This window comes from Paenibacillus sp. P5_B5 (genome assembly GCF_056400365.1).
The window spans coordinates 114,839-172,509 of the sequence record NZ_JBFULK010000001.1 but is presented as its reverse complement, the minus strand read 5'-3'; the positions used below and the strand labels follow the sequence as shown (position 1 = coordinate 172,509).

Below are 57,671 nucleotides of genomic sequence, written 5' to 3'. Positions count from 1 at the left end.
AAATGATGACCAACAACTAAGATGCCTGCAGATTTAATCTTAACACCAATTGTTTGCCCCCCTGGGATAACCTTCAGATCAGGAACAACATTCACTTTCACTGTTTTGAGGGGAATTGTACCGAACAGTTTGAGCTTCATCTCGGTTTTACCGAGTCCTGACGGAATAAGGGAAATGGGTTCATTGAGATTAACTTTAAATGAGTGCTTTGAACTACCGTTGACTTTTACAATCTCGGGGTCTTTGACAGTCAAATTGGCCATTACAGGTACAGTGAGCTGGATTTGCTTACCTTGTCCATTGAACATACGAAGCTCATTAGGAAAAGAAGCAAAGCTTTGAAATGGTGAGGAAAAAGCGGTTATACAGATGAAGCAAACAAGCAACAATCCCACCAATCTTTTTCTAAAGCTAGCTTTCAAAGGTATCACACTCCTACGTCAAATGCGTACCTATAAGTTAACCCCTCACCACCTGTTTTATAACTAAAAAAGACTGAAAAAGATGCCTAAGGCATCTTTATATTCTTGTTTTCTTTTCATTTGCCAATACAAGCATTTCATGAGAATGCTGTAAGGTTGTTTCCGTGACACTTGCGCCACCTAACATCCTAGCCAATTCCTCGATTCGATCCTGCTCATTAAGATCCGTAATTTTGGTATAAGTCCGTTCGTGTGCAACTTCTTTATGAATGGAATAATGAACATCAGCCATGCTTGCAACCTGTGGTAAATGGGTGATCGAGAACACTTGGCAATGTCTAGATAACTGTGACATCTTCTCTGCAATTGCTTGTGCGGCGCGCCCGCTAACACCTGTATCCACTTCATCAAATACAAGCACAGGCACACGATCAATTCGAGCAAAAATAGTCTTAAGCGCTAGCATAATACGTGAAAGTTCTCCACCTGAGGCTATCTTGGCAAGACTTCTCAGTGGTTCACCTGGGTTCGGTGACATCATGAATTCAATCTGATCAATTCCGTCTCGAGAGAATTTATAATTCGTTCCTTCTAAGTGAATTCCTTCATTATTACGATCTTCTACGCGATTGATCTGAACGTTAAACACGGTTCTCTCCATTTGTAGATCACGTAATTCGGATTCAATCTCTTGTGCTAAACGTGTTGCAACTACATGACGCCTAGAGGATAATTCAATGGCTGTTTTGGCGAGAATAACTTCTTCTTTGGCAAGCTTATTTTCAATCTCTTCAATTAAGCTGTCTTTATTTTCTATTGTGTTCAATTCGGTTTGAATGTTATGCAAATAAAGGAGAACATCTGGTACTGTCGCACCGTATTTCTTACGAAGAGTTGAAATAACATCTAACCGATCTTCAATTTGATCAAGCCTAGAAGGGTTAAACTCAATCGCTTCGCGGTAATCGCGTAGACCATAAGCAACATCCTCAAGCTGATAATAGGCGGTTTGCAATTGTTCGTGAATGGGCTGAAGCACAGCCGCATCATAATTAATAATATCGCGCAATCGACTCAGGGCTTTATTAACGGATGTAATGCTTGCTCCAGTACCATACAGTAATTCATAAGCATCCGATACATTCGCATGTAATTTTTCACTATTGGCTAGCTTACTTCGTTCGTCCATAAGGGCCTCATCTTCGCCCTCTTTAAGCTTAGCCGCGGATATTTCTTCAACTTGAAACCGATACAGATCCGTCATTTGCAATGCTTGCATCGAATTATCTCTAAGTTCAAGTAACTCTTTACGGAGGTGAGTATAGACATTATAGGACGCTTGGTACGCCTCTTTAGCTAGCTTAATCGACTGTTCACCATAAGAATCAAGTAAATGGATATGTTGCTCAATATGCAGCAAGGATTGATGCTCATGCTGACCATGGATGTTAACTAACCATTCGCCAACTTCTCGAAGCATGGATAAATTAACAATTTGACCATTAATTCGGGCCGAGCTTTTGCCCTGAGAAGTAATCTCTCTCCGAATAATGAGCTTCTCATCAGCATGAGCATCAATTCCCAAAGATTGCAGGACATTCCAAATGGGGTGCTGCACTTCCACGTCAAAAGAAGCTTCGATTTCCGCTTTGTCGCTGCCATACCGAACAAGATCGGATGATCCCCTAGCACCAACAATTAAGCTTAGTGCATCAATAATAATGGATTTACCTGCACCCGTTTCCCCAGTAAGTACATGAAATCCGGATTTGCAATGAATATGGACTTGTTCAATGACTGCTAAATTGCGAATCGACAATTCTGTAAGCATACAGAACCCCTTTCTGTTAAGCGTTCACATAAAGAAACGATTTCAACATTAAGACATCATAGAAGTAATTTGTTTAACAACACTTTCACTTTCCAGCTTGGTACGGCAAATAATCAGAATCGTATCATCACCACAAATGGTTCCCATAACTTCATTCCAGTCCATCCCATCCAGTAATACACAGATCGTATTAGCGGTACCTGGCAAGCATTTCATCACAACTAAATTCTCCGTATAATCGATGCTTGTAAAATGATCTGTTAATGCACGTCTTAGCCGCTGCAATGGATTATACCTTAAATCAGCAGGCAAGGAATATTTATACCGTCCATCATCTAAAGGCACCTTAATTAATTGAAGCTCTTTGATATCCCGTGAAACGGTAGCTTGTGTAACATTGAATCCTGCATTGAATAAGGACTCTACAAGCTCATCCTGTGTTTCAATTTCTTTATTCATAATAATTTCCCTAATTTTCACCTGACGCTGACCCTTCATATTACACCTCAACATGGAACGAAATTTTCTTGATTTTTTGCTGATTCATATCTACATATAGGACACCTGATGCATCGGGGAATAGCAAGTGATACGCTAAGAAAGCATCTCGTAGCGAGCTACCTGTCAAATCAAGAGGTCTACGTTCCTTTGCTAATTTAACCAAATAAATCTCTTCATTCTTTTGGGCAAAATAATCAACGAATAAGCGACTATATAATGGCTCATCTGCATCATTAATTGTGATATAGAGGGGAATTTTTGTTTTAGAAGAAAGTACATCAAACCCGGCACCCTCAAGTAATTCAACAGCCTCATCCTGCAGAATTTCATCACTAATCGGGATCGGAAGCCTGCGTTTTGGTTCCTCCTCCAGCCAACTGCGTATACGCAGTGTCACCCATGATACGAATATGATTACAAGTAGAAGTAGTACAATGACTTGGTCACTTTGCATGCCTCTTCACCTCGCATCCATCATGAGATAACAGCTTGTCCATCTAATGATGAAGGAAGCGTTTCCCATAATTTCTTACCAACACTAATTCGCGGAAAGAATGGAAAAATCCTCTTTTTGAGTGTGATTTAGGATGCGATATAGCGAAAAGCAATTAACCTTGTAAACGTCGTGAATTTGCGACAATTTCCTTGATGTAGGCTGAACGATCGCTCCCCATCACATTCGGGTGCTCTGGATTGCATGTCCAGTACGCTAGGAACTCAATATTCCCTTCCCCACCTGTGATTGGAGAATAAGTTAAACCTACCAGATAGAGACCAATATCCGAAGCAAATTGCAAAATTCTAGTTAGCACTTCTTCGTGTACCTTAGAATCTCGTACAACACCTGATTTGCCAACCTTCTCTCTTCCTGCTTCGAACTGTGGTTTAATAAGTGCCACGATACTGCCATCAATAGGTAATAATTCTTTAAGTGGTGGCAATATGATCGTCAATGAAATAAACGAAACATCAATGGATGCAAAAGTAGGTGGCGGTCCTTGTAAATCCTCCAGCTTCGTATAACGGAAATTAGTACGCTCCATTACATTCACTTGTGGATTGTTTCTTAGCGACCAATCAAGCTGATTGTACCCAACATCGATTGCATATACATAGGATGCTCCATTCTGTAAGGCACAATCAGTAAATCCACCTGTTGAAGCACCAATATCTAGCATGACCCGGTCCTTTAGATCAATATCAAACTCACGTAGCGCCTTCTCTAGCTTGAGCCCACCGCGTGAAACGTATGGATGCACCGACCCTTTGACACGAATCGTCTTCGCTCTTGAAATCTTCGTTCCTGGTTTATCACTTGGTTCCTCATCTACAAAAACAAGACCAGCCATGATGGCGGCCTTGGCTTTTTCCCTACTTTCGTAATACCCCTGTTCGACCAGAAGTACATCTAATCTTTCTTTGGCATCAGACATTTGCTGTATTACGCTCCTATGCTCGTTGACTTAAGCGTGGTGACATCTCGTGGATGATGGCAACCAAGCGTTCAGCTGTTAAGCAAACCTCTTGGCGCTGATCTTTAATTGACCCATGCTCTACGAAATAATCAGGCACACCCATATTTTTAACCTGCATATTATGAATGTTGTTCGCTGCATAGAATTCCATTACAGCTGAACCAAAGCCTCCCATTATAGAGCCTTCTTCCATCGTAATAATCGGCTTATTCTCATTAGCAAGCATACGAAGCATTTGCTCATCTAATGGTTTAATGAATCGTGCATTCACAATCCGAAGATGAATGCCTTCCTTCATTAGCATGTTAGCTGCTTCTTCAGCTATTCCAATCATGGGTCCAACAGCCAGAACTGTCGCATGACTTCCTTCGCGAAGCACTTCCCACGAACCAATCGGAATCGGATGTAGCTCATCATCCATTTCTACCCCAAGTCCCGCAATACGCGGATAGCGAATAGCAATCGGACCATCATCATACAGCTGTGCTGTTTTCATCATATGCTGTAGCTCATTCTCATCCTTAGGCATCATCATCACCATATTAGGTAAATGACGCATAAATGCGATATCGAATACGCCATGATGGGTCTCACCATCAGCTCCAACAAATCCAGCACGATCTATGGCAAAAATAACATTCAAGTTAGGTCTACAAATATCATGTACGATTTGATCATAGGCACGCTGCATGAAAGTAGAGTAGACTGCAAATACAGGCTTCAGTCCTTCACTTGCAATAGCAGCACATAGTGTAGCTGCATGCTGCTCAGCAATACCTACATCAATCATCCGCGATGGATAAAGTTCTCCGAACTTAAGTAAGCCTGAACCTCCCGGCATTGCTGGCGTTACGGCAACAATTCTAGGGTCTTCCTTTGCAAGCTCAATCAGTGTTTGACTGAATACATCGGTATACACCGGAGGTCCAACAGTCTTAAGAACTTGGCCTGATTCAATCTTATACGGAGAAATACCATGCCATTTATGCGAATCAGCCTCTGCAGGCGAATATCCTTTGCCTTTGACCGTTACTACATGAACAATTACAGGGCCGTTGACTTTATCTGCACCTTTAAGAGTTTCAAGCAGTAATGGAATGTTATGACCATCAACAGGTCCAATATAATTAATCCCTAGCTCTTCAAACCATACGCCTGAAACGAGTAAATATTTGAGACTATCCTTGAGCTTCTCAGCAGTTTTGGCAAGCTTATCACCAACACCTGGAATCTTCTTCAGAATGCCTTCAATATCATCCTTCGCTCTCTGATAGTGGCGATCTGACCGAATTTTATTCAGATAGTTATGAAGCGCACCCACATTAGGTGCAATCGACATTTCATTATCATTCAGAATAATCATCATTTTTTTCTTCTCATGACCGATGTGATTAATCGCTTCTAATGCCATCCCACCAGTCATAGCGCCATCACCGATGACAGCTACCACACGATTGTTCTCACCCTTAAGATCACGGGCTGTAGCCATCCCCATTGCTGCTGACAGCGAAGTAGAGGAATGTCCCGCTTCCCATACATCATGTTCACTCTCAGAACGTTTGACGAATCCACATAGACCTTTATATTGCCTAAGAGTATCAAATTGATCTCGGCGTCCAGTAAGAATCTTATGTACATAGGCTTGATGACCGACATCAAAAATAATTTTATCACGAGGTGAATCCAGGAACGTATGCAAGGCAATCGTCAACTCGACGACACCCAGATTTGGAGCTAGATGACCGCCTGTTGCCGAAAGCTTTTGGATAAGAAATTGCCTAACTTCCTCAGCCAATGTTTCTAATTCTTCGACCGACAACCGTTTTAAGTCCTCAGGCTGATTAATCTGTTGTAGCAGCACGCTTATTCACTCGCTTTCCGCTGTTTAATTGTTAATTATTTGAATCAATTTCATAACTCATTGAAACCATTAAATTGATTCATTTACTCAGCTTATATACACTACATTATATCACATTAGAATGATTGGTGTCTTTTTGGGAAAAATGCCCTGATAAATGCTTAGTGATCACGTTTCATTAAATAATCGGCTAATTCAAGTAATCTGGTTGGACAAGGAATAGCAGAATTCATAATAGCTTCTTTCCCTTGTTCTGTTAAACGAGTAACTTTCTCTATAGATTGTTCCAATCCAATAAAATACGGATAGGTTACTTTTCCCTGCTTAACGTCACTATTAGTTGCTTTACCCAGCTTGACTTCGTCCCCTATCAGATCCAGAATATCGTCTTGAATCTGAAACGCGAGTCCAATACAGTTACCGAAAGTCGTCAAAGCTTGTAATTGTTCTTCTGATGCATCGACAACTCTTCCGCCTGCACGCAAGGAAAAAACAATTAAATCACTCGTTTTATGTAAATGAATATACTCAAGTTCTTCAAGCTTCGTTAACCCTTGCTCACCTAGCATATCTGCTGCTTGTCCGCCTACCATACCTTTAGCGCCAGCATATACCGATAGCTCTTCGACAATGGCAAGCGTTTGTAGTGGGTTCACATTATTCTTGCGGTGAGCTTGCACAATGCTGTAGAATGCATGCGTTAGCAGAGCGTCACCTGCAAGCGTTGCCATCGCTTCACCATATACCTTATGATTGGTTAGTTTGCCACGTCTGTATTCATCATTATCCATTGCTGGCAAATCATCATGAATAAGGGAATACGTGTGGATCATTTCTATCGCGCAAGCTACAGGCATTGCAGCTTCGTATGATCCACCCAAAGCTTCTGCTGCAGCAAGGACAAGAATCGGTCGCATTCGTTTGCCGCCATTCCTTAAGGAATAGTTAATCGAATCACGTAATTGATCTGGGATCATCCATTCACTTGGTAGTGAATCGGCAAGTGCTTGTTCAATCAATGCTGCACGACTGTCCAAATATTGCTCGAAGGAGGTGGTACTTGTAGGCATACGAATTCTCCTTACTCTTCTATGTTATGTGGAAACGGCTTAGTCGTTAATCCATCATCTGATTCAACAAGCATTTCAATCTTACGTTCTACCTGTGCAAGCTTCTGACCGCATAGCTGAGATAGCTTCATTGCTTCTTGATACAATTCAATCGCTTGTTCAAGTGGAACATCTCCACTCTCCAGACGTGCGACAAGTGAATCTAACTTGTCCATCGCTTGCTCGAAGCTGAGCTCCTGTTGTTCTGTTTTCTTCGGCTCTTTACTCATCCTTGTTCTCCTCCATTGACCAGACATGGCATGTTAATTGTCCATCCGTTAAGCGAACATTAACAACATCGCCATTCTGAACTTGATTGATCGAATTTACAAGCTGTTCCCGTTCATCATAGACGAGCGAGTAACCCCTCTGCATCACTTTCAGAGGTGAGAGTGCATCGAGCTGGCGCACGCGAGAGAGCCATTCCTGCCGCCTGCCTGTGGCCAGGCGGCTCATCGCTAGCTGCAGCGAGCGCTTAGCGGTGCTGCGGCGCAGCTTAGCCGCGCTGACTGCGGCGCGCGGCGAACATGCCTCCATGCGGCCAGCAAGCCGCATGTGCGCTTCAGCGGCCCGCGAGAGCCGCTGGTTCATCCGCATGGTCAGCTCTGCTGCCATGCGGTCCAGCTGCTGCGTGGCTGGCAGCAGCAGTTGACGCCGCGGGCTCACCAGATACGGTGAGCGCCGCAGCCTCTCCAGCGCCTCGCGGCGGCGCTGGAGTCCGCGATGCAGCGCATGGTGCAAACGCTGCCCGTGATCAGCAAGCTGGCGACGCAGCTCCAGCTGATGAGGCACAGCTAGCTCCGCAGCCGCAGTCGGCGTCGCCGCCCTTAGATCGGCAACGAAGTCTGCGATCGTGAAATCGGTCTCATGACCAACAGCAGAAATAATCGGAATTCTGGAAGCGTAAATACTTCTAGCTACACTCTCTTCATTGAAAGCCCATAATTCCTCAAGAGAGCCCCCTCCACGACCAACAATAAGCACATCAACCTGATTCCATTCATTCATTGCCTCAATGGCTTTGACAATCGATGGAGCTGCTTGCGTACCTTGTACTAATACGGGGTAGACGAGAACTGGAACGGAAGGAAACCGTCTTTGTAAAGTGGTTAGAATATCACGAACCGCCGCACCTGTCGGGGATGTAATAACGCCTACAGCTTTTGGATACATAGGGATACCTTGTTTATGCCCATCTGCAAACAAGCCTTCAGCTTCAAGCTTCCGTTTGAGTTGTTCATAAGCAAGATATAAAGCCCCAATTCCATCTGGTTGCATTTCTCTCACATAGAATTGGTATTGTCCATCACGCTCGTATACTGAAACAGATCCTCTTGCAAGCACCCTTGTTCCCTCTCTTGGCAAGAAGACTAGCTTCTGGTTATAAGAGGCGAACATGATTGTCTTGATTCGCGAATCTGCATCCTTAAGTGTAAAATACATATGACCGGATGAATGTCTTGTGAAATTGGATATTTCTCCACGAAGCCAAACATCCTGCAACAAATCATCATTCTCTAGCTGAAGCTTAATATATCGATTAAGCTCCTTAATCGACAATATCATCCGTTCATTCATTCGCTTATCACCCGCCCATTTCTATTGCGTGATAATTAAAGAACAGCTAAAGATTAAGCTTTAGCTGCATTTAACGTATTTTGCAATAGCATTGTAATGGTCATTGGTCCTACACAGCCTGGAACTGGGGTAATAGCTCCAGCAATTTCCTTGACTGCCTCGAAATTAACATCACCACATAACTTGCCTTCATTATTGCGATTCATCCCAACATCCATAACGATTGCACCTGGCTTAACATGCTCCGGACCAATAATGTTTGCCTTACCAACAGCAACAACAAGAATATCCGCTTGACGTGTGATCTCAGCCATATTAGGTGTACGTGAATGACAAATTGTCACCGTAGCGTTCTCTTGTAGCAAGAGCATTGCCATCGGCTTACCAACAATATTGGAACGTCCAACCACAACAGCATGTTTGCCTGCTATGTTCACATCAATACGTTTAAGCACTTCAATAACACCAGCAGGCGTACAAGGCTTAATGGCATTTTGTTTGCCGATCATAAGATTCCCTACATTAACTGGATGAAAGCAGTCAACATCCTTCTCAGGAGCAATCTCATCAACTACTTCTTCTTCATTAATCGTTTGGGGAAGCGGAGACTGAACCAGAATTCCATTAATTTGATCATTTGCATTTAGGCTATGAATAAGATCAATTAATTCCTTCTGAGTTGTTTCTGCGGGTAAGCGGTGTACTTCAGAGTAAATCCCTACTTGAGCACAAGCTTTCTCTTTGTTGTTCACATAAACATGAGAAGCAGGGTCATCGCCGACAATAATAACGACTAGTCCAGGTCTACGTCCTTGAGAAGTCAATTGAGCAACCTCTGCTTTAATCTCTTCTCGAATCGTTGATACAATCTCTTTACCGTTAATGACTCCGCTAACCATCTAAACTTGCCTCCCCAATTATCTAATCCATACGACTTCGAACCGTACAGAATATAACTTATTTCACTTTAAGTCTCAAAGCGTCTATATCTTTGATCATATTACCAAGTACACCATTTACGAATTTTCCCGATTCTTCCGTGCCAAAATGTTTCGCAAGGTCAATGGCTTCATTGACAACTACCTTCGCAGGTACATCATCCTTATACATCATTTCATACGTAGCAAGCCTTAGAACCTCTCGGTCAATTCGTGACAAGCGATCCATCTGCCAGCCTTTCAAATATTCTATTAACACAGGATCAATAATTTCTTTATGATTCAGCGTTCCTTCTACCAGTTCATAAATGTACTGCGGACTAACTGTGGGTTCAGATAATACAATTTCCCCCTCATTATCGTTCTCCGCTTCGTGAATTGCGGCTGCAATTGCATCGTCATGCGACACCTCTGTCATACCCATTTGATATAAGCTCTGCAGTGCAATTTCTCTGGCTACTCTACGCCTCATGCTATAATGCCTCCAATTTTGTTATCAAAGTACTCACCTTAGGTGATATCCAGAATTTCATAAGCACACGCTATATAAATTCTATATCAACAAAAAAATCCATGGAAGATCCAAGGATTTCAGCGGAACATTTTCCATTTTTGCGAAAGATAATTCATGATGTCCTGATAAGGGACGATATCTTCCTTTTTATCAACTTTATTGCCGATATAATACCCTACTACCACGATAAATGCAAATATTAATGTATCCCAAAACCCTACAAACAAATACAGGAATCCAAAAAACACACCTGCAATTGCTCCAATCAATTTGCCCTTATGGTGTTCAACAATGTCGTTCCACATTATATGTACCTCCTATTCCACCCTACGTACGGCAGGGGTGGATTGAACCGTATTGGCTACATACACAGAAACAGATACGACAGGATAACCGGCAATTTCTTCAATTTGACCTTTAATGGCAGATTGAATTTCTTCTGTCAATTCAGGAATAATCCGTTCTCCATCCACGATTGTGCGTACTTCGATTTCAAGACCCGGAGGACTCACATGAACACGCACTTTCATATCTTTAACCCCTCTTACCTTGCTAGCGGCTTTAAGGGATAAATTCTCGATAGTCTCAAGCGAAATTCGAAACTCCCCTAATTCCGTGCGTTCAGCAATGAACGGAGCTTGAGTCTGAGTTCTGCGAACAGAAACATAAACAAGTCGTATAGCGATCAATAGAATAATAGCACAGATCGCGATCATTACATATGCGGTAAAAGCATCATGATAAACGTCTTCAATAAAGTTATGTACCTTCTCCTTAGGAACCCAAGCAAATGAAACCGTGAGTCCGATTGCAGAAATCACAATGATAACTAAGCTGAAAATGAAAAGTAAAAATCGATCTATTATTTTCCCCAAAGCTGTAAGCTCCCTTCTCATCAGACGCTTCAATACGCTTATCATACATTAAATCAGAGGAAACCCCCTCACACAAGTAGGGGGTTTGCAATTAAATGTAAATCGACTTAATTAAGAAATAATTACTTCACTCTATTAATTGCTTCTTCCTCAGGCTTCTCAGCAGTTTTAAACTGTACATCAAGAATATGTACGTTAACTTCAACAACGAGAAGACCTGTCATTGATTCGATAGCATTCTTAATATTCGACTGAATGTTAGAAGAAACCTCAGGAATACGGAACCCATACTCGATGACTACTGATACGTCAACTGCTGTTTCCTTTTGTCCAACTTGAACTTTTACACCTTTGGACAAACTTTTCATTCCCAATAATTCAGAAATACCTCCGACAAAACCACCGCTCATGCCGGCAACTCCTGGAGTTTCAATTGTTGCAAGCCCTGCAATAATCTCAATTACCTCAGGTGCAATCTGAATGGAACCGAGATCCGTTTTCACATAATCCGGTACAATCGTATCCAATACGAACACCTCCATTTTATTAGGATAAGCCGTTCTCTTTAAATACTATACCATTTCCCTATATTTATGACAAATAATAGTGGCACTGTGTTTACCTTAACTTAAGTTCCAAGAACGTCATGCTCTTCCAAGAATTTAATATCAAAGTCGCCTGCGATAAATTTAGGATGTTCAAGTAAACGTAGATGAAAAGGAATTGTTGTTTTGACACCTTCAATATCAAATTCACTTAGTGCCCGCTTCATCCTAGCAATCGCTTCATCACGTGTTGGTGCCCAGACGATTAACTTTGCAATCATCGAATCATAATAAGGTGGAATTGAATATCCTTGATATGCTGCTGAATCCACCCGTACTCCCGGACCACCTGGAGGAAGATAGGACTGTATAAGTCCAGCTGATGGCATGAAATTACGATTAGGATCTTCTGCATTCACGCGGCATTCAATTGACCAGCCTGATATTTGTACATCCTCTTGTGTAAAGGAAAGGGGTTGACCTTCAGCTACACAAATCATTTCTTTGATTAAGTCTACGCCAGTAACATATTCCGTAACAGGATGTTCTACTTGTATGCGCGTATTCATTTCCATGAAATAAAAATTACCGTCTGGACTTAGCAGAAATTCTAATGTTCCAGCACCGGAGTATTCAACAGCTTTGGCAGCACGAACAGCAGCTTCACCCATACGAGTCCGAATTTCTTCGGTGAGAATAGAGCAAGGCGCTTCCTCGACTAATTTCTGTCTGCGACGTTGAACCGAGCAATCACGTTCACCTAAATGAACAACATTCCCGTGTTTGTCAGCCATAATTTGAATTTCAACATGTTTCATACCCGTTAAATATTTCTCTAAATAAACACCCGCATTACCAAAAGCATTCTGCGCTTCTTGTTGTGCGTTTGTAATTTGCTTAATTAACATTTCTTCATCTTCAGCAATTCGGATTCCTTTACCGCCGCCACCTGCTGTAGCTTTGATAATTAATGGATATCCAATCTCTCTACCAATTCGAATAGCTTCATCCAAGTCCTCTATAATGCCGTCAGAGCCTGGAATAATCGGAACATTAGCTTCTTTCATCGTTTGCTTCGCCATTGATTTATCACCCATGCGATTAATTGCATCTGGAGATGGACCAATGAATGTGATATCACATTTTTCACAGATCTCAGCAAAATTAGCATTTTCAGCTAGGAACCCATAACCTGGGTGAATAGCATCGACTTCAGTAAGTGTTGCTACACTTAAAATATTCGTATATTTCAAGTAGCTCTCTTGGGATGAAGCAGGGCCTATGCAGTAAGCTTCATCAGCTAAACGCACATGCAGTGCTTCTCGATCTGCTTCCGAATATACGGCTACTGTTGAGATTCCAAGCTCACGACAAGCACGGATAATGCGCACAGCAATCTCTCCGCGATTGGCAATAAGCACTTTATTAAATTTCATGTTTTCTCCTCCAACTTACTCCGGCTTAACGAGAAAGAGCGGTTGACCATACTCCACAAGTTGACCATTATCCACTAAGATTTCTACGATTTCGCCCTTAATCTCTGCTTCAATTTCATTCATAAGCTTCATCGCCTCGACGATGCAGCATATGCTTTTCTCGCTTACTTTGGAGCCAATGGATACAAATGGCGCCGCACCAGGAGCTGAAGCTTGATAGAATGTTCCCACCATCGGTGAAATAATTGTATGTAATTCTAACGTATCTTTGATTTCAGCTGTTACAGCTAATTGAGGCGCATCCTCGACTGAATTCGAAGTTTGTGATAATTGCTGAACCGAGCCTTGTGCAACACTTGTGTGCATCGTTGGTGCAGTTACGAATACAGATTCAGTTTTATTTCCTTTGCGAATGAATACTCTTGCCCCTTCATTCTCGATCTCAAGTTCTTGCAAGGTTGTTTGGTCCATCAATTTCATTAATTCCTTAATTTCACTTAACTTGAACAATGGGAGTCACTCCTTTTAAATTTTGCAACATGCATCCGTCCATTAATGACGGTCAGACTGTGAATCTGTTTCTTCTTGGTCTGGGCTCGTCCGAGTTCACGAGGCAATAAGATTCCTCTTGCGTAGCCTATTATAGCATATTTATTTTGTACATACGCAAGTTATTATACCTTAGTTGATTTTAATATTTCATTTCTTTTTTTAAGAATACAGATGCCCTAACGGAATATTACTCCCATTAGGGCATCAAATGATTGATTTATTTATTGAATAATCTGAACTCCAGCGAACTTATCAGAACCAATATTCATTTCTTTGAGAACAAGATCAATGATCTCGACTGCTTGTTTTTTCTCAAGCTTGGCGGCTTGAACTGTTACCTTCCATTTACCGTCATCAGCTTGTTGAACAAGTGCATGTGGGTAATCCTTTGCAAGAGTTGTTTCAATTAGTTCGATTTTAGCCATCGTTTCATCTAGTCTCCGGATGTTGTCAGTTGCTTCGCCTGATGCAGCTTGCGTCTGCTTCGGATCAGCTGAAATTGTTAACCATTTTTCGCTCTCTTTGGTTAGCTTATCATGACGCTCAATCTCTTGCTGGATAAAGTAATCATCACCTGAAGTTACCTTTTCAGTTGCTTTCTTAATAATCTCTGAGTCAGTCGAGCCTTCTACTGCCTTAGTTCCTTCTGTATTCTTAGTTCCCGTCTGTGCTGATGTTTCCTTAGAATTATTAGGGTCTATTGTTTCTGTTCCAGTCATTGAAGCATCAGGCAATTTAATGATCGAACCATCTTCTTGAATTTCAACCTTTGTTTGTCCAGCTATTTGTTTTGTTGTTTGCTGATCTGTCCCCGCAGTTAACTTATCCAAATCTTCCGTTCCTGAACTGAATAAGTAATAAGCTGATAATACTACCATTAAGCTAAGCATTGATACGAGCCAAATTGTTTGTCTCTTCGTGTTCATTTGAACACCCTCCTCTTTATATTAAAATTATTAAATATAAATCTAACTATTTCTACTGTTTCCGCGGCCATACCGCTATCCGATGCCCCATGACATCAACTCCTCGTTCGACAGCCTCAAGAATCATCTTTTTGACTGCCGCATTCTCTGCACCCTTAGCAACGACAATCACCCCCCTTACTTTGGGCTTAATATATTTCAACACATGTGGTTGCCCATTACCCGATACCTGTACAAGAACTGATTCACCTTTACGTGTAATTTCTGTGATCGTCCGGGTTGCACCGTTCGGATCACGTTCATTCGTCGTACTCTGAGAATCGGAGTAATTCTTATCCACTATGGTTTCTTCAGTTGACTCGATCGTCACCATCACTTCTGGATCATCCACACCTACGATTTTCTGCAGTATTTCGCGCAGACGAGATTCATAGACTTCTTCGTATTCACGAAATGCAGAATTATCTTTAGCACTTGTACGTCCCGCTACCGTAGTGCTTTCACTTGGTGGTGATGCTCCGGGTCCTTCTGTAATAGGTTGAACTTGCTTCACGTTAAGGAAAGAATTCATAATCATGAGTGCAGCCCCAAGTAATGCAATGAGTATCAGCCACATCAAGGTATGAGTTCGCTTCGTGCCATTCTGACCACCACCGAACCATTTTTCCAGCTTTGATATCCATTTCCCCATCTGCTAGATCACTCACTTTCATTCCTCACGCTTTATTTAACCCAATTTGGAACGTTTAGAGACTTCAAACTTTATATCAATTCGTTCGACAGGAACGCTCCAATTACGTCCAATGAGCTTGCGTACATCAGCTCTCGTTTGAACTTGCTCAGGAGTTTCCTGCTCTATACTAGCAGTTGTCTTCTGAACCTTACTTTCGACTCGAATTTGAATTTGTACTGGTTTTATGGAAGCAATCGGCTTCGCTTTATCCTCCTGTGGCTTCGCTTCAGTTACGATGACCTTGTCACTAAGCACTGCACTAATGCTCTTAATATAGCGATTACCTTGAGCATCATCTCCTGTGCTAACTAACACCTGCTCAGCTTCATACGCAGTTTCGGTTCGGATACTTTCCTTGATTGCTTCCACAAGCTGTTTCTCTGCAAGTATCATGGCTTGCTGATCTTGGCTATCCCTCAGTCGTTGTCCCTGCTCCGTAATCGCTTGTAAGGAATTATTCGATCCAACCAGTGTTTTACCATTCTCCTGTTGCTTCTGCTCAGCTTCAGCCAGTAATTTATCAACGCTCCAATCATTTCTGAAGAGGTCAAGAACCGGTGAGAGCAAAGTAAGTAGGATGAACAAACTTAATACGGTTTTCACATAACGCTGCATTTTGGAACTTGGTAGAAGGAGATCAACAAAGGCTGCGAACATAACAATGGTGATTACCGTTTTCAGCCAATCATTAAGCCATTGCATATTAGAGCCTCCTAACAAGAAGATTTCACCATCTTAAGTGATCGCCATTTATCTAAGTGGGAGCTATCTAACCATTACAGATAAATTACCAGCTGCAATCATTACGGTAATTGAGAAGAAGAACATAAGGCCTACTGCTGCGAGTGCTGCAAAAACATATATCATACTTTTGCCAATGGTTTGAAGACATGTGATCATCGGATTATTGCCAATGGGCTGCATGACAGCAGCAGATAAATTAAAGATGATGGCTAATGTGAGAATCTTCAACGCAGGGAACAGGCATAGCATAATGATGATGACTATTCCTGCCAAACCAATTGCATTCTTGACCAGCAATGAAGCTCCAATGACGGTTTCGGTTGCATCTGAGAATAGCCTTCCAACTACTGGAACAAAGTTACCTGTAATGAATTTGGCTGTTCGAATTGTGATTCCATCAGAGACAGCTCCCAAGGAGCCTTCAACTGTCACCACACTTAGGAATGCCGTCACGAATATCCCCAGTGCTCCAACTCCAATGTTACGTAGTAAATTAGCAAGCTGTGTTACCTTATATTTGTCTGATATGGCAGAAACAATATGTAAAACGGCGGAGAAGAATAAGAGTGGAAATACAAAGAAGTAAATCATCGCTCCGACCGTGTGGATCATGAATACATTTAGGGGATGCAGTAATGCTACCGACGTAAAGTCACCCATAGCCGTAAGAAGTGTAAGTAGCAAAGGAATTAATGCGATCATAAAGTCAATCATGGAAGTTATCGCATCCTTCGCGTATCCAATCGCAGATGAGAACGAGTTAATGGCGATAATAATGAGCACCATGTACGAGATAATAAATGCGATTTTACTTACCGATTCTCGTTCGAATGAGCTTTGCAAAGTTTGCAAGATCATCGCGAATATCGTCAAAATAACAATCGTTACGAGCAATTTGCCATTAGCTAACACCTCATGGAATAAATAACGAAGTGTCCCTTTCATGATGTTCGCAAATGATAATCCTTGACCCCCGTTAGTTAATAGCTCTGTGAAGGAAGGAGCTTGTAGTTCGGGAAAAAAGCTACCATTCTGAGTCATAAGCTTGTTCCAATATTGCTCGACAATACCCGTATCAAGTTGTTTAACTTGCTGCTGAACGATCGTCTGTGCTGGAGTTGCGGCTAAAGTGACTGAAGCACAGACAGATAAGCCAAGCATCATAAATAGCAGAACGACAAGCCATTTGAAGGCAGAGCGATGAATCTTATAACGACTTGGCACCTTGATCACTCCTAAGCAGGCAACAGCTTGATTACTGTCTCAATGATGACGGTTATGATCGGTATAGCCATAACCATAATGAGTATCTTACCTGAGAGTTCAATTTTGGAAGCTATGGATTCAAGTCCAGCATCACGTACGATTTGAGCGCCAAATTCTGCAATATAAGCAATCCCGATAATCTTAAGAATCGTCTTGAGAAATACCATGTTCACACCAGACTGCATAGCCAAGTCCTCTAGCACATGAATAACTGAACCTATTTTGCCTATTAGAAACAAGAAAATCATAATGCCTGTAAAGGCAGATAAGATAAAGGCAAACATCGGTTTTTGTTCTTTGATGATTAGAATCAGCACCGTAACAAGTAGACCAAGTCCAACAACCTGAATAATTTCCATGGGCTACTGAAACAAGAAGATCGTTTTAATCTCTTTGAATAAATTGTTGAGCAGCGAAACAACCATAAACAGCACAACAACAAATCCAATTAATGTTACCCAATGAGCCATGTCTTCTTTACCCATCTGCTTCAGAACCGTATGCATCATAGCGATAATGATCCCGATCCCGGCAATCTGAAAAATTGTATTAACATCTACGTTCATTTCCGGCACCCCACTCTAGTACATCAAAATGACCGCTAAAGCTCCGACAAGCACTCCTAGACTACGCCACATCTTCTCATAACGTTGCTGATCTTCGAGCGCTGCTGCTTCTTCGACTTGGAGTTGGCTTGCAGCTAATCGAAGATGCTTCACTTGATCAGAGCTGCTTGACCGGCCAAGTGTAAATCCTAGCTCAAGCATGATTTCTTTTTCGTTCTTCTTCATTGATGATTGATTCCATGTCTGACTAATTGAGCTTTCCCAAATCTCTCGCATGGAGCGACCATCTTTAATTTCAAGCTGTTCTCCTGCCATGTGCAGCATACCCGCTAGTGGTTCTGTTGATTGTCTACTCACGATAAGAAGTGCTTCTGGAAGTGGTGTCAAGCCAAAGCTCACTTCTGTCTCTAGTCGCTGAAGGATGCCAACTAATTGCCTGATCTGCCTAGGTCTTCGTGCATACTGCATAGCTTGATAGAATCCAAACATAGTACCCGCAAACAAGAGAAATACAGATCCAATTAATTTCAGCAACATAAGCGTCAGCCTTTCTCTACGCGATACATAGCATGAGACTTAACCAGCTGGCCTCCCTCATCATAGATCTGGAAGGCTCGTTCACTTCCTCGTCGCAACGAGAGCACAACATAACGGTTAAATAACCTTTCGGTTATAAGCTCTCTAAGCACTGGTCGCAGCTTAATGTCTGACATACCGTAGCCGTGCGCAGTAGCGATGACACTAATCCCTCCATGTAAGGCTTCATGTAATGCCTCAGCATCTTCAGGCCTTCCAATTTCATCAACAACAATGATCTCAGGAGATAGTGACCGGATCATCATCATCATACCTTCAGCCTTTGGGCATCCATCAAGCACGTCTGTACGTGGACCTAGATTGAATCTAGGTACACCTTTCACTGAAGCTGCAATTTCTGATCGTTCATCGATAATGCCAACTTTAAGCCCTCTTGCAATACCTTGTAAGGCTGTCCGATCACCAGATGAAATCGTTCTTGCTAGATCTCGCAACAGCGTTGTCTTCCCTTGCTGAGGAGGAGATATGATGAGCGTGTTATGTACTCTACGCCCAACAGGGTCGATCATGTAAGGTAGAATATCCTTGCTAACACCTACAACTTCTCGTGCAACACGAATGTTGAACGAACTTACATCGCGAATTGTCCTCACATGTCCGCTTTCTAAGACAGTTCGACCAGCCAGTCCGACTCGATGGCCACCAGGAATCGTAATAAATCCTCTACGCAGCTCTTCCTCAAACGAATAAACAGAATGATTGGTTAATAATTCGAGTAATATCTTACACTCTTCGCTACTCGGGGTGTAAGCACCAAGCGGATCACGTACCAGACCTGACTCCCTTGTTACAAATGAATAATCACCTAACCAAGAAACTTCTAGAGGCCGATCCTCGCGAATACGAATCTCTTCAAGCTTAACCTTGATCGAATTTGGTAGATTAGCAATTATTTTTTTCAGAGATAGGGGTAAGAGAGTTAGAATCGAATCGAGCATAATTAGGAATCCTCCAAGTTTGTCCAATCTGTTTACTCATATGTATGTCCTATGAGTCTCATTTATTACTTGCTTTTTAATATCCCAATAAAGATACAAGCTACACCTGCAAGCACCCAAATCATTTTGGAAAATGATAGTTTCTCAGCAAGCCCTACTAGACCAATACTAGTCGTAGTTAACAGTACAATCGGACCCACTAGTGCCAGTCCTGAATTCACAAGCAAAGCCTTATCTACCTGGGCTAAGCGAAGCATAATTATTGCAGCTATAATCTCAATACTCCCAGAAAGTACACGAAGTGTTGCCATCCCTAATACAAACTTGTTCATATACATCCCTCCTACAAGCATAGTGAGTACAAGCTTACCGTATCAATTCAATTGTCTATCCCTTGAGCACCAAAACAACTTGTACATCCTACTTTATGCAGAAGACTTCTGTTTTAGGATGAATCAATTCCACATGTACTTCCTTTATTTGATCATGATCTGGGCACCACTCTAACCAAATACGCATAGTATAGCTCTGACATTATTAATAAAATTATTAATAAATAAGGAGATTCACATGAACCCAACAATTACTGAAACGAAATGGCTTGCGGATTTAGAAGATCCATCAGGATGCAGAGAAAGTAAACCAAGGAAACTTGGCAGAACAATGATCATTGATAAGGGGCTAGGGTTACATGCCTTCAGTGATTTACTAGAAACAGCTGCAGAGCATATTGATATGATCAAAATAGGTTTTGGAACTGCACCTTTATATCCCATTACTCTATTGAAAAGAAAGATAGAATTAGCTCAAAACCATGGAATCATCGTTTACCCTGGGGGAACTTTCCTTGAACTTGCTGTTGCACAAAATCGTGTTGATGAGTTTATGAAGGTAATCTTATCTGCTGCCTTCAATGGACTTGAAGTGTCAGATGGTACGATTGAAATGTCTCGAGAAATTCGGAGTCAATTGATTAGACGAGGTTTGACGGAAGGACTACATGTATTTACGGAGTATGGGAAGAAATGCTGGGGATCAAGCATCGAAGTGGAAGAATTACTTGCAACTGTTGAAGAAGATATCGATACAGGAGCAGAGTTAGTTACAATCGAAGCACGTGAATCAGGCACTGGTGTAGGTATTTTTGATGAACAGGGGAATTGCAAGGATGAGGATTTGGAACAAATTCTGAATAGACTCACGAGCCGCGAAGCTTTACTGTGGGAAGCCCCTCTCAAAGATCAACAAGTACGTTTAATTAAAGAGTTAGGCCCAGGTGTACATTTAGGAAATATACCTCCACATGAAGCTATATCACTCGAAGCTATGCGCAGAGGACTTCGTTCAGATACTTTGTTTATGATGCATGAGCTAAGAGCCAAGGAACACCAACAATGCGAATCGACGTCGTAGCAAGCGTTAATGAAATCAAGGCAGATGAGCTCGTTCACAAAACAGCAATCGTCATCGATGCATTACGTGCAACGAGTGTCATGATAACTGCTCTAGAACATGGAGCAACAAGCATAGCAACCGCGGACACAGTGGGGGCTGCAATTCAATTAAGTAAATCAGGAGATTTACTAGGCGGAGAGCGATATTGCCGCAAAATATCCGGCTTTGATCTTGGCAACTCTCCACTTGAGTATACTTTTGCTAATGTCAATGGTAGGCATATCATTCTCACAACCACTAATGGCACCCGCTGTCTACAAAAAGCACATAAAGCTGCACACTTACTTGTAGGAGCATTCATCAACGGCAGAGCTTGTGCAAGGACGGCATTACTATTCAAACGTGACATCGTCATCCTATGCGCCGGATCAAAACAGTTATTTGCCTGGGAAGATGGCTTATGTGCTGGCTATATCACAGATGAAATAATGGCAACCATCAATGAACAACCTTTAACCATCAATGATCTCGGTTTAGCTATGCTGTCGAGTTATCATGCAGAACAATTGAACATCATGGATGCACTTAGCCGTTCCCAAACCGGTATAAGACTAGGTAAATTAGGTTTTACAGAGGATATCCTGTATTGCGCAGAGCTAGATCGAACGCAAATGGTGCCTATTATGCAAGCTGGACAAATCGTTCCATTTACAACAGACCCTCGTTCTAAATCGCCTGTACTCTCATAAACTTAGTGATGAACATGAATCCAAAACAATAGATAAGCTCTATTGAATTGGATTCACTCAAAATTCGAATATGAGGGACATGCATATGAACGGAGAAATATTGCTCCTTATTCTCATTATCATCGGCCTTATTGGACGCTCACCTATCATTACTACAGCAGCTTGCATACTACTTATTGTAAAACTAATATCGCTCGAACGTTTCCTGCCTTCAATTGAACGAAGGGGGCTTGAACTTGGTTTGCTGTTCCTAACCATGGGTGTGCTTGTTCCCTTTGCTTCAGGACGAATAGCATTTAAAGATTTTACAGCCGTTATTACAAGTGTGCCAGGTATTATTGCACTTCTTGGTGGAGCACTTGCTTCTTACCTGAACGGAAGGGGTCTAGATTTATTAAAAATAGACCCACAACTTGTTGTGGGTCTAGTAATGGGCTCCATAATTGGCATCATTTTCTTTAGGGGTATACCTGTCGGACCACTTATGGCCGCTGGAATAACGATGGTCATTATGAAGCTTGTTTTCTTTATTTGGGGTAGATAAGTTATAACATCAGATTATCTGCGATCTGCTGGACCACCGATATAAACTTGTTCTTGTGTGTCAAGGTCATATACAGTATGCAAGCCTTTAACAACATCTTGTAAATACTTGATATCGATTACACAAGAGATTTTGATCTCTGATGTACTAACCATATTGATTGAAGCTCCGAGAGAGGAAATAACCTCGAACATTTTAGCTGCTACTCCCGGTGTGCTAACCATACCTGCTCCAACTATGGATACTTTAACAAGATCGCCTTCAGATGTTACTTCACGAAAACCAACTTCGTTCTTAATACTTTCGATCACATTTACCGCTCTTTCGCGGTCTGTTAATGAACAGCTGAAGGAAAAATCAGCAGCACCATTCATTACACCACTCTGCACGATAATATCAACATCTATATGAGCTTCAGCTAGCGTAGTGAATACTTTCGCCAATTGTCCTGGTTTCTCTAGAACTCCAAGAATACTCACTCTCGCTACATTCTTATCATAAGCTATCCCGCGAACAACAATCCCTTGTTCCATACCTGCTACCTCCTTCACATATGTACCTTCATTCTGAGTAAAGCTAGATCTTACGACCAGTGCTACATTATAATTCTTGGCATATTCGACCGCTCTAGGATGCAAGACTGCTGCCCCTAAGTGCGCGAGTTCTAACATTTCATCGTAGGAAATTTCACTTAATTTGCGAGCACATTTCACAATACGCGGATCAGTGGAATAAATTCCATCTACATCTGTATAAATCTCGCATAGGTCCGCTTCAATCGCTGCTGCTAATGCAACTGCTGTTGTATCCGAACCACCACGTCCAAGCGTCGTAATTTCTCCATCCGCAGACATACCCTGGAAACCTGCAACGATGACAATTTTGTCATCGGCAATCGCTTTAAGTACACGATGTGGATCAATATCTGTTATACGAGCTTTACCATGTACAGGTTCAGTGACCATACCACATTGCCATCCGGTAAAAGAAACAGCACGCTCACCTAAACTATGAATAGCCATTGCAAGCAATGATACTGAAACCTGCTCACCAGTTGTTAATAACATATCCATTTCTCTAGCAGGTGGTGTTCCATCACAAATTTGTTTAGATAAATCAATGAGTTCATCTGTCGTATCCCCCATTGCAGATACAACAACTACGCAAGAATGACCTTCCGCTTTGCGGTCGATAATTCGTTTGGCTACACGCTTCATACGCTCAGCATTTCCAACAGAGCTTCCCCCAAACTTCATCACAATCAAAGACAAAGCTGTTCACTCCCTAATATTCTTTTTTTATTAATTAATGATTATAACACATCTATTGTAAATAAAGTGATAAAGAACTTATTACAACGGTATAAATTTAGCTATCAGACTTTCTTATATATTGAGAAAAACCTCCCAGTATCAAATGGATACTAGGAGGTTCGGCCAGCTTATTGTTCTATGCACGTGAAGAATATTTACCTTCGCGAGTATCGATGATTAGAACATCGCCTTCGTTAATGAACAATGGCACTTGTACATTAAGGCCTGTTTCCATTTTCGCACTCTTAGTTGCACCTTGAGCTGTATTCCCTTTAACACCTGGTTCAGTCTCAACAACTTTAAGCTCAACGGAGTTCGGTAAGTTAATTCCTAGGATCTCACCTTGGTAGCTCATTATGTTGATCATCATGTTTTCTTTAAGGAAGTTAAGCTCCCATTTAAGCTGATCCTGCATTAATGCAATTTGATCATAAGTTTCTGTATCCATGAATGTGTGCTCTTGTCCACTAGCATATAAGTATTGCATCTCACGGTTCTCGATGTGTGCGCGGCCAACGTTCTCACCAGCACGGAATGTACGTTCTACGGTATTACCGTTACGTATATTTTTGAGTTTGGAGCGAACAAACGCTGCGCCTTTACCTGGTTTTACGTGTTGAAAATCTATTACGGTGAATATGTCACCCTCTACCACAATCGTTAAGCCTGTTTTAAATTCATTTACTGATATCACTAAGAATTCCCTCCTAAAGTACTAACAATTCCTTGGTTGATTTGGTTAAAATGCGAATGCCATCTTCTTTAATAACAACATCGTCCTCAATACGAACCCCACCAAATCCAGGAAGATAAATTCCAGGTTCGACTGTCACAACCATACCTGGTTGTAGTTGTCTGAGTTCTCTCTTGCTTAGTCCAGGACTTTCATGAACTTCCATCCCTAATCCATGACCTGTACTATGTCCAAACTGCGCACCATAGCCGTATTTATCAATAACATCACGAGCTAGAGCATCTGCTTGTTGACCTGTAAGACCCGGTTTGAGTCCACTTAAACAAGCCAGATTAGCCTCAAGTACAATCCCATAAATCTCTCTGTGTCGGTCCGAAGGTGTTCCTAGCACAATCGTACGTGTAATATCAGAGCAATATCCTTTATAATACGCACCAAAGTCCATTTTTACAAATTCATTATTACCTATAACACGATCGCTAGCAACACCATGTGGAAGAGCAGAACGCTCGCCCGATGCAATAATCGTATCGAATGAAGTTGAGGTACCCCCGTTTTGCCGGATAAATACTTCCATTTCTAGTGCAACTTGCTTCTCGGTAATTCCTGGTCTTACAAAATTCAAAATATGTGTGAAAGTAAGATCTGCTAAATCTGCAGCTTCCTGCATAATTTGAAGTTCTTGCTCATCCTTAATCATACGTAAGTTCTCAATGATGTTCGCAGTAGGAATAAGCTCGATGTCTGTTAAATCAGCTTTGTAGGACGCATGTGTCATAAAGCTTACATGAGCCTGCTCAAAACCCAGAGCATTCACATTATGTTTGCGAAGCAGTTCAAGTACAGTTGTCATCACACCAGGTCCATGTTCAACAACTTCAAAATGATTAGCTTGCTCACCTGCTTGCTCCATATAGCGGAAATCAGTTAACAAATACGCAGCGTCAGAAGTTACGAGTACATAACCAGAGCTACCCGTAAAGCCTGTTATATACTGACGATTGTAAGCATTTGTAATGAATAAAGCAGCTAATCCAGCTTCTTGCATTCCAGATCTAAGTCGTTCAATCCGTTTCTCTTGCATACGATCACTCCTTGTCTTTCGCTAGAATATGATAATATAACGCCATTAAGCCAATTTCATAACCGTATGCCCCGAATCCCGTTATTTGTCCAACGACTACCGGTGCTGTCACAGAATGATGTCGAAACTCTTCTCGTTTATGTATATTGGATAAGTGTACTTCAACAGTGGGGATACTCACTGCAGCAAGAGCATCACGAATAGCATAGCTATAGTGAGTAAATGCACCTGGATTAATCAGGATGCCATCTACATGTCCGTAAGCACCATGAATCGCATCTATTAGCACGCCTTCATGATTAGACTGTAGAAATTGAAGCGAAACTCCGATGGTCTCAGCTACTCTTCGTAAATTGTTCTCAATCGACTCTAAAGTATCAGAACCATATACAGCTGGATCACGAATCCCAAGCATATTCAGATTCGGACCGTTCAGTATGAGTACTTGTTTCAAGGAAACCTCCCCCTAAGATGAGAAACCTATCATCATCAAACTCATCATACATGATAATATCGCATCAATATCCGTAGATATTTTACCATATGAACGCTAAATGTGTATATATCGTCTTTTATTAGGATAAAATTCAGTCTCTTTCACGTCGTACTTGACTGTGTATCACGTGTCCGATCATCCGTAAATTCAAGCGCAATTGTATAGCCAATAAATAAGCCCCACACTACATATAAGCACAATTCCGCCATAATCGTATTCCAATCATATTGGTTAATAGGTTTCATCATTCCCGTAAGTGGTCCAATCAACAAACAAATAAGGGCCCACCACACAATCCCATATACAATTCCAAGCCAAGACCCCTTGACTTTGTAGAACCAAGCACCATATATAAATGAAGCAAGAATCGACAACACAATAAAGCTAGCCCATCCGATTAATATTCCTTGCCATTCTGTCAGATAACTGTGTTTATAGAACGGTTCGACCAAGAACCCAGGAACAATTACAGTAAATTTTAAATAAAATTCAAGAATTTTAAATGCCCCCCAGATGAGCCCAGCATAAAAACCTGTGTAGATTGAAAATAGCCACCGATTTGTTGACTTACTTGCGGTTCGCATCACATTCATTATTCGACTTCTCCTTTATCCTAAAACTTCGTCTTTGTAGTATATACAAACTTTCCATAGACTATTGGTAGCATTCTCACCAGGTATCCGTTACAATAAGAATGTAAAAATAGGACAAAAATAGGACTCATTTTTGAGTTTCAGAAGGTGATAATATGTCGCAAAACAATTCAATTTATGGTGGTCAAGCTGTCATTGAAGGTGTCATGTTTGCTGGTAAAACAGTTCATGTGACGGCTGTACGAGTTAAAGATGGTTCAATTCAATACCTAGAAGTACCGAAGAAAGAGATCGGTTGGGTAAATACCCTCAAGAAGATTCCATTTGTCCGCGGTATCGTCGCACTTATAGAATCTGCTGCCAAAGGCGCTCAGCATTTGAATTTTGCTGTAGAAGCTTATGCTGATGAAGAAGAAAAGAAAGAGCAGGCAGAAAAGCCTGGAATGATGTCTAATTTAGGAATGATTCTCAGTGTTGCAGTAGTCGGAGTTCTCTCCTTTTTATTCGGTAAGTTTGTCTTAACATTAGTGCCTACTGCAATCGAATCCTTCTTATTCGCAAATGCATTCGAAAACCAAATTGGTCACAATCTGATCGAAGGTGTCATCAAAATTATTTTGCTTGTTGGGTATTTATATTTCATCTCATTAACACCAATGATTAAGAGATTATTCCAATACCATGGAGCAGAACATAAGGTTATCTCGGCCTATGAGGCTGGTGTTGAATTAACAGTTGCTAATGTCCAGAAGTTCTCCACACTTCACTATCGCTGCGGATCATCGTTTATTGTTTTTACAGTGATCGTCGGTGTCATTATTTATTCCTTCTTCCCTTATGACGGGATTTGGGAGCGGATGCTTCAACGTATCGTTCTATTACCTGTTGTAATTGGCGTCTCTTACGAAGTACTTCGTGTAACGAATTTAATGAGAGAAACACCCATTCTTCGTTACCTCGGCTATCCAGGATTATGGCTTCAGAAGCTAACAACCAAAGAACCAGCCGATGACATGGTTGAAGTATCTATTGCTTCATTCAACCGGATGCGTGAATCGGACATCAGATTCTATAATCGCTCAGAGGTATAATGCGATGAACAGATATTCTTGGCCTCAGAAGATCATAGTAATAGTCATTGGTATCCTAATCGCTATTGGCCTTATTGTAAGCATAAGTCATCTACTTCTTCCAATTCTTGTATTCGGTGCAATCTTCTTTTTGTATAAATTCCCTCCGAATAGCTGGAAATATAAGCGTAGAGAATCTAGATCAAAGAATAATCGTCCAAAAAGCACGAAGAAGAAGAATACACGCTTTCGTGTCATACAAGGCAACAAAATAGATGATAATGATGATGACAAGCCGAAATATCATTAATACGACAAAGACCTGTTCCATTAGTGGAACAGGTCTTTATGTGTTCGGTAACACAAAACGTTCATAATCGTTCAAATAGGATGTTTTGGACCAATTCTTGAAATATTGATCAGCCGCAGCATACCCCGCATTAAAGAGCTCCATACTTTTATCTATTGTGATGTTAAATTCAGTTGTCTGTACGCCTAGTGTCGGGATTTTGACCGTTCTAAATAAATTATGCTTCTCAATGTATCGTTCATCATGAGCTCCCATCATCGTCGCAAATAAAGCTTGCAGCATAGAAATAGGGTCAGTTATCGAGTGAACGGCCTTCTGATTCTTACCAACCAGCTGAAAGCCGATTGTAGGTAAGAAATTCACCTTGGTATTCTGTTTATCGAATAACCATAGTGGGAAATTGCTTAGGAGTCCTCCATCCACAATGTAAATCGATTGATTAGGATGTTGGTTTTTAATTTGAGCTGAGAAATTAATTTTCTTAGAGGCTGATGGTCGAATACGAACAGGATCAAAGAAGAACGGAATTGAACAGCTCATTCGAACCGCTTTGGCAATCGAGAATTTATTTGGATCAATCCCATATTGTTCTATATCATCAGGTAAAACAAGTAATTTGCCTTGGGATATATCAGAAGCAATAATCCGAAGCTTTCCCGGGGCTAAATCTCCGAATGTTCTTATATTTTTCTCTGCAAGGATTGTTTCAATCCAGTGCTCTAATGCTTCACCCGCGTATAAGCCTTTCTTCATCATCAGTCTAATTGCAGGACCAATCACTTTCGTATCATAGATCCAGCAACGTTTAAGGAAGGATTGAAATGGCGTATTTAGGATCAGCTTCTTCAGTTCTTCACCGGTGTATCCAGCAGCCAGACAAGCGGCTACGATCGAGCCGGAAGATGTTCCAGCCATTTGACTAAATTGAATATCGTTGTCTTGCGCAGCGCTAATAGCCCCAGCTAGCGATATTCCTTTAACGCCTCCACCTTCAAACACCGCGTTAATATGCATCTTCGTTTCTCGCTCCTTCCATACCGAGCACTCACTTGTATGTATGCACAGAAGAGCAAGATCATTCTAATTTTATATGCCAGAAAAAAGCCCACAATTTATGTGAGCTTTAACTTACCTCTTGGTAGTATCTAATTATCACTGTCCAGTTCTGAACGAAGATTTCTTAAATCTTCCAATCGCTTGGGATCACGATTAAAATATTCGACTAACGTCTCAATACAAGTAATAGAATCTGAGCTTAGATGATGCTCGATTCCTTCTACGTCTCCATAAATAAATTCCTCCTGTACGCCAATTACAGAAAGAAAATTCTCAAGTAACTGATGACGCTCCATTAAACGCTTACCCATCTTCTTTCCTTTGGGTGTCATTATAAGGCCGCGGTACTTCTCATATATCAAATACTGATCCTTGTCGAGTTTCTGAATCATTTTGGTAACCGAAGAAGGATGAACTTCTAAACCTTCAGCTATATCGGAAACACGTGCGTAACCTTTTTCATCAATGAGCTTATAAATACGTTCTAAATAGTCCTCCATGCTTGGTGTAGCCATGTAAAAGGATCCTCCCCTATGATCGATACTAGTAAACGTATCTTAACTTTTCTTTACCTATAAAGCAAGTTTCATTAGTACTTAATTTCACAAAGACAATTATATTTAATATTTGGCACGATTTTGAATATTTCACTAGAATCGGTATGTACTAGAATTGGAGCCAAGTAGGTGTAATTCCATTTAACCAAGCCGTAATTCTCGATAGTTGATCTGTATAGAGTAATATTGCCATAATGATCATTACTACGCCTCCAACCTTCATGAAAGCGGCTGAATAACGTACAATCCATTTCGTTGAACCTATGAAAAATGACAAAATAAAGAACGGAATAGCAAAGCCAAGCGAATAAGCTGTGATCAATCCGAACCATGTACCTGATTCTGAAGCACTGAGTGCCAAGATAGCAGATAAAATTGGACCCACACAAGGAGACCAGCCTGCTGCAAACCCTATTCCAACAAATAGAGAACCAAGGTAGCCAGCAGGCTTAAATTTAATGTTAAACTTACGTTCTTTCATTAACCATTTAGGCTGGAAAACACCAATCAGCATTAAGCCCATAACAAAAATTAAAATAGCAGCAATTTGTCTAAGTAATCCACCGTTACCTCGAAAGAAATCAGATAACATACCAGCAGCAAAGCCCATACTATAAAAAATAATAGAAAACCCAATAATAAAACTAAGTGTATGTAACATCATACTGCGTCTTGCCGTTTTACTAGAAACACCCGATTTCAATTCTGCTACTGATATTCCCGTAATATATGAAATGAAAGACGGGTATAAAGGTAAGCAGCAGGGTGAAATAAACGAAGCAAAGCCTGCCCATAACGCAAGCCATAAGTTAACAGATGCCAATTAAAGCCCCCCTAAATATGTCGTCCTTATACTTTAACACTTTTCTTTATTAGAATCGCAATCAACATCACGATAAGACTGAGTACAATCGTTGCACCTGGCGCTGAATTCCATACACCAGCAATAAAGAGCCCTACAATAACCGCAATTTCCGAAATCAGTACGGAAATAAAAACGGATTGTTTGAAGCTTCTGGCTAGTAGCAGTGAACAAGCAACTGGAATCGTAAGCAAAGCAGATACAAGTAAAGCACCTACGATCTTGATTGCAGCAACAATAACAAGGGAGGTAAGTATCGTAATGATAATATTGAATAATCGGACCGGCAAACCACTAACACTCGCCGCTTCTTCATCGAAGAACATTAAGAAAAATTCTTTAAAATGTGTAAGGACGGTCAGTAATACAGCTACAAATACACCAAATACAATCCATAAATCAGCTTGATCCAGTGTGTAGATGTTACCAAAGAAGAATGTCGTTACATTCATATTAAAGCCTTTTCCAAGTGTAAACAAGAACGTAGCTAGCGCAACCCCACCCGACATGATGATTGCGATCGATAATTCCGCATATGATTTATACGCTTTTCGCAGCCATTCAATCGCAAATGAAGCAAGAATAGCAAATATTAATCCTACTGCGAGCGGATATACGTTGATAAGAAACCCAAGTGCTATACCCGCGATGGACACATGAGCAAGCGTATCGCCAATCATGGACAATCTACGTAAAACAAGAAAAACCCCCATAAGTGGGGCTGTAATTCCGATTAGAATGCCTCCGATTAAAGCGCGTTGAAAAAAAGGCTCCGAAAAAATGTCGAATATTTCCATAAGGACTCCCCTTACCTATTATTGACTGAATGGATGAAGTCTGTCTGACCACAATCCTCAGGATCATGCGTATGTCTGACAAAAAACTTAAGCTTATCGCTTTGATGTGTAGGTTCATCCCCCAAGTAAGAGTGCATCATGTCCATATCATGCGATACCATAAGGAAGGTAATGTGATGATGACGGTGCATATGCTCAATCATTCGAAAGAAGTCTTCCTGTGTCTCAGCATCTATGCCTACAGTTGGCTCGTCAAGGATTAGTAGCTGCGGGTTGTTGATCAGCGCTCTAGCCAGAAACACTCGTTGCTGCTGCCCGCCAGATAATTGTCCAATTTTACGTTCAGCTAAATCTTCGATTCGCATCATGTTCATCGCATCATCACATTTTTGTATATCCGCTTTATCAAGCCGGCGATATAGCTTTTTTTTACCATAAAGTCCAGATGTGACAACTTCACGAACAGTTGCTGGAAATAGTGGATTGAATGAATTTTTCTGCGGGACATAGCCTATTAAATCCCAATCTTGGAATTTGTGTATAGGTACATCGAACAGACGGATCATTCCCTCTTTTGGCTTAAGTAAGCCGACTAGCATTTTGAGCAGTGTTGTTTTACCTGCACCATTGGTACCGACGAGCCCAACAAAATCTCGCTCTAAAACAGTGAAATTAAGATTATCAATCACTTTCTTATTTTCGTATGAGAACGAGAGTTGTTCAATTGAAACCACCGACTTATGACATCCATCCAGTATTCTACTCATCATGAAACATAACTCCCTTTAAAATCTCGTGTAGTAAGGCATTCGCAACTTAGTCTATTGTAGAGCTTTCAGCAAATTTTTCAAATTCGATTTCATCATCGAGAAATAGTCTTCACCACTCGCTATTTGCTCATCTGTCAAACCCTCTAACGTATGCAGCACTAGCGTTTCAACTTGTGCATCGCGGGCAAAGGTTTTAGCTAATTTGTCTGAGACAAGATCCTCAAAGAATATATATTTCACATCATGTTCACGTATGAATGCATTAATCTTCTTCATATCTTGCGCGGATGGTTCTGCTTCAGCAGATACTCCCATAATGGCTAACTGTTTTAAGCCATACTCGTGACATAAATATCCGAATGCTTGATGGGATACCACAATTTCTTTTCGAGGCAATTTACCAATCTCATTCTTAAATGTCTCGTGAAGCTCGTCAAACTGCTGGGCTAACTTACTATAATTCGCTTCATAGTCCGCTTGATTAGCCGGATCCACTTGAATTAATGCATTCTTGATATTCTCTGCCATTTTCTTGGCATTCATAGGTGATAGCCATAAATGAGGATCCCTTTCTCCCTCACTAATTTCCTTAGAATCAGCACTGTGTTCCTCATGCTCATCATTTACATTACTACCAATCGGAATTAATTCAGCACCTTCGCTTACCTTGATCGGTTTCACTATAGCATCCTTGCGCAATGATTTCAGGAAATCGTCTACCCAGCCTTCAAATCCAACACCTTGATACACAAACAGTTCAGAATCTGATGCCACCTTGATATCTCTACTCTTAGGTGTCCAGTGATGAGGTTCTATTCCAGCAGGTACAAGATTAACAACATTGACATGATCCCCGCCAATTTTACGAGTAAAATCATACAAGGGGTAAAAAGAGGTTACGACATTCACTTTATCTTTAACTAGAACCTCCGAAGTGGAAGAACTGCATCCTGTTAATAAGGTAAAAGTTAGAATTGCAATTGCGGTAAGTAAAGTCATTTTTTTAAGCATGGTGAATTCCTTTCTTTTTCGCGTTCCTTAATCGTAATGATTTCTATTTGATTATAGTAGGCTTTATTCTACCTGTCAACGTTAATAGTAACAATTACGAATAAACAATCCCTTAATTGATATGTATGCAATGACAACAAAGAAAACTAACCCCACTAGACATATAAAGTAAAATGTCCTAGGAATTAGCTTTTTGCTAAATCGCTTTGATTATTCAAGCTTATATCATACAAGAATTGAAACCACTTATTTATGTTCTTGAATGCGGTACATCAGACTGTCAAAATCGCCACGCAATGAAAGCTCAATCCCATTATTATGATTATTCCCACAATTAGATTAAACCAAATTCACGACCAGCTCGTTCTATGACATCTAAGGCAAATTTCAGATCATCTTCAGTATGCGTAGCGGTGACAATTAACCGAACCCTACCTTTATTTGCAGCTACAGTTGGATATACAATCCCTTGTGCAAATACACCTTCTTGTAGTAAGCGATCAGAGAATCTCATAGTCTCAGCCGGCTCCCCTACAATAATCGGAATGATCGGCGTTTCACTAGCACCTGTGTCAAAGCCTAAACCTTGAAGTGCTGCACGAAACATGGTTGCATTGCTCCATAATTGATCGATCAACTCTGAGCTTTGCTGTAAGGTCTGGATCGCTGCTAAACAAGCTGCGGCAACTGCAGGTGGGGATGAGGTTGAGAATAGAAAAGGCCTCGCCTTGTGAATCAGATAATCCTTCAACACCTGTGAACCTGCTATGTACCCGCCAACAACACCAATTGCTTTGGATAACGTACCGACTTGAATATGAACCCTACCATGCAATCCAAAATGGTCAGTAGAGCCTTTACCATTCTTGCCGAGCACGCCACTTGCATGTGCATCGTCAACATAAACAAAGGCATCATATTTCTCAGCAAGTCCGACGATCTCTGGTAAAGGCGCTATATCCCCATCCATACTAAATACACCGTCTGTCACCACGAGTCGTTTCTCATAATTCTGACTTTTCTTAAGAACCGCTTCTAATTGATTCATATTTTTATGTCCATAAATTTGACGATCTGCTTTAGTCAAGCGTATACCGTCGATAATACTAGCGTGATTTAATTCATCGCTTATTACGACATCATTCTCTCCTAGAATAGACCCTAGAACCCCTTGATTTGTCGTAAATCCAGATTGAAAAGCGAGCACAGCTTCTGTCTGCTTAAATTTAGCAAGCTCCTGCTCTAATTGATCGTGAATATCGAGTGTACCTGTTATCGTCCGTACTGACCCGCTACCAACGCCATATTTTTCAGTAGCTTCAATTGCTGCACGTTTTAAGTTTGGGTGATCCGTAAGTCCCAAATAATTATTGGATGACATTTGCAGAACGCGCCTGCCGTTTATAACCATCCAAGTTCCTGAACCACTTTGCCAAACGGATAGAGGCCGATATCTCCCTCTTTCTTTGAGCTCTTCAAGCTCCTTAGCTAGCCCATTCCAGTCTGCCACTGAATTCACTCCTTTTCTGATTCAAGTAAATTTAATCATGTATAAAAACAATTTTGCCACACTTACCTGCGCTCATCAGGGCAAACGCCTCTTCATACTGTTCTAATTTGAACCTATGAGTTACGAGTGGTGTCAAATCGATTCGTCTTTGATCCATTAATCCCTTGATTTGATACCAGGTCTGATACATCTTCCGTCCGGTAATACCTTCTACTCTGAGTCCCTTAAAAATGATATAGCGTGATAAATCAAGTTGTACTTCCTGACTAGGTATACCGAGGAGAGATACACGCCCAGCGTGTGCTACCGCTTCGAACCCATCACGGATAGCAGTAGGATGACCTGACATCTCAAGCACAACCTCCACACCTTCACCTTGTGTTAATGCCCTAAGCTCTTCAACCATCGATTGCTTATTGCTGTTGATGATAGCATCTGCACCTAGCTGCTTGGCAAGCTCTAGCCTGTATTCATTCACATCCACCGCAACGATCAAACCTGCGCCAGATGCTTTAGCAACCGTAATCGCCATGAGTCCAATCGGTCCTGTTCCAATAACAACAACCGACTTACCAACAATATCGCCTGAGAGCACAGTTTGCACCGCATTGCCAAGCGGGTCTTGTAAACAAGCTAGCTCAAACGGCAACTCTGGCGCGTTATGAATCACGTTAATTGCCTTCACAATCGCGTATTCTGCAAAACAGCCAGGTGCGCTGATCCCGAAACTCCGTGTATGTGGACAGACATGTGCATTGCCTGTTCGGCAAGCCTTACACACACCGCAAACCATATGCCCTTCACCAGAAATAGGGTCACCTACTTTGACATTCGTAACCTGCTCACCAACCTGCCAAGCAACACCTGCAAATTCATGGCCGAATACATTCGGTGTTACAACGGCTCCTTCAGCCCAGGAATCCCATTTATAAATATGTAAATCAGTTCCACAAATAGACGTTGCCTTTACCTTGACTAATACTTCATCTGGTCCGCAGACTGGAATCGGCACACTCTTAAGTACGGCTCCAGGTGCTCTGTGCTCTTTCACTAGACCAAGCATTGTGCTCATACGTTTATCCTCCTCAAGATGAAACGGTTTCACCGTCTTTATAGACGGATTTGGTGTTAAACCAACTTAGATCTTCAAATCGATGCGATTCTGAAGACTCCTTAGCTGTTAAACATAATAAAGCACTTGTTAAACCATCTTCTAGAGGTACAGCGGATTTCGCTCCGCATTGCATGAGGCGTATAAAGTTAAGAGCAAGCACGGAGTCACCCCCACCATGAGCAGCGAGTGCAGATCAATACACCATCCAATTGTTCCTTGTCGAGAATTTCCTCAGTATCCGAATACAATTCAACATAAGACGAATCGATCCCTCTATCCGCTAATAATTCTTTTACCTTAGGGAAATCAAGACTTGCAATCGCAGTAATCTGAGCTCCAAGTTCGAATTCAAGTATACGATCGACTAAACTACTCATCCTTGTGCAATACCCGATAATACCTATCCTTATTGTGAATAACACCCACCTATGATTATTGTTTAGAACCCGTAATGGCATTGAGAACGGAAGTGAAATAATCGCTTTCGGGCAATGGTGAGGCATATCCTTTAACGTTATCAACAAATGCATATTTGTAGAACAAGAATACAACGGTTTCATTTCTTCTTACGAATTTTGTAAGTAAATATGTACGCAGGTCAAACTAGATCGCACCAGGCAGCAAAAAACAAGCCCTAAACTGATCATGTCATGATCAACTTAGAGCTTGTTTGAGTGATTCGCATTTATTACACACTAGATAAACACTATATTCAATACAACTACATGCTAGATACATACTAACTTCACACGATATACATGTTGGAGGCTAGATACACACTATTTACATATAAGAGGCTAGGTAGACACTAGATACTCGCTGAAGGATTGCTCGTTACTTAACAATAGCTCCATTAGGCATCGAATCTGGTACAGTGGCAAGTGTTAATTCATCGCCTTCGGAAGCTGCGAGAACCATCCCTTGCGACATTTCACCACGAAGCTTAACAGGCTTAAGATTCGTAACGCAGATTACTTTACGTCCAACCAGATCCTCCGGCTTGTAGAACTTCGCAATGCCAGAGACAACTTGACGCTGCTCGTAGCCTAGATCGAGCTGCATCTTGAGCAATTTGTCCGCTCCCTTAACGGGCTCAGCGGACAGCACTTGCGCTACGCGCAGCTCCACCTTAGCGAAATCGTCAATGCCGATTTCCTCCTTCGGTGCTAGCGCTGGCGCTTTTGCAGCATCCTGCTTCGCAGAGGCTGCAACTGCCTCTTGCGCCGCTGGCGCACTTCCGCGCATCGCATCTGCGATGAACGCGACTTCAGCGGCGGTGTCTAGACGCGGGAACATCGGCTCCGCTTTGCGGACGACTGTTCCCGTAGGTAGTAGCCCGAACGCGTGGACGCTGTCCCACGCGGTAAGCGCAGCGTCGCTGTCAACACCCAGCGACGACCACATTAGCTGCGGCGTACGAGTCATGAATGGCTGTAGCAACACGGATACAATCCGTTGACACTCAGCCAGTACATACATGACGGAGCCAAGCGCAGCTCGATTCCCTTCATCCTTCGCCAGCACCCACGGCTGCGTCTCGTCAATATATTTGTTCGTGCGGCCGATAAGCGCCCACACAGCAGCTAAGGCATTAGAGAACTCCATTTTCTCCATTGCTTCTTCATACTTAGCTACCGTCTCACGCGTAAGCTCGATCAAGGAAGCATCGAATTCCGTCGCTCCTTCAATAAATGGTTGAACCACTCCGTCAAAATATTTCTCCATCATCACAATCGTCCGATTGAGCAAGTTACCAAGATCGTTTGCAAGGTCATGATTGATGCGATCAACGAAGCTTTCTGGTGTAAACTGACCATCTGCACCGGACGGCACTTCACGCATTAAGTAGTAACGAACCGCATCTAAGCCAAAACGTTCGATAAGTGTAACTGGGTCGATTACATTCCCTTTTGACTTCGACATTTTGCCATCCTTCATCAGTAACCAGCCGTGAGCATATACCTTCTTAGGTAGCGGCAAGTCAAGCGCCATCAACATAATTGGCCAATAAATCGTATGGAAACGCACGATTTCTTTACTCATTAGGTGGACATCAGCCGGCCAATACGTACGATACTTCGAATCATCGCTTGAACCATAACCAAGTGCCGTAATATAGTTCGAGAGCGCATCGATCCAAACATATATAACATGCTTAGGATCACCTGGCACTTTGATTCCCCAGTCAAACGTGTTACGCGATACAGCTAAATCTTCAAGACCTGGCTTAATGAAATTATTAATCATTTCATTCTTGCGTGACTCCGGTTGGATGAAATCAGGATGCTCATCATAGAATTTCATTAAGCGATCCGCATATTTGCTCATTTTGAAGAAGTAGCTTTCTTCTTTCATCCGTTCAACAGGACGACCGCAGTCTGGGCAGTTGCCATCAACTAATTTGGATTCTAAGAAGAATGATTCACACGGTGTACAATACCAGCCTTCGTATGTACCCAGGTAAATATCACCTTGCTCAAGCAGCTTAGCGAAAATTTGTTGTACGGAAGCTTTATGACGCTCTTCTGTAGTCCGAATAAAATCATCATTCGAGATGTCCATCTTCTTCCACAGCTCTTTAATTCCGGCAACTACGCCATCAACGAACTCTTGTGGAGAAACACCTTTATCTTTGGCAGCGCGTTCGATTTTTTGGCCATGCTCATCCGTACCCGTTAAATACATAACATCAAAACCACGTAGACGCTTATATCTTGCCATTACATCACCCGTTACTGTCGAATACGCATGACCGATATGCAGCTTATCACTTGGATAGTAAATTGGCGTTGTAATGTAAAAAGTTTTCTTGTCTGACATGTTTTATTGACCTCCTAGTAATTTAGTGAACCTTGTAACCATTTGGGTGGTAAATGCCTAACGTAAACACCTAACTTTGATTATAAACACCTGTATCAAAGTAAATGTTAACCGTAAGTCTAGAATCATTCTGCCCCGTTTAGACGCACAAAAGCCCCCGTCCACATTGGGACGAGAGCTGTTACTCACGTGGTACCACCCAGATTCCCTTGCTTCTTGCGAAGTCAAGGCTTGGTAAGTCATCTACTGACTCACTCCATTAACGCCGGAACGCGACATCCCCTTACTTCTGTCCACCTGCAAGGCTCAATTGAATCCTTACATGTCGCAAGATAGCTTGAAGACATGTTCTCCTGGACCATATTCCAAGTTTACTCCTATACCGGCTTTCACCTTCCCCGGCTCTCTGGACATAGGCATCTGCTTGTACTTATCCATTCATCGAAACTAAGCTTATTCATACTCTATACCTCAAAATATATAGGATTTACAGCAGCTCTGTCAAGGTGAGCACATCACAAAGCACATTAATTCATGCAATAAATAGTGGAATGTAAATCCTATTATTGCAGGAGATTTTCAGGGATATATTGAAAATAGGTAAGGATAGAGAACTCAAGATAGAGAACTCAAGATAGAGAACTCAAGATAGAGAACTCAAGATTGAGAACTCAGAATTAGGAAATTTTCCGAAGTCCTTACTAGAAGGAGGCATAATAGATGACTCGTACGATTGAATCGTATATCGCTGAGCTCAAAGAGGAATCACGAATAACACAGAGCGTCCTTGATGCATTGAGGGATGAATCGCTTAGTCAAGAAGTATCACCTCTAGACCGAACGTTAGGAGAAATCGCCTGGCATGTTGTAACGAGTATGTACACGATATTATCGAAAGCAGGTCTACTTATCCCGTCTCCAGGAGACCGTAAATTAGTACCCGCTACAGCTAATGAAATTGCCGAGTCCTATAGAGTTACAAGTTCAATCATACGTGATGCAATCCTAGCAGAGTGGACGAACGATACTTTACTAGAGACACGTCATATTTACGAAATGATATGGCCTGTTGCACAAGTCTTAGATATTCTAATTAAACATGAGATTCATCACCGAGGACAGTTGTCTATCCTTATGCGTCAAGCCGGTCTTGATGTTCCGGATATTTATGGTCCTGCGCGTAAAGCTTATAAAGATCTATTCTCGAAATAATCTCTTATGTAAGAGTTGCGCCTACCCAGGCAATAAAAAAGAGCACTTGAAGTCAGTGTTTACAACCCTAACTACTCAAGTACTCCAATTCATATTAACGTTCTTCTTCTGTATGGACATCATGGGTATGTTGCTGGCGCTTCTTATTCGGCGGGACATAATCAATACCACCTTTGTGAAAAGGTTGACACTTGGCAATCCGAACAGCCGTGAGCACTGTCCCTTTAAATGCACCATGCTCCTCTAGTGCATCAAGCGCATATTGAGAGCATGTCGGATAGAACCTACAGGTTGGTCCTTTAAGTGGGGAAATATATTTACGATAAAATCGAACACCTGCTAGAAGTACTTTTTTCATGAACCGCATTCCTCACAGTAGCCATACACTTCAAATTTATGTCTAACAACAGTGAAACCCTTCGGAATCCCTGATATTCCATCCATTGGGCAGAAAACGAAAGGCAGCGTGTTACCACAATGCAAGCAGATCACATGATGGTGATGATGAGCTTCTTGACAGTGTGCGCGGAATTTAATTCCGTCTTCGAATACAAACTGCTCTAGTACATCCATCTCATGCAAAATCCGCAAATTACGATAAACGGTATCAAAACTAAGTCCGGAGTAGCGCCTTGTCATATGTTCATAAACGTCTTTGGGCGTTAAATATCCTTCCGTACCTGCGAAGAGGTCTGCTAATGTGCGTCGCTGCTCCGTTATACGTAACCCCTGTTCAGACATCAGCTGAATGATTTGTTCTGCGTTCACAGGTATTTACCTCCATCAACTTAAAGCTTAACTCCCTTCATTATACATGATCTTTCATAAAATTACCTTCCAACAATGCCTTCTCACCTATCCTTGATAATCCTTGTTGACTCTCAACCTGTATTCACTTACCATTTTAGTAATTGGATGTCTAAATAAGGAGGTAGGAACATGTCTATTCTTGATCTTGATGCCACTACTTTAGCTGATCAAATCAGGCAGGGAGCCATCTCATCCTTAGAAGTTACTGAAGCGTATATTGAACACCTTAATCGAATTAATCCAAGTGTTAATTGTTTAGTAGAGGATCGATTCGAATTAGCTAGAGCGGAAGCAAGATATTGTGACGAGCAGCTAGCTGCTGAGCAGAGTTCAAGCAATCCAATTAAAGGACGTTTATTTGGAGTTCCAATCAGTATGAAAGAAGCATTTGACGTCGAAGGAATGAAGACAACTGGAGGACTGACTCACCGTAAGGATATGGTGATTGATCACGATGCCGCAGTAGTTTCACTACTTAAGAATGAAGGCGCTATCATTCTAGGTAAAACGAATACACCGACACTTTGCTTTTGTCAGGAAACCGATAACAAGCTATTCGGACGTACGAATAACCCATGGGATTTAAATCGTACGGTAGGTGGTTCAAGTGGCGGTGAGGCTGCATTAATCGCGGCAGGTGGTGCTACAGTTGGAATTGGTGCTGATATTGGAGGTTCAATCAGGTTCCCAGCCCATTTTAATGGGGTTATTGGATTCAAGAGTGGTGCTTATCAAGTGAAGGATGATGGAGCTTACCCACCTTTCACACATCCTCTACAGCAGCGCATGTTCGGTGTGGGGGCTATGGCTAAAACTGTTCAGGATGCACGGTTGATTAATGAAATTGTTGGTTTAGCACAGCCCATTAGACGAAATCTATACGATTTTGATATTGTGATGCCAATCGATCAACTCAAATATCCCGCTTCTTCACAAACCAAGCTTCTACTTGAAGATTTACGATTAGAATTAAGTGAAAATAACCAGGTTGTCGACGAACAGCCCCCAATGTATGGGCAATCTGCTCTACTATGGCAGTTAATTATGTCGATTGATGGTGCACCGAATGTAATTGAGGCTGCAACGGGAAGCCGCCCCATTAAGCCTCTTACCCATTTTCTACAAGAGAAAATATCAGGTAATAGTGAATGGCATCAATATCTCACATGGGCTTTAGTAGGCGCGCGTACATTTAAACCTTCTGCTAAGCAATTAATCAAGCTGAATGAACAAATTCAAAGCGGTGATCGTAAGATTCGTGAGTATTTACAGAATAGATTAATTATTCTTCCCGTCTATCATACTCCTGCTAAGCTACATGGTGAAGTATATAAAGAATTGTTCTCCATTCGCAAAATGTACCTTCAATATATGCCATTTATCGCTTATGCGAATACATGGGGCTTGCCTTCGCTTGTTATTCCGATCGGTGAAGAAGAAGGACTGCCTGTTGCCATTCAAATCATGAGTGCTGTTGGGAATGAAGACGCCATTTTCTCACTTGGTACACGGATCGAAGCTAAATTTCGCGGTTGGAAGCGAGCCAACCCTATCTAACTACTCAAACCATCTAATGACTCGCTTTTTCCAATCAATGTCGTTTATACTATACCAATAGAACTTATGAATTGATTGGTATAGAAGGGAGCTGCTCTTACAATGAAAGCAATAACAATTGACATTTTCCATGATACGGTATGTCCATGGTGTCGTATCGGGATTCAAAGTATGCGAATGGCAGTTAAAGAATTGGGCCAGCCTGTTGAATTCCGTATGCGTTCATTTTTTCTCGATCCTACTATTCCATTTGAAGGTGTTTCCTTTAATCCGCTCATGGAATCCAAAATGGGAAGCCCTGAACAGATGCAGGCAGCTCTAGATAACGTTACGAAAGCTGGTGAATCCGTAGACTTAAAGTTTGATTTTAGCAAAGTAACCAAAATGCCCAACACGCTAATGTCCCACCAAGTAATCAGACTTGCACCTGAACGATTAAGACTTGAAGTTGTTGAAGCAATTGATCACGCTTATTTTGCTGAAGGCTTAGACATTGGGGATCGTGAAGTGCTCCTTGATATTGCTGCGAAGGTAGGAGTTGATCGTGAGTATATTTCGGAATTCGTAGGGCCTGATGTTCGCCTTAAAGAAATTGATGAAGATGTCCGTCAAGCGTTCCAGATCGGAGTAACTCAAGTTCCATTCTATATTCTTAATAACAAGTATGCAGTGCGCGGTGCACAGCCACCAAGTGCCCTACTTCAAGCCTTACGTTCAGTTTAATACAATTGTATGTATACTATTTAAATAACACCTCCATATTAAACAGAGAACGTTATCTCTGAGGAGGTGTTTTATTTATGTTACAAATCGGTATTATGGCGATCATGCTCGCCTTTACAATTACTTCAGCAACAAGTCAAGCTCATATTCAGCAAAATCAAATCCCCGATAAAAGCAAAATGGCATCCATCATTATCGATGATTTCGGCAACAACATGAAGGGTACAGAAGAAATCATCGGTCTACCCTATCCGCTCACAGTTGCTGTTATGCCCTTTCTCCCGACTTCCAAAGCTGATGCTGAGGCTGCTCATCTTGCAGGCAAAGAGGTTATCATACATTTACCAATGGAACCTATGAATGGGAATCGCAGCAATTGGCTTGGACCCGGTGTAATTACGACGCAATTATCTGATGATGAAATTCGCAAGCGTGTAGACGCCGCAATTAATAATATTCCACATGCTATAGGAATCAATAATCATATGGGCTCCAAAGTAACAGCAGATGCAAGGGTTATGCGAATTGTTTTAGAACAGTGCAAGAAGCATAAATTGTTTTTTGTGGATAGTCACACCAATTATCATAGCATCGCTTGCCAGACTGCTCAGGAAGTTGGTGTACCTTGCATCGAGAATGAGATGTTCTTAGATGACCAGCACACGTTGTCCCATGTGACAAAACAAATTTTACTTATTCATCAGCGTCTACAAACTCGCAATTACTGTATTGCAATCGGACATGTTGGTACAGGTGGTAAAACAACCGCAGCTGCACTTAAGAGTAAGTTACCCGATCTGACTGATTATGTTCAGTTCGTACCCATATCCAAGCTAATATCACTGAAGTATGATGGCTTAACTGAGTGAAGCCTTGTAATGCCTTGTGTTGTTTGTGATGCGTCATGCGCCTCATGCTAGCTCATGCTGGCTCATGACTACGTTCAACATACTGCCTTACATCGAGCTTATATTTAAGGGTTTGGCTTAATGTAATAAGTGCTGTTAGCACAGTCAAACAACCAATGATGATAATGTAAATAGATGCCCCAAATAAATCAAGACATGCTCCAGTCGTCAGCAGAGCAACTTGCATTAGAATACGATCGACGATTTCCTTAAATGCAAAAAATCGACCTTGCATTTGAACAGGAACTCGGTTCTGAAATATAGTAGTCACCATTGGGAAAAAGAAAGCTACCATGCAACCAAAAATACCAAAGCCCGCTAGAACTGACCACCTGAAATCAACGAACGACATGACGAATTGTGCAATAGCTACAACAAACAATAGGAATGAAGATGCTAAAATAATATTTGATTTACCAATCACTCGTCTTACAAACAATCCAGCAATGAGTATGCAGGTTCCTTCCATCGCATACATATAGCCCATTAAATCAGGTGCATCCTGAATCTTACTTAGCGAAAGTATGAACAAATTCATCCCGCCTAAGAAGAAGCTAATGACACAGGAATTAATAATACCTAACAAGATAGGGCGATCTTGTTTAATGACAGAGAAGACTTCGGTAAATCGAAGTTTTTCTTTTGTTTTTTTAGTGACTGTTTCAATTTTGGGGATATGTACGAACAAGAATAGAACAACTAATATGATATAAACTGCGAATGAAACGGAATAGATGGTTGTTAAACTCATGAGTGTCACCATCGTCCCAGCAATTGCAGTACCCGCAATACGTGAAATCGTAATTGCATTCATATGAAACGTATTAGCAATAAGTAAATTCTCTCGATCAATCAGCGTTGGCAAGGTAGTGCGAACCGCAGGGAAATAAGTTGCGTTAGATACCTGTAGGAAAATAAGTGATACGATCATCCAAGGGATCGAATCATCCATTAACGCTGGAAACATCAGTAGCGGTGATAAACTACGAAGGATATTCGCTGCGATTAGAATCGTCTTCTTATCATAGCGATCAACTATCTTACCGATCGTAGGTAAGAATAATACAGATGCAAATATACCTGTCATTAGAATAAGAGATTTAATAAAATCCGATTCAATCAGACTTTGCATGAATTGCAAGTTCGCTATGATACCTAGCCACATGCCAATCCCGCCAATAATCTCTCCAATCATCATCAATACAAAAGACTTATTTCGTAATAACATACATCATCACTCCTAAGTATAAGAAGAAGCGGCTTCGCCGTCCTAATAGGACGGATGTGTTTCTTAAAGTGAATACTAGAAAGTATAAGTGTAAAACTTATACTTTCTTATTCACTAAGAAAAAGCCAAGCATTGGACATTCCATGCTGGCTTCTATTGATCTAGAAATCAACTGCTATAATCGAATTATACTTCAAATCTCTTATATTACCATCCTTTTCTATTCCCAATACATGAAGACCACCTATCATCCAAGGATGTTCAGGCGGTCTTATATTCATTGAAGCTAGATTTAATTTGCTGTGACGATCGCAATTTCTTTATCTCGTAAATAATTGGTGATCTCTTCATCACAGGGCTTATCCGTTATACAAGCATAAAGCTCTGTCAGAGGTGCAATCGAGAACAACGAAGATTTACCTACCTTCGTATGATCAAAGACACCAATCGTTTGCTGAGCTCTATTCATGAGCATGCGGGCAGTTTGAGCTTCCTGTTCAGAATAGGTCGTAATTCCTTGCTCAACTGTGAAACCATCAATTCCAAGAAACATTTTGCCAATGTTCAAATACTCAATCGTTTTCTCTGCAAGTGGTCCACAAAGCTCGAAATTCTTAGCTCGCATGACACCACCTATGACTACGACCTGAATCCCCACACTATCAGCAAGCTCCATAGCGATATTAACAGCATTGGTCACAACGGTGATCCCACTACGAGATTTGAGTTCCTTCGCGATCAAATAAGTTGTCGTTCCTCCCGACAGACATATGTTATCGCCTTCTTGGATGAACTCCATCGCCTTACGAGCAATCGCTTCTTTCTCTAGCCACAATCGCTGTCTCTTTTCGGAGAATGGGATCTCTCGAGCATTAGAGATGCCTTCATATAATGCTCCACCAATCGTTCGAATCAATTCGCCTCTTTTATCAAGCAGATCAAGATCCCGTCTAATTGTCGCCTCAGAGCAATCAAATTTCTCAATTAATTCGGTGATACTGATTTTCCCTTGCTGTTTAAGTAGTAGCATAATCTGTCCGCGTCTTACTTCACCCTTGGACGCTGTTTCTTCAGCCATCTATAGTCACTCCGTCACACTCGAATTTGTACCATCAACTAGCCTATACCTTCATGTACATGTTAATCATTATGTAAAATTGTATCTTTGTAAATATCATATAACAATCCCATGGATACACAACTACATTGTAATCAAGCTCCAACACTGCACGCAACTCTTGGCCATATTATGAAGGAAAAATTAATTACTGAAAGTTGTTTGACATGTTATGAAATCAGCCATATAATCAAGATAATGAAATTATAAATCATTTTATTGATTGTTTCAATCATTTTACAATTTAATCTTTCAACTACTTATTCATCCAAACTTATTACAAAAGGGGATTCAACAACATGGGACATTTAATCAGTTCTACTTCAATGATGCAAACAGCAAGAGCTAATGGTTATGGTATTACAGCGTTTAATGTGCATACACTCGAAATGCTACAAGCTGTTGTCGAAGCTGCGGAAGAATTGCAATCACCTCTTATTCTACAAACAACCGTAGGTACCGTTAAACATTTGGGACCTGAATATATCGTTGCTGCTGCTAGAGTTGCAGCTAAGAATGCAACTATTCCAATTGCACTTCACCTTGATCATTGTACTGATTATGACGTACTCATTCGTTGTATCCGTGAGGGATATACTTCTGTTATGATTGATGCATCGATGCGTAATTTCGAAGAGAATGTCGCGATCACGAAGGAAGTTGTCAAAATTGCTACTGCTGCTGGCGTCAATGTAGAAGCTGAATTAGGTAAAGTTGGCGGTGTAGAGGATGACATTTCCGTTAGTGAAGAAGATGCAAGATTAGCAGTTCCGTCAGAATGCGCTGAGTTCGTTTCGCTTACAGGTGTTCATACACTAGCTCCTGCAATCGGTACTGCACACGGCATTTATGTTGGAGAGCCTAAGATCGCATTCGATAGATTAGAACAAATCTCCAAAGAAGTTTCAGTTCCACTCGTTCTTCATGGCGGTTCTGGTATTCCTGATGAGCAAGTAAAACGCTGTGTTGCGCTAGGTATGGCTAAGTTTAATGTCGCTACAGAACTAAGAATTGCATTCTCTGATGCAATTAAAGCTATTTTCAATGAGAACCCTAACGAAAATGACCCTCGTAAATATATGGTACCGGCTAAACAAGCTGTTAAAGCTTTAGCTCAAAAGAAAATGATCCTTTCAGGCTGTGCTGGACGTGCCAAGGAGCTTCTATAAATCTAACGGATAGAGGGGAATATTGAATGATTACAACGGTTACTTTAAATGCAGCCATAGACAAGACTTGCATTATTCCCGACTTTCATAAATCAGGCTTATTCCGTGTTGAGCAGATGGTATTCGATGCTGGAGGCAAAGGGATTAATGTAGCGCGAGTCATCTCCTTGATTGGTGGTAAAGTGACTAGTACTGGCTTTGTAGCTGGTATGCAAGGAAGAGCAATTATAGATTGTTTATCTTCACAAAACATTCCTCATGATTTTGTGACTGCTGAAGGCGAATCCCGTTTATGCTTGACGATTCTTGATCCTAATAGTCAAGAAGATCAGACTGAATTGCTTGAAGCAGGACCTGTTATTTCTTCAGAACTTTTTGCGGCTATCAAGCTTAAAGTTGCTGATCTAGCTAAGCATTCATCCATAGTTGTATTATCTGGTTCCTTGCCACGTGGTTGTCCTGCGGATACTTATAGGCAGCTTGTCAGCATTGTACAAGAGAATGGAGCGAAGGCGGTATTAGATTCATCTGGAGACGCACTTGTAGAGGGCGTTAAAGCGATGCCTTATTTAATCAAGCCTAATGAACATGAAATAGGCAAATTATTAGGTCATACGCCAACCTCGGAAGCTGAAACTATTTCAGCAGTTCGTGAGTTAATGAAACGTGGAATTCACGCTGTTGTAGTTTCACTAGGATCAAAGGGCGCACTTGCTGGCTGGGATGGTAAGCTTTATCGTGTGACACCACCTACTATTGAAGCAATCAATCCTGTAGGCAGCGGTGATGCCATGGTAGCAGGCCTTGTAACAGCGCTTGAGCGTGGCGAGACAGCACTAACTGCTTTACAACTTGGAGCCGCGTGCGGTACTGCTAACGCATTGCAGCTACGTGCTGGGATCGTTGATGTGGATGATTTAAATAGACTGCTTGACCAAGTAAGCGTTGAATTGATCAATTAAACTTAATCGTTCTTATTCACTTACGTAAACAAGCTACCACGGGATCATATGTGGTAGCTTGTTTTATTATTAATGTTTATCTCGGTCTTGCTATAATTCCGTTATGCACTTTAATAAAACCATGTCTTAGAATATCAAAGCCATTCTCGTAAACATAAAGTCCCATCTGACGTATATCCATCAACTCTCGATAAGTATGATTCATAACATCTTCCATAACTTTATAATATATCCGTGATTGAAGCTGGTTACGTGGTGTTGTCATGACAACATAACCGTTTGGTTTAAGGAACTTACGATGCCATTGCATTACTTCTGGTTTCACTTCATCGGAGAAATGCTCTAGGAGACCTACACTCAGAACAATATCGAACTCCTTACCAAATGGTAGATTCCGAATATCATCTACAATATACGTAATTTTCATCTGATCCTTATACCATACTCTAGATTGTCCTGTCATTGGATTATGCCCTAAGAATGGATACGTCTCGGGAAACTGGGTGAATCGATCTGTACGGCAATAATCATCATAATCCACCATGACCACTTCACCACCAGGAAACATGGAGTATAGCTGCATCGCTTCGTATCCTTCTGCTGCCCCAAGAAATAGAATACGAGGTTTGCTCACTTCAAGCCCTTCGAACAAGGCACGCTTCCCTCGTGGGTCCCATATCCCATCCTTCACACGATGCGCATAATTCCATAAATTCAGCATGACTACACTCTTGAATGCAGTCCGAATTTCATGAAGCTTAAATCGTGACAATTGCTTAAACATATTCTGACGAGCTTCTGTCTTTTCACTTGGTACATCTTTGACAAACCATTCGTGAAAGGATCGATTGAACATCTCCCATGACTTGTGTACTGGCATATTACGTCCATGTTCATCTTCCCACTTCACCCGCTCCTCCGCCATATTCTCGACGCGATATGGTCTCCCTACTTGCTTCCAGCTGAGTAACGACCAATCACGAACGGCACCTGGAGAAATAAATCGATCCAGGTTCTGATTCGCAGCATTACGCAAATCAACTCGGTAGCTTGGCGTAAGCAGAGAACGCTCAAAATCTTCTTCTGAATAAGGATATTCGGTCTGGACGGGCATTTCCATTTCCATTACCATACATATTACCTTCTTTCTTCAGAATAATGGTTGTGAAGCTGTAGCTTGCATTTTGATGCATATTCCCTACTACTCGCTGTGTGAAGCAAATCTGGATTCAGTAATTCCTCCGCACCTTGTCGATAAAATAAAATGGCTGTCTCGGTATTTCCTAGTGCCTGTTCAAGTAACCCATGAAAATAAAATACATCAGCGAGTGGTGTTCGAATCGAATCCCCATAATTAAGACCTGTCGGGTATTGCATCACTCGACTTAACCACTGCTCAGTCAAGGCTAAGTTACCTTGTTCAAGCGATTGATGAGCTAACGCTAATACTACCGCTCGGTAACTAGGACCACTATCTTCCCTTCCCTCCCAGTTCTCGAATTCCTCCTGCTCCAGGATGGATAAAGCCTCTTCCCATCTTCCTAGTTGATGTAGTGCATCTACTAATGCTAACAAAACAAGTGACTTGTTATTTGCCTGTAGCATTAATTCGACAGTCTTGGTACGCTTCTCATGTTCACCGTTCTCTGCATAAATAGTATCCAGTAAAACAAGACTTTTCTCGTTCTGATGTGGATTAATCGCTAAATCTTCAACAAGATAAATTTCAGCTAACATAGCATCTGATTGATGCTTATTCAGCATGTAGCCAAGACTATATAATAAGCTAGTATGTCGCAAGCCTTTGTCATAAGCTGCAAGTAGACTTGTGAGCGCATCTTCCACTCTTGAAACTGTATAATAATATATGCCGAGTAAGTAATCTGTAACGCCATATCGATCCTGCCCTTGAAGTTCCATGAGAAGTTGAATGAGTACAGGCTCATTAATAAACATATGATCTAGTGAGGTCTGAAGAGTATCATCAAGAAGCTTACTATCATATTTATTCTGTTTAATTGTAATTGCTAACTCGATTAGCTTACTTTTGAAGGTCGGTCGTTTGATGAGTTGTAATAATTTGTTTGTGTCTACATATAGACCTATGTCAAAATACTCTAGAGCTATTGGAAGTAACGCTTGTTCATAACCACTCGTGAAATGGAGTAAATTTCTGAGGTTCTCCTCTGAATTATGCAGCAAATATTTCTCTGCTTTTACCCACTCATAGGAGTCAAGTGCATCCCTCATAGCTTGAATCGCAGACTCTATGTCACCTAGTTGACGACTCGCTGCAGACAGTAGACATTGTGCTGCGTAAGACTTAAGAGGGGCTGATTCTAGCAATGATCTAGCCTCCCACATACGCCCAAGCTTTATATTTAGCTTAGCTAACTCAATTATGGATGCAGAATATATCGAACTATCCGCAGCTATATCTAACATCAATTGCCTAGCTTTTACTAGATCCCCCATCTGCTTGTAAGCACAAGCTAAGTGGTATCTAGCTTCTCCATTACGATTATGGTGACGGAGTGAACGTTCCAAGTAGACAATGGCATGCTGTGGTTGCATAGTTTTGACGTAGAGGGCTCCAAGCCGGGTTAACGATGTTTCACAGGTTTTAACCTCTTGTAAATTCTGTTCATACAAATCAATTGCTTCACCTATTAGTCCAAGTGATTCTTTAAAAATCGCAGTATTCAGAAGTTCAACTGCTTCTTCAGCGGCTGTTCTAACAACCCGAGAATCTTCAAAGCGGATTGTATCTGGATAAAAAGCATCTTTCGGAGTTCCCGCTTCCATCTGCATAATCAATCGATTCCCGCTAAATAGTTTTAATACATACGGATATGTATGAAGGTTAGCTCCGAATTCGCCTATCACTTGCTCTGCTCCCGCTGCTTGAAACGCAACTGTGGCTATCTGATCAGGCGATAAATAGACGGTCTGTTCTTCATCTGAACCATTACGAATAAACACAACCTTACAATTTCCTAATTCCTCAGTTGCCGCAAAGCAAAACTCAATCTGATTCGGTAATTGGGATACTTTAACTGCTGCTTCTTTCACAGCATAATCAAATCCACCTGTACCCGCTATAGGATACCAGTATTCCGTCCATGTCATCGACTGGTGTGGCTTGAGAAACTTATAAACCATCTGAGTCTCGAAGGGTCCACTTTGAATTTCAATATATTGTGAATCATCATCCGTTAGAGAGCGATTCCAAGCAACTGCATTATCGTCATTGCCCCAAGAGAAGAACTTCGCACCCTTTACTTTCTTTGGATTCGCAACATGCACAACACCGTAATCCTTATTCTCGTGATACGAGCCAAAAAAGCCATGTTCAAGCAGCTTCCCAAATGTTTCATAAGCATATGGAATCTCACCTGCTTGACGACAATCAACTTCGCGAAACATTGGCCACTGCAAATAAGACGTATCCATATGATTAATACACCAGTCAAATGGATAAATCAGCTTCACGCTTTGATCGTATTCAATTGCTGTATTGGTCCAAAAGTAAAACCGATTTTCAGTTGATGTGGGATTAGCTAATGAAACATTCTGCTCCATATAAGCTTTACCGGGATACAATTTCAGTTCGACCTTCCAGTTCATATAAGAAAGCTGTTCAATATGCCCAAAAATAATTGAAGCGCTTCCATCTGCATGTTCGTGATAGCTATAATTTACGCGATCCATTGTAGTTGGGGAATGTGAAATCGGAAAGTTAAACTCCATTCCTCCTGAGAACCAGGCTCCGCGTGTACCGATCATTCTTGGTTTAATCACTTGATTCCGATAGAGAAAATCTTGATTTCTCCTCTTATCTACAGCACTATAAATCCGTCCACCAAGTGAGGGTAATACTGTGATTTCTAGATATTCATTTTCTAGAACAACTACGTCATATTCTTTATTTGTTAATTGCTTACTTCGATGATTCTGCATGGTATATGGATAAGGATTTAAGTGTTTGTCTAAAATTGGGTTTATGTCATCCTCTAGAAGTTCATAAGTTGGAATCGTTCTTTTCGTAAGATATACATTTGCTTTTACCATGAACAAGCCCCCTGAAAAGTTAGAGTTTACTTCCATTTCTATTCTCCCCTAAGCTTCCTATTCCTTCCACTCATGAAAAAAACTAGACGAATTGTGTCGCCTAGTTCTATGTCCATATCTGTATGATGTCGGATCTGTATTTAGATACTTATCTTAAGAATGACTAGTATATTCGATCTGTTCACGTGTCACTTTAATGTCCCAGTGAAAGTCTAAGTCCATATTTATAGAATCCTTGTGCACCACTTGCCAAAGAAAATACATAACCCCAATAATTAAAACAGCAAATACCAGTATGCCTAATGCTAATTGAGCCCCCATCACGATCATTCCTATATCCCCCCAGACAGCTTTGTACCATTATATGTTCAAGGGGGTGAGATGATGATGGGAGAACCATAAATCATAAAGAAACGGTATTACCGTCTTTATAAGACAGTAATACCGTTTCTGTGATGAAATAGAGAAATACTTACACTTCTTTTCTTGCCTTCTCTATAATTTCATATGCACGTGCTACATCTTCTGCTGTTGGAGAGGATACACCCTCTAATGGATATTCCTTACCAAGTGCTTCCCATTTATAAATTCCCATTTGATGATAGGGTAAGATTTCGAACTTCTCAACTGTTTTGAGTGTTCCCAGCATGTGACCAAGCTTGCGTAAATCTTCTTCAGAATCCGTTAACCCTGGCACTAGCACATGTCGAACCCACATCGGTTTACCGTGATCAGAAAGCCATCTTGCTGTATTCAGAATACGATCATTAGGCTGACTTGTTAATGCAATATGCTTATCCCGATCAATGATCTTAAGATCTAGTAAGACTAAATCCGTCACATCCATTAAATAAGAAATCTTATCTACTTCACAGAAACCAGATGAATCCAGTGTTGTATGCAAGTTAAAACGCTCTTTGAGTGTTTTAAAAAGCTCAGCAACAAATGGGGCTTGCAACGTTGGTTCTCCACCAGAAACGGTTATACCGCCGCCAGAACTCCGATAGTAGGACAAATATGGTTCAATTTCGTTCACAATCTCATCGACTGTTACTGCTTTGCCATCATGTGTTGTCCAAGTATCAGGATTATGGCAATACTGGCACTGAAGAGCGCAGCCTTGCATGAATAAGATAAATCGAATTCCCGGACCGTCCACCGTACCGAATGTTTCAATGGAGTGTATGCGACCGTTCATGTTGTATGTCTCCCCTCAAATCAGCAGCGATGGACTCGGAAAGAGATAATCTCTAACTTACATTTGACCGTGGAAAGTACGGTTAATTACATCCATTTGCTGTTCTCTAGTTAGTTTAATGAAATTAACAGCATAACCTGATACACGAATCGTAAGTTGAGGATAATTCTCTGGGTGTTCCATTGCATCCATTAATTGCTCACGATCGAACACGTTAACATTCAAGTGATGTCCGCCACCATTCAAATATCCGTCAAGCATCGACACTAGATTAGTCACACGAGTATCAAGATCTTTACCTAATGCTTTTGGAACGATCGAGAACGTATTGGAAATACCATCTAAGGAATGCTCATATGGTAATTTAGCAACTGAAGTAAGTGATGCAAGAGCACCCTTCTTGTCACGACCATGCATTGGGTTTGCACCAGGTGCAAATGGTTCGCCTTTTTTACGTCCATCAGGTGTTGTACCAGTTTTCTTACCATATACCACATTAGAAGTAATCGTCAACACGGACATAGTCGGGATTGCATCACGGTATGTTTTATGTTTACGAACCATATTCATGAATTTCTCTACAAGCTCGATTGCAATATCATCTACGCGGTCGTCATTATTACCATACATCGGATATTCGCCTTCGATTTCAAAATCAACTGCGATTCCGTTCTCATCACGGATCGGACGAACCTTCGCGTATTTGATTGCACTTAAGGAGTCCGCGGCAACAGATAATCCGGCAATACCAGTTGCCATTGTGCGAACGATTTCGCGGTCATGCAAGGCAAACTCAATACGCTCGTAGGAATATTTATCATGCATGAAGTGAATGACATTGAGTGTATTCACATACAACTTAGCAAGCCAATCTAACATGATATCATACTTCTTGATAACTTCGTTGTAATCAAGTACTTCAGAAGTATTAGGAATAAGTTCAGGACCTACTTGAATACCAAGCTTCTCATCTCTACCGCCATTAATGGAGTATAGAAGTGCTTTAGGTAAGTTTGCACGAGCACCGAAGAATTGCATTTGCTTACCAATGCGCATTGCGGATACGCAGCATGCAATACCGTAGTCATCACCATAGATCGGAAGCATCAAATCATCGCTCTCATATTGAATGGAGCTTGTTTCGATGGATACTTTGGAACAGAAACGTTTGAATCCTTCTGGAAGTTTCTCAGACCAAAGTACTGTTAAGTTCGGTTCTGGTGCAGGTCCAAGATTATATAGTGTATGCAAGAAACGGAAGCTGTTCTTAGTTACACGAGTTTCACCAGTAACTGACATACCACCAATGGACTCAGTTACCCAAGTTGGGTCACCAGAGAACAATTCATTATAATCAGGTGTACGTAAGAATTTAACAATACGAAGCTTCATAATGAAATGATCCACAATTTCTTGTGCTGCAGATTCTGTAAGAGTGCCATCAGCTAAATCACGTTGAACATAAATATCCAAGAATGAGGATACACGTCCAAGACTCATTGCAGCACCATTCTGCTCTTTAATAGCGGCTAAATAACCGAAATACACTCCTTGGAACGCTTCTTGTGCGTTTTTAGCTGGAACTGAAATATCTATTCCATGCGCTAGAGCCATTGCTTTCAATTCTTGCAAGGCACGGATTTGTTCGGACATTTCTTCACGCTGACGAATTACTTCTTCACTCATCACGCCATCACGTTCAGCAAACTTCAAATCAGCTTTTCTCTCAGCAATTAGTTTATCCACACCGTACAACGCAACACGGCGATAGTCTCCAATAATTCTTCCTCGTCCGTAAGCATCTGGTAAACCAGTAATAATACCAGCTTTACGAGCCGTTCTCATATCATCTGTGTATGCATCAAAAACACCTTGGTTATGTGTTTTGCGAATATTTGTGAATATATCAATAACCTCTTGTGGTACTACAAAACCGTAAGCTTTGCATGCATCAATGACCATCCGTATGCCGCCAAAAGGTTGCAAGGAGCGTTTGAATGGAGCATCCGTTTGAACACCAACTACTTTTTCTTTGCTCTTGTCTAAATAACCTGGAGCATGTGACACAATAGTTGAAACGGTGTTTACATCTACATCTAGAACGCCACCATTCTCACGTTCTTTACGAGACAACTCCGAAACAATATCCCATAAATCTTTGGTATCTTGAGTAGGACCAACCAAAAAGTTGTCATCACCATGGTACGGAGTAATATTATGTTCAATAAAATCACGTACATCGATTTGCTTCATCCATTTTCCTTTGCGAAATCCGCGCCAACCTTCCTCACCGGCTAATTTGTTAAGTTTCTTTTCTTCTGCTGCCATTGAAGAACACCTCCCAAAATTTGTACGGAGCTCAAAGCTATGCTCAAAGCTATGCCAAGTAAAAGCAGTTTATGAACCTCTGTAAGCATCCGTTTATTATATAAGAATAACTCCTATCACATACCCAATACTAGACCTTTGTGAAAAATATCACTATGATATTTGTCACAGACGTTTATTTTTTTTATAATAAAAAATATCACAGTAAAATTATACTTGTTCTGATACAGAATCTGCTATACTGTTCATATTATACGATGGATAAGTATTTGAGTTAGAAGTTATGATTCCTTTTCACTCCAAATAAAAAGTAAGGGAGTAATGATGTTGAAACGTATTGTACAGCTAAGGAAAAACGCCACTTCCAATACGACATCATTTTCAGACCGTAACCTAAGTAGTATGGTGGAAAAAATGTCAGAGCAACGTGTTAAGGCTGGAAGTCACTTGTTTTGGGAAGGCGAACCGGCAGATAAACTATACTTAATCAAATCCGGTCGTTTTAAAATCACGAAATCATCTGATGAAGGAAAAGAACTTATCTTACACATGTATCAGCAGGGTGACATGTTTGGTCAGTTATATCCTTTTCAGACAACTATTCACAGCTTCTGTGCCAAATCCATTGAAGATTGCGTTGTATTTATTTTAACACAAAAAGATTTAGAACATCTAATTGTTGAAAGCAACGATTTAGCAATTGATTTCATGAAATGGATGGCTGTCAATCAACGGGTTACCGAAACAAAACTCCGTGATTTAATGATGTACGGTAAGCCAGGTGCTTTATGCTCAACCCTGATTCGATTGTCTAATTCTTATGGCAAAAGAGAAGACGGAGTAATCACGATCATGAAAAAGCTTACACACACTGAGCTTTCGAATATGATCGGTGCTACAAGAGAAAGCGTAAATCGATTGCTCAATGACCTACGGAAGCAAGACATCATTGATTACAACAACGACTCCATCGTAATTAAAGATTTAGGCCGACTACAAGAGATCTGTCGTTGTGAGAATTGTCCTATGGAAATTTGTAGAATATAAATTTTATCTTAGTTTACCCTCGATTAATTCATCAGCATTCCCTTTGCAAATAGCAAAAGTTGTTTTGCCCTAATTGAACTCAAATGCGGTGACTACTTTGGATGGTCATCGTACCCGCGATAAACGAATCTCCCCCGAAATTCCCATATTTTCCACTTCAAAATCCCGCTTCTATAAGCTGGATTTTTTCTGTTTTTGTTTATTAACATCCTTCCAATAAAATAATATTTTATAACGTGATTATTGCGTGATATAATAGCTTGGTTCATTCTTATTTTACAATAATTTTACACAGATTTTACATGGATTAAACACTAAGTTTAGTAGATTAGGAGAAGTTATTAAAATGGAGAAATGGAGCCAACATGCGCTAAAGGTTGCCAAATATGCTCTGCTTAAAGTTCATATTTTACTTTGGCCAATTCCACTCGTTGTCCTGCTAGAATTCCTTAACAGAGACAGTATTAGTCAGACCGTAAAATTTATTTATCAACATCCTAATGAATTCTTCTTGAATTACCTTATTATTTTGGGGCTCTTCTTAATTTTCGTCGCACTAGTTGGTCGTACGCAAATCGCATTCTGGATAACAACCGGAATTGTGATCATCTTAGGAATCATATCAGGTGTTAAATTCAAGATGCTTGGTGTGCCCCTTCTCCCATGGGATATCGTCTTAACCGCTGAAACAGCCGATATTGCTACGAATTTCAATGACCTCATACCTTGGAAGCTAGTTGGTGGAGCTGCTGTATTTGGGATCGTATGTGGACTGTGGATGAATTTCGTAAAAGGCTTCAAAGCACGTTTTAATTGGAAAGAGAAAGTAGTGCTAGCTGTTATTTCTATCGCTATTCTATTTACGGTATATACAGATAAGCCAATTAAAATAAAATCTGCAATGGGCATTACACAAATTCCTTGGAATCAAGCGGAGAATTATCAATGGAATGGCTTCGCCTTAACATCATTGATGAATCTGGATCTAGTCTTTATCAAGGAACCAGATAACTACAGTGAATCAACGATAGCCAGTATAACGAAGGATGTAGAGAGAAGAACGAATATTAATCCAGATGTTAATCCTAACGTCATCGTTATTCTAAGTGAATCGTTATTTGATGCTACTAAGATGGAGAACGTTCAGTTCTCTGAAGATCCAATGCCTTTTTTACGTACATTACAAAGC

At 41.1% G+C, this 57,671-nt stretch carries 63 protein-coding genes (2 of these 63 running past the window's edge); 13 read left to right on the top strand and 50 right to left on the bottom strand.

All coding sequences use genetic code 11. From position 1 onward, the window contains the following. From spoIVB to AC1DOK_RS00760, 25 genes are all read right to left on the bottom strand, one after another. Positions 1-422: the 5' portion of a SpoIVB peptidase gene (spoIVB, locus tag AC1DOK_RS00880; RefSeq protein ID WP_477552334.1), read on the bottom strand. 901 nt of this gene lie to the left of the window's left edge; 422 of the gene's 1,323 nt are visible here — the first part of the coding sequence; the start codon lies at positions 420-422; the stop codon falls past the left edge of the window. 97 nt (positions 423-519) lie between these two features. Then, the gene (recN, locus tag AC1DOK_RS00875) at positions 520-2,253 is read right to left on the bottom strand and encodes a DNA repair protein RecN (protein WP_477552333.1); all 1,734 of its coding nucleotides are present in this window, start codon (positions 2,251-2,253) and stop codon (positions 520-522) included. A 48-nt stretch (positions 2,254-2,301) separates the two neighbouring features. Next, positions 2,302-2,751 (bottom strand): transcriptional regulator AhrC/ArgR, encoded by a 450-nt coding sequence (gene ahrC / locus AC1DOK_RS00870; RefSeq protein ID WP_477552332.1) that lies wholly within the window; start codon positions 2,749-2,751, stop codon positions 2,302-2,304. 1 nt (position 2,752) lies between these two features. Then, positions 2,753-3,208 (bottom strand): hypothetical protein, encoded by a 456-nt coding sequence (locus tag AC1DOK_RS00865; protein WP_477552331.1) that lies wholly within the window; start codon positions 3,206-3,208, stop codon positions 2,753-2,755. Positions 3,209-3,362: 154 nt separating this feature from the next. Continuing rightward, positions 3,363-4,187 (bottom strand): TlyA family RNA methyltransferase, encoded by an 825-nt coding sequence (locus tag AC1DOK_RS00860; RefSeq protein WP_477552330.1) that lies wholly within the window; start codon positions 4,185-4,187, stop codon positions 3,363-3,365. A gap of 16 nt (positions 4,188-4,203) precedes the next feature. Beyond that, a complete protein-coding gene (dxs, locus tag AC1DOK_RS00855) occupies positions 4,204-6,090 on the bottom strand; it encodes a 1-deoxy-D-xylulose-5-phosphate synthase (protein ID WP_477552329.1) in 1,887 nt (628 codons plus the stop codon). 161 nt (positions 6,091-6,251) lie between these two features. Then, entirely contained in the window at positions 6,252-7,160 is a 909-nt protein-coding gene (locus AC1DOK_RS00850; protein WP_477552328.1) for a polyprenyl synthetase family protein, read from the bottom strand. A gap of 11 nt (positions 7,161-7,171) precedes the next feature. Beyond that, positions 7,172-7,429, bottom strand: a complete 258-nt coding sequence (gene xseB / locus AC1DOK_RS00845) for an exodeoxyribonuclease VII small subunit (RefSeq protein ID WP_477552327.1) — start codon at positions 7,427-7,429, stop codon at positions 7,172-7,174. Beyond that, positions 7,422-8,777 (bottom strand): exodeoxyribonuclease VII large subunit, encoded by a 1,356-nt coding sequence (gene xseA / locus AC1DOK_RS00840; RefSeq protein WP_477552326.1) that lies wholly within the window; start codon positions 8,775-8,777, stop codon positions 7,422-7,424. The genes xseB and xseA overlap by 8 nt, the downstream gene beginning before the upstream one ends. A 53-nt stretch (positions 8,778-8,830) precedes the next feature. After that, positions 8,831-9,676, bottom strand: coding sequence for a bifunctional methylenetetrahydrofolate dehydrogenase/methenyltetrahydrofolate cyclohydrolase FolD (folD, locus tag AC1DOK_RS00835; RefSeq protein ID WP_477552325.1), 846 nt, complete (start codon positions 9,674-9,676; stop codon positions 8,831-8,833). Positions 9,677-9,734: 58 nt separating this feature from the next. Beyond that, on the bottom strand, positions 9,735-10,187 hold the full coding sequence (gene nusB, locus AC1DOK_RS00830; RefSeq protein ID WP_477552324.1) for a transcription antitermination factor NusB: 453 nt from the start codon (positions 10,185-10,187) through the stop codon (positions 9,735-9,737). 119 nt (positions 10,188-10,306) lie between these two features. Continuing rightward, positions 10,307-10,534 carry a DUF2273 domain-containing protein gene (locus AC1DOK_RS00825; RefSeq protein WP_477552323.1) on the bottom strand — a complete coding sequence of 76 codons (228 nt, stop codon included), beginning with the start codon at positions 10,532-10,534 and terminating at the stop codon, positions 10,307-10,309. Positions 10,535-10,546: 12 nt separating this feature from the next. Next, positions 10,547-11,149, bottom strand: coding sequence for an alkaline shock response membrane anchor protein AmaP (amaP, locus tag AC1DOK_RS00820; RefSeq protein ID WP_477552322.1), 603 nt, complete (start codon positions 11,147-11,149; stop codon positions 10,547-10,549). Positions 11,150-11,226: 77 nt separating this feature from the next. Continuing rightward, on the bottom strand, positions 11,227-11,631 hold the full coding sequence (locus AC1DOK_RS00815; protein ID WP_477552321.1) for an Asp23/Gls24 family envelope stress response protein: 405 nt from the start codon (positions 11,629-11,631) through the stop codon (positions 11,227-11,229). A 101-nt stretch (positions 11,632-11,732) separates the two neighbouring features. Continuing rightward, positions 11,733-13,085 carry an acetyl-CoA carboxylase biotin carboxylase subunit gene (gene accC / locus AC1DOK_RS00810; RefSeq protein ID WP_477552320.1) on the bottom strand — a complete coding sequence of 451 codons (1,353 nt, stop codon included), beginning with the start codon at positions 13,083-13,085 and terminating at the stop codon, positions 11,733-11,735. A 15-nt stretch (positions 13,086-13,100) separates the two neighbouring features. Continuing rightward, a complete protein-coding gene (gene accB / locus AC1DOK_RS00805; RefSeq protein WP_477552319.1) occupies positions 13,101-13,595 on the bottom strand; it encodes an acetyl-CoA carboxylase biotin carboxyl carrier protein in 495 nt (164 codons plus the stop codon). 263 nt (positions 13,596-13,858) lie between these two features. Next, positions 13,859-14,563, bottom strand: coding sequence for a SpoIIIAH-like family protein (locus AC1DOK_RS00800; RefSeq protein ID WP_477552318.1), 705 nt, complete (start codon positions 14,561-14,563; stop codon positions 13,859-13,861). Between the two features lie 52 nt (positions 14,564-14,615). Then, complete coding sequence (gene spoIIIAG, locus AC1DOK_RS00795; RefSeq protein WP_477552317.1) at positions 14,616-15,254, bottom strand: stage III sporulation protein AG; 639 nt, start codon at positions 15,252-15,254, stop codon at positions 14,616-14,618. A gap of 36 nt (positions 15,255-15,290) precedes the next feature. Further along, positions 15,291-15,998 (bottom strand): stage III sporulation protein AF, encoded by a 708-nt coding sequence (spoIIIAF, locus tag AC1DOK_RS00790; protein WP_477552316.1) that lies wholly within the window; start codon positions 15,996-15,998, stop codon positions 15,291-15,293. Between the two features lie 63 nt (positions 15,999-16,061). After that, the gene (gene spoIIIAE / locus AC1DOK_RS00785; RefSeq protein ID WP_477552315.1) at positions 16,062-17,264 is read right to left on the bottom strand and encodes a stage III sporulation protein AE; all 1,203 of its coding nucleotides are present in this window, start codon (positions 17,262-17,264) and stop codon (positions 16,062-16,064) included. A gap of 11 nt (positions 17,265-17,275) precedes the next feature. Then, on the bottom strand, positions 17,276-17,665 hold the full coding sequence (gene spoIIIAD, locus AC1DOK_RS00780; RefSeq protein WP_477552314.1) for a stage III sporulation protein AD: 390 nt from the start codon (positions 17,663-17,665) through the stop codon (positions 17,276-17,278). A 3-nt stretch (positions 17,666-17,668) separates the two neighbouring features. After that, positions 17,669-17,872 (bottom strand): stage III sporulation protein AC, encoded by a 204-nt coding sequence (spoIIIAC, locus tag AC1DOK_RS00775; RefSeq protein WP_477552313.1) that lies wholly within the window; start codon positions 17,870-17,872, stop codon positions 17,669-17,671. 15 nt (positions 17,873-17,887) lie between these two features. After that, a complete protein-coding gene (gene spoIIIAB, locus AC1DOK_RS00770; protein WP_477552312.1) occupies positions 17,888-18,409 on the bottom strand; it encodes a stage III sporulation protein SpoIIIAB in 522 nt (173 codons plus the stop codon). Between the two features lie 5 nt (positions 18,410-18,414). Next, positions 18,415-19,407: a stage III sporulation protein AA gene (gene spoIIIAA, locus AC1DOK_RS00765; RefSeq protein WP_477552311.1), complete on the bottom strand. Its 993-nt coding sequence runs from the start codon at positions 19,405-19,407 to the stop codon at positions 18,415-18,417. A gap of 65 nt (positions 19,408-19,472) precedes the next feature. Next, the gene (locus AC1DOK_RS00760; RefSeq protein WP_477552310.1) at positions 19,473-19,739 is read right to left on the bottom strand and encodes a YqhV family protein; all 267 of its coding nucleotides are present in this window, start codon (positions 19,737-19,739) and stop codon (positions 19,473-19,475) included. Positions 19,740-19,977: 238 nt separating this feature from the next. Between AC1DOK_RS00760 and comA the strand changes: the two genes are divergently transcribed. From comA to AC1DOK_RS00745, 3 genes are all read left to right on the top strand, one after another. Then, positions 19,978-20,820: a phosphosulfolactate synthase gene (comA, locus tag AC1DOK_RS00755; RefSeq protein ID WP_477552309.1), complete on the top strand. Its 843-nt coding sequence runs from the start codon at positions 19,978-19,980 to the stop codon at positions 20,818-20,820. Further along, the gene (locus AC1DOK_RS00750; protein ID WP_477552308.1) at positions 20,802-21,551 is read left to right on the top strand and encodes a 2-phosphosulfolactate phosphatase; all 750 of its coding nucleotides are present in this window, start codon (positions 20,802-20,804) and stop codon (positions 21,549-21,551) included. The genes comA and AC1DOK_RS00750 overlap by 19 nt, the downstream gene beginning before the upstream one ends. An 85-nt stretch (positions 21,552-21,636) precedes the next feature. Then, a complete protein-coding gene (locus tag AC1DOK_RS00745) occupies positions 21,637-22,095 on the top strand; it encodes a DUF441 domain-containing protein (protein ID WP_477552307.1) in 459 nt (152 codons plus the stop codon). 14 nt (positions 22,096-22,109) lie between these two features. Here AC1DOK_RS00745 and AC1DOK_RS00740 read toward each other — a convergent pair whose 3' ends face one another. The 5 genes from AC1DOK_RS00740 to AC1DOK_RS00720 form a co-directional block, all read right to left on the bottom strand. Next, positions 22,110-23,366, bottom strand: coding sequence for an aspartate kinase (locus AC1DOK_RS00740; RefSeq protein ID WP_477552306.1), 1,257 nt, complete (start codon positions 23,364-23,366; stop codon positions 22,110-22,112). Positions 23,367-23,544: 178 nt separating this feature from the next. Further along, positions 23,545-24,102: an elongation factor P gene (efp, locus tag AC1DOK_RS00735; RefSeq protein WP_477552305.1), complete on the bottom strand. Its 558-nt coding sequence runs from the start codon at positions 24,100-24,102 to the stop codon at positions 23,545-23,547. A 13-nt stretch (positions 24,103-24,115) separates the two neighbouring features. After that, on the bottom strand, positions 24,116-25,186 hold the full coding sequence (locus AC1DOK_RS00730) for a M24 family metallopeptidase (RefSeq protein WP_477552304.1): 1,071 nt from the start codon (positions 25,184-25,186) through the stop codon (positions 24,116-24,118). 4 nt (positions 25,187-25,190) lie between these two features. Next, a complete protein-coding gene (gene aroQ, locus AC1DOK_RS00725) occupies positions 25,191-25,640 on the bottom strand; it encodes a type II 3-dehydroquinate dehydratase (RefSeq protein WP_477552303.1) in 450 nt (149 codons plus the stop codon). A gap of 143 nt (positions 25,641-25,783) precedes the next feature. After that, entirely contained in the window at positions 25,784-26,275 is a 492-nt protein-coding gene (locus AC1DOK_RS00720) for a YqhR family membrane protein (RefSeq protein ID WP_477552302.1), read from the bottom strand. Positions 26,276-26,430: 155 nt separating this feature from the next. Between AC1DOK_RS00720 and AC1DOK_RS00715 the strand changes: the two genes are divergently transcribed. Beyond that, positions 26,431-27,366 (top strand): DUF1385 domain-containing protein, encoded by a 936-nt coding sequence (locus tag AC1DOK_RS00715; protein ID WP_477552301.1) that lies wholly within the window; start codon positions 26,431-26,433, stop codon positions 27,364-27,366. A gap of 4 nt (positions 27,367-27,370) precedes the next feature. Then, positions 27,371-27,655, top strand: a complete 285-nt coding sequence (locus tag AC1DOK_RS00710) for a hypothetical protein (RefSeq protein ID WP_477552300.1) — start codon at positions 27,371-27,373, stop codon at positions 27,653-27,655. A 36-nt stretch (positions 27,656-27,691) separates the two neighbouring features. Here the strand turns inward: AC1DOK_RS00710 and AC1DOK_RS00705 are convergent, their stop codons facing one another. From AC1DOK_RS00705 to metG, 11 genes are all read right to left on the bottom strand, one after another. Beyond that, positions 27,692-28,669 (bottom strand): patatin-like phospholipase family protein, encoded by a 978-nt coding sequence (locus AC1DOK_RS00705; RefSeq protein ID WP_477552299.1) that lies wholly within the window; start codon positions 28,667-28,669, stop codon positions 27,692-27,694. Between the two features lie 131 nt (positions 28,670-28,800). After that, a complete protein-coding gene (gene mntR, locus AC1DOK_RS00700) occupies positions 28,801-29,226 on the bottom strand; it encodes a transcriptional regulator MntR (protein ID WP_477552298.1) in 426 nt (141 codons plus the stop codon). Between the two features lie 151 nt (positions 29,227-29,377). Then, a complete protein-coding gene (locus tag AC1DOK_RS00695; protein ID WP_477552297.1) occupies positions 29,378-30,091 on the bottom strand; it encodes a cytochrome c biogenesis CcdA family protein in 714 nt (237 codons plus the stop codon). Between the two features lie 26 nt (positions 30,092-30,117). Next, a complete protein-coding gene (locus AC1DOK_RS00690) occupies positions 30,118-30,927 on the bottom strand; it encodes a metal ABC transporter permease (protein ID WP_477552296.1) in 810 nt (269 codons plus the stop codon). Positions 30,928-30,938: 11 nt separating this feature from the next. Continuing rightward, positions 30,939-31,697 (bottom strand): metal ABC transporter ATP-binding protein, encoded by a 759-nt coding sequence (locus AC1DOK_RS00685; protein WP_477552295.1) that lies wholly within the window; start codon positions 31,695-31,697, stop codon positions 30,939-30,941. A 51-nt stretch (positions 31,698-31,748) separates the two neighbouring features. Then, positions 31,749-32,696, bottom strand: coding sequence for a metal ABC transporter substrate-binding protein (locus AC1DOK_RS00680; RefSeq protein WP_477552294.1), 948 nt, complete (start codon positions 32,694-32,696; stop codon positions 31,749-31,751). Between the two features lie 346 nt (positions 32,697-33,042). Beyond that, on the bottom strand, positions 33,043-34,218 hold the full coding sequence (locus tag AC1DOK_RS00675; RefSeq protein WP_477552293.1) for a glycine C-acetyltransferase: 1,176 nt from the start codon (positions 34,216-34,218) through the stop codon (positions 33,043-33,045). Between the two features lie 31 nt (positions 34,219-34,249). Then, positions 34,250-35,290, bottom strand: a complete 1,041-nt coding sequence (gene tdh / locus AC1DOK_RS00670; protein ID WP_477552292.1) for an L-threonine 3-dehydrogenase — start codon at positions 35,288-35,290, stop codon at positions 34,250-34,252. Between the two features lie 13 nt (positions 35,291-35,303). Beyond that, positions 35,304-35,492, bottom strand: coding sequence for a hypothetical protein (locus AC1DOK_RS00665; RefSeq protein ID WP_477552291.1), 189 nt, complete (start codon positions 35,490-35,492; stop codon positions 35,304-35,306). Between the two features lie 4 nt (positions 35,493-35,496). Beyond that, positions 35,497-35,709, bottom strand: a complete 213-nt coding sequence (locus AC1DOK_RS00660) for a hypothetical protein (protein WP_477552290.1) — start codon at positions 35,707-35,709, stop codon at positions 35,497-35,499. Positions 35,710-36,166: 457 nt separating this feature from the next. Continuing rightward, positions 36,167-38,152 (bottom strand): methionine--tRNA ligase, encoded by a 1,986-nt coding sequence (gene metG / locus AC1DOK_RS00655; protein WP_477552289.1) that lies wholly within the window; start codon positions 38,150-38,152, stop codon positions 36,167-36,169. Positions 38,153-38,872: 720 nt separating this feature from the next. On the opposite strand from metG, the gene AC1DOK_RS00650 reads away from it, so the two are divergent. After that, positions 38,873-39,364 carry a DinB family protein gene (locus tag AC1DOK_RS00650; RefSeq protein WP_477552288.1) on the top strand — a complete coding sequence of 164 codons (492 nt, stop codon included), beginning with the start codon at positions 38,873-38,875 and terminating at the stop codon, positions 39,362-39,364. 94 nt (positions 39,365-39,458) lie between these two features. Here the strand turns inward: AC1DOK_RS00650 and yidD are convergent, their stop codons facing one another. Further along, entirely contained in the window at positions 39,459-39,722 is a 264-nt protein-coding gene (gene yidD / locus AC1DOK_RS00645; protein ID WP_477552287.1) for a membrane protein insertion efficiency factor YidD, read from the bottom strand. Beyond that, the gene (locus AC1DOK_RS00640) at positions 39,719-40,105 is read right to left on the bottom strand and encodes a Fur family transcriptional regulator (protein ID WP_477552664.1); all 387 of its coding nucleotides are present in this window, start codon (positions 40,103-40,105) and stop codon (positions 39,719-39,721) included. The genes yidD and AC1DOK_RS00640 overlap by 4 nt, the downstream gene beginning before the upstream one ends. A gap of 198 nt (positions 40,106-40,303) precedes the next feature. Between AC1DOK_RS00640 and AC1DOK_RS00635 the strand changes: the two genes are divergently transcribed. The 3 genes from AC1DOK_RS00635 to AC1DOK_RS00625 all read left to right on the top strand — a co-directional run bounded on the left by AC1DOK_RS00635 (position 40,304) and on the right by AC1DOK_RS00625 (position 43,323). Continuing rightward, entirely contained in the window at positions 40,304-41,731 is a 1,428-nt protein-coding gene (locus AC1DOK_RS00635; protein WP_477552286.1) for an amidase, read from the top strand. A 102-nt stretch (positions 41,732-41,833) separates the two neighbouring features. Then, a complete protein-coding gene (locus tag AC1DOK_RS00630; RefSeq protein WP_477552285.1) occupies positions 41,834-42,454 on the top strand; it encodes a DsbA family oxidoreductase in 621 nt (206 codons plus the stop codon). Between the two features lie 77 nt (positions 42,455-42,531). Next, a complete protein-coding gene (locus AC1DOK_RS00625) occupies positions 42,532-43,323 on the top strand; it encodes a divergent polysaccharide deacetylase family protein (protein ID WP_477552284.1) in 792 nt (263 codons plus the stop codon). Between the two features lie 52 nt (positions 43,324-43,375). Here AC1DOK_RS00625 and AC1DOK_RS00620 read toward each other — a convergent pair whose 3' ends face one another. After that, entirely contained in the window at positions 43,376-44,590 is a 1,215-nt protein-coding gene (locus AC1DOK_RS00620) for an MFS transporter (protein WP_477552283.1), read from the bottom strand. A 292-nt stretch (positions 44,591-44,882) separates the two neighbouring features. Beyond that, positions 44,883-45,668, bottom strand: a complete 786-nt coding sequence (locus AC1DOK_RS00615) for a DeoR/GlpR family DNA-binding transcription regulator (protein WP_477552282.1) — start codon at positions 45,666-45,668, stop codon at positions 44,883-44,885. Positions 45,669-46,006: 338 nt separating this feature from the next. On the opposite strand from AC1DOK_RS00615, the gene AC1DOK_RS00610 reads away from it, so the two are divergent. Both AC1DOK_RS00610 and pfkB read left to right on the top strand, forming a co-directional pair. Then, on the top strand, positions 46,007-46,876 hold the full coding sequence (locus tag AC1DOK_RS00610) for a class II fructose-bisphosphate aldolase (protein ID WP_477552281.1): 870 nt from the start codon (positions 46,007-46,009) through the stop codon (positions 46,874-46,876). A 26-nt stretch (positions 46,877-46,902) separates the two neighbouring features. Continuing rightward, positions 46,903-47,838 carry a 1-phosphofructokinase gene (gene pfkB / locus AC1DOK_RS00605; RefSeq protein ID WP_477552280.1) on the top strand — a complete coding sequence of 312 codons (936 nt, stop codon included), beginning with the start codon at positions 46,903-46,905 and terminating at the stop codon, positions 47,836-47,838. A 76-nt stretch (positions 47,839-47,914) separates the two neighbouring features. Here the strand turns inward: pfkB and AC1DOK_RS00600 are convergent, their stop codons facing one another. The 5 genes from AC1DOK_RS00600 to pflB form a co-directional block, all read right to left on the bottom strand. Then, positions 47,915-48,970 carry a class I SAM-dependent methyltransferase gene (locus tag AC1DOK_RS00600; protein ID WP_477552279.1) on the bottom strand — a complete coding sequence of 352 codons (1,056 nt, stop codon included), beginning with the start codon at positions 48,968-48,970 and terminating at the stop codon, positions 47,915-47,917. A 5-nt stretch (positions 48,971-48,975) separates the two neighbouring features. After that, a complete protein-coding gene (locus tag AC1DOK_RS00595; RefSeq protein ID WP_477552278.1) occupies positions 48,976-51,909 on the bottom strand; it encodes a DUF5107 domain-containing protein in 2,934 nt (977 codons plus the stop codon). 153 nt (positions 51,910-52,062) lie between these two features. Then, positions 52,063-52,239, bottom strand: coding sequence for a hypothetical protein (locus AC1DOK_RS00590; protein ID WP_477552277.1), 177 nt, complete (start codon positions 52,237-52,239; stop codon positions 52,063-52,065). Positions 52,240-52,381: 142 nt separating this feature from the next. After that, positions 52,382-53,107 carry a pyruvate formate-lyase-activating protein gene (gene pflA, locus AC1DOK_RS00585; protein ID WP_477552276.1) on the bottom strand — a complete coding sequence of 242 codons (726 nt, stop codon included), beginning with the start codon at positions 53,105-53,107 and terminating at the stop codon, positions 52,382-52,384. A 57-nt stretch (positions 53,108-53,164) separates the two neighbouring features. Then, positions 53,165-55,435 (bottom strand): formate C-acetyltransferase, encoded by a 2,271-nt coding sequence (pflB, locus tag AC1DOK_RS00580; protein WP_477552275.1) that lies wholly within the window; start codon positions 55,433-55,435, stop codon positions 53,165-53,167. 324 nt (positions 55,436-55,759) lie between these two features. On the opposite strand from pflB, the gene AC1DOK_RS00575 reads away from it, so the two are divergent. Both AC1DOK_RS00575 and AC1DOK_RS00570 read left to right on the top strand, forming a co-directional pair. Further along, positions 55,760-56,482 carry a Crp/Fnr family transcriptional regulator gene (locus AC1DOK_RS00575; protein ID WP_477552274.1) on the top strand — a complete coding sequence of 241 codons (723 nt, stop codon included), beginning with the start codon at positions 55,760-55,762 and terminating at the stop codon, positions 56,480-56,482. Positions 56,483-56,828: 346 nt separating this feature from the next. Further along, positions 56,829-57,671, top strand: the beginning of a protein-coding gene (locus tag AC1DOK_RS00570; protein ID WP_477552273.1) for an LTA synthase family protein. It continues 1,266 nt past the right edge of the window; the window shows 843 of its 2,109 coding nt (coding positions 1-843); the start codon lies at positions 56,829-56,831; its stop codon lies off the right edge, out of view.

Bases quoted from the DNA above. Each gene is read 5' to 3' on its own strand.
- recN (WP_477552333.1), bottom strand. From the start codon at position 2,253: ATGCTTACAGAATTGTCGATTCGCAATTTAGCAGTCATTGAACAAGTC.
- ahrC (WP_477552332.1), bottom strand. From the start codon at position 2,751: ATGAAGGGTCAGCGTCAGGTGAAAATTAGGGAAATTATTATGAATAAA.
- AC1DOK_RS00865 (WP_477552331.1), bottom strand. From the start codon at position 3,208: ATGCAAAGTGACCAAGTCATTGTACTACTTCTACTTGTAATCATATTC.
- AC1DOK_RS00860 (WP_477552330.1), bottom strand. From the start codon at position 4,187: ATGTCTGATGCCAAAGAAAGATTAGATGTACTTCTGGTCGAACAGGGG.
- AC1DOK_RS00850 (WP_477552328.1), bottom strand. From the start codon at position 7,160: ATGCCTACAAGTACCACCTCCTTCGAGCAATATTTGGACAGTCGTGCA.
- xseB (WP_477552327.1), bottom strand. From the start codon at position 7,429: ATGAGTAAAGAGCCGAAGAAAACAGAACAACAGGAGCTCAGCTTCGAG.
- xseA (WP_477552326.1), bottom strand. From the start codon at position 8,777: ATGAATGAACGGATGATATTGTCGATTAAGGAGCTTAATCGATATATT.
- folD (WP_477552325.1), bottom strand. From the start codon at position 9,676: ATGGTTAGCGGAGTCATTAACGGTAAAGAGATTGTATCAACGATTCGA.
- nusB (WP_477552324.1), bottom strand. From the start codon at position 10,187: ATGAGGCGTAGAGTAGCCAGAGAAATTGCACTGCAGAGCTTATATCAA.
- AC1DOK_RS00825 (WP_477552323.1), bottom strand. From the start codon at position 10,534: ATGTGGAACGACATTGTTGAACACCATAAGGGCAAATTGATTGGAGCA.
- amaP (WP_477552322.1), bottom strand. From the start codon at position 11,149: ATGATAAGCGTATTGAAGCGTCTGATGAGAAGGGAGCTTACAGCTTTG.
- accC (WP_477552320.1), bottom strand. From the start codon at position 13,085: ATGAAATTTAATAAAGTGCTTATTGCCAATCGCGGAGAGATTGCTGTG.
- AC1DOK_RS00800 (WP_477552318.1), bottom strand. From the start codon at position 14,563: ATGAACACGAAGAGACAAACAATTTGGCTCGTATCAATGCTTAGCTTA.
- spoIIIAG (WP_477552317.1), bottom strand. From the start codon at position 15,254: ATGGGGAAATGGATATCAAAGCTGGAAAAATGGTTCGGTGGTGGTCAG.
- spoIIIAF (WP_477552316.1), bottom strand. From the start codon at position 15,998: ATGCAATGGCTTAATGATTGGCTGAAAACGGTAATCACCATTGTTATG.
- spoIIIAD (WP_477552314.1), bottom strand. From the start codon at position 17,665: ATGGAAATTATTCAGGTTGTTGGACTTGGTCTACTTGTTACGGTGCTG.
- spoIIIAC (WP_477552313.1), bottom strand. From the start codon at position 17,872: ATGAACGTAGATGTTAATACAATTTTTCAGATTGCCGGGATCGGGATC.
- spoIIIAB (WP_477552312.1), bottom strand. From the start codon at position 18,409: ATGTTGCTGAAATTAATTGGATCTGTATTTCTCTTGTTTGCGGGTACT.
- spoIIIAA (WP_477552311.1), bottom strand. From the start codon at position 19,407: ATGCTCGATTCGATTCTAACTCTCTTACCCCTATCTCTGAAAAAAATA.
- AC1DOK_RS00760 (WP_477552310.1), bottom strand. From the start codon at position 19,739: ATGAACAAGTTTGTATTAGGGATGGCAACACTTCGTGTACTTTCTGGG.
- comA (WP_477552309.1), top strand. From the start codon at position 19,978: ATGAACCCAACAATTACTGAAACGAAATGGCTTGCGGATTTAGAAGAT.
- AC1DOK_RS00750 (WP_477552308.1), top strand. From the start codon at position 20,802: ATGCGAATCGACGTCGTAGCAAGCGTTAATGAAATCAAGGCAGATGAG.
- AC1DOK_RS00745 (WP_477552307.1), top strand. From the start codon at position 21,637: ATGAACGGAGAAATATTGCTCCTTATTCTCATTATCATCGGCCTTATT.
- AC1DOK_RS00730 (WP_477552304.1), bottom strand. From the start codon at position 25,186: ATGCAAGAGAAACGGATTGAACGACTTAGATCTGGAATGCAAGAAGCT.
- AC1DOK_RS00720 (WP_477552302.1), bottom strand. From the start codon at position 26,275: ATGAATGTGATGCGAACCGCAAGTAAGTCAACAAATCGGTGGCTATTT.
- AC1DOK_RS00715 (WP_477552301.1), top strand. From the start codon at position 26,431: ATGTCGCAAAACAATTCAATTTATGGTGGTCAAGCTGTCATTGAAGGT.
- AC1DOK_RS00710 (WP_477552300.1), top strand. From the start codon at position 27,371: ATGAACAGATATTCTTGGCCTCAGAAGATCATAGTAATAGTCATTGGT.
- AC1DOK_RS00705 (WP_477552299.1), bottom strand. From the start codon at position 28,669: ATGCATATTAACGCGGTGTTTGAAGGTGGAGGCGTTAAAGGAATATCG.
- mntR (WP_477552298.1), bottom strand. From the start codon at position 29,226: ATGGCTACACCAAGCATGGAGGACTATTTAGAACGTATTTATAAGCTC.
- AC1DOK_RS00690 (WP_477552296.1), bottom strand. From the start codon at position 30,927: ATGGAAATATTCGACATTTTTTCGGAGCCTTTTTTTCAACGCGCTTTA.
- AC1DOK_RS00685 (WP_477552295.1), bottom strand. From the start codon at position 31,697: ATGATGAGTAGAATACTGGATGGATGTCATAAGTCGGTGGTTTCAATT.
- AC1DOK_RS00680 (WP_477552294.1), bottom strand. From the start codon at position 32,696: ATGACTTTACTTACCGCAATTGCAATTCTAACTTTTACCTTATTAACA.
- tdh (WP_477552292.1), bottom strand. From the start codon at position 35,290: ATGAGCACAATGCTTGGTCTAGTGAAAGAGCACAGAGCACCTGGAGCC.
- AC1DOK_RS00660 (WP_477552290.1), bottom strand. From the start codon at position 35,709: ATGAGTAGTTTAGTCGATCGTATACTTGAATTCGAACTTGGAGCTCAG.
- metG (WP_477552289.1), bottom strand. From the start codon at position 38,152: ATGTCAGACAAGAAAACTTTTTACATTACAACGCCAATTTACTATCCA.
- AC1DOK_RS00650 (WP_477552288.1), top strand. From the start codon at position 38,873: ATGACTCGTACGATTGAATCGTATATCGCTGAGCTCAAAGAGGAATCA.
- yidD (WP_477552287.1), bottom strand. From the start codon at position 39,722: ATGAAAAAAGTACTTCTAGCAGGTGTTCGATTTTATCGTAAATATATT.
- AC1DOK_RS00640 (WP_477552664.1), bottom strand. From the start codon at position 40,105: ATGTCTGAACAGGGGTTACGTATAACGGAGCAGCGACGCACATTAGCA.
- AC1DOK_RS00635 (WP_477552286.1), top strand. From the start codon at position 40,304: ATGTCTATTCTTGATCTTGATGCCACTACTTTAGCTGATCAAATCAGG.
- AC1DOK_RS00630 (WP_477552285.1), top strand. From the start codon at position 41,834: ATGAAAGCAATAACAATTGACATTTTCCATGATACGGTATGTCCATGG.
- AC1DOK_RS00625 (WP_477552284.1), top strand. From the start codon at position 42,532: ATGTTACAAATCGGTATTATGGCGATCATGCTCGCCTTTACAATTACT.
- AC1DOK_RS00620 (WP_477552283.1), bottom strand. From the start codon at position 44,590: ATGTTATTACGAAATAAGTCTTTTGTATTGATGATGATTGGAGAGATT.
- AC1DOK_RS00615 (WP_477552282.1), bottom strand. From the start codon at position 45,668: ATGGCTGAAGAAACAGCGTCCAAGGGTGAAGTAAGACGCGGACAGATT.
- AC1DOK_RS00610 (WP_477552281.1), top strand. From the start codon at position 46,007: ATGGGACATTTAATCAGTTCTACTTCAATGATGCAAACAGCAAGAGCT.
- pfkB (WP_477552280.1), top strand. From the start codon at position 46,903: ATGATTACAACGGTTACTTTAAATGCAGCCATAGACAAGACTTGCATT.
- AC1DOK_RS00600 (WP_477552279.1), bottom strand. From the start codon at position 48,970: ATGGTAATGGAAATGGAAATGCCCGTCCAGACCGAATATCCTTATTCA.
- AC1DOK_RS00595 (WP_477552278.1), bottom strand. From the start codon at position 51,909: ATGGTAAAAGCAAATGTATATCTTACGAAAAGAACGATTCCAACTTAT.
- AC1DOK_RS00590 (WP_477552277.1), bottom strand. From the start codon at position 52,239: ATGATCGTGATGGGGGCTCAATTAGCATTAGGCATACTGGTATTTGCT.
- pflA (WP_477552276.1), bottom strand. From the start codon at position 53,107: ATGAACGGTCGCATACACTCCATTGAAACATTCGGTACGGTGGACGGT.
- pflB (WP_477552275.1), bottom strand. From the start codon at position 55,435: ATGGCAGCAGAAGAAAAGAAACTTAACAAATTAGCCGGTGAGGAAGGT.
- AC1DOK_RS00575 (WP_477552274.1), top strand. From the start codon at position 55,760: ATGTTGAAACGTATTGTACAGCTAAGGAAAAACGCCACTTCCAATACG.